Source organism: Stenotrophomonas sp. KH_036_B (assembly GCF_057839485.1).
Genome location: NZ_CM174491.1, coordinates 1532980 through 1589004 on the forward strand (window position 1 = coordinate 1532980; position 56025 = coordinate 1589004).

General features: G+C 67.4%; 51 protein-coding genes and 7 tRNA genes (2 of these 58 cut by a window edge). 44 read left to right on the forward strand and 14 right to left on the reverse strand.

Translation table 11 applies throughout. From position 1 onward, the window contains the following. The 4 genes from AC3ITN_RS07010 to AC3ITN_RS07025 all read right to left on the reverse strand — a co-directional run. Positions 1 to 132: the 5' end (the start) of a DUF3301 domain-containing protein gene (locus AC3ITN_RS07010; protein ID WP_313348891.1), read on the reverse strand. Its footprint begins 225 nt before the window's first position; 132 of the gene's 357 nt are visible here — the first part of the coding sequence; the start codon lies at positions 130 to 132; its stop codon lies beyond the left edge, outside the window. A 92-nt stretch (positions 133 to 224) separates the two neighbouring features. After that, positions 225 to 1334, reverse strand: a complete 1110-nt coding sequence (locus AC3ITN_RS07015) for a DUF2272 domain-containing protein (protein WP_489392469.1) — start codon at positions 1332 to 1334, stop codon at positions 225 to 227. 152 nt (positions 1335 to 1486) lie between these two features. Continuing rightward, complete coding sequence (gene nadC, locus AC3ITN_RS07020; RefSeq protein ID WP_313348886.1) at positions 1487 to 2341, reverse strand: carboxylating nicotinate-nucleotide diphosphorylase; 855 nt, start codon at positions 2339 to 2341, stop codon at positions 1487 to 1489. Then, a complete protein-coding gene (locus AC3ITN_RS07025; protein ID WP_313348883.1) occupies positions 2338 to 2607 on the reverse strand; it encodes a Trm112 family protein in 270 nt (89 codons plus the stop codon). Before AC3ITN_RS07025 ends, nadC begins: the two co-directional genes overlap by 4 nt. A 59-nt stretch (positions 2608 to 2666) precedes the next feature. Here AC3ITN_RS07025 and purE point away from each other — a divergent pair, with 59 nt between their 5' ends. Together purE and AC3ITN_RS07035 are read left to right on the forward strand one after the other, a co-directional pair. Beyond that, complete coding sequence (gene purE, locus AC3ITN_RS07030) at positions 2667 to 3170, forward strand: 5-(carboxyamino)imidazole ribonucleotide mutase (RefSeq protein ID WP_313348880.1); 504 nt, start codon at positions 2667 to 2669, stop codon at positions 3168 to 3170. Continuing rightward, a complete protein-coding gene (locus AC3ITN_RS07035; protein ID WP_489392470.1) occupies positions 3167 to 4315 on the forward strand; it encodes a 5-(carboxyamino)imidazole ribonucleotide synthase in 1149 nt (382 codons plus the stop codon). Before purE ends, AC3ITN_RS07035 begins: the two co-directional genes overlap by 4 nt. Positions 4316 to 4366: 51 nt before the next feature. Here the strand turns inward: AC3ITN_RS07035 and AC3ITN_RS07040 are convergent, their stop codons facing one another. Continuing rightward, entirely contained in the window at positions 4367 to 4945 is a 579-nt protein-coding gene (locus tag AC3ITN_RS07040; protein ID WP_489392471.1) for a superoxide dismutase, read from the reverse strand. A 119-nt stretch (positions 4946 to 5064) separates the two neighbouring features. Here AC3ITN_RS07040 and grxD point away from each other — a divergent pair, with 119 nt between their 5' ends. The 11 genes from grxD to AC3ITN_RS07095 all read left to right on the forward strand — a co-directional run bounded on the left by grxD (position 5065) and on the right by AC3ITN_RS07095 (position 18764). Beyond that, positions 5065 to 5385: a Grx4 family monothiol glutaredoxin gene (grxD, locus tag AC3ITN_RS07045; RefSeq protein ID WP_313348872.1), complete on the forward strand. Its 321-nt coding sequence runs from the start codon at positions 5065 to 5067 to the stop codon at positions 5383 to 5385. Continuing rightward, a complete protein-coding gene (locus AC3ITN_RS07050) occupies positions 5382 to 6125 on the forward strand; it encodes an SDR family NAD(P)-dependent oxidoreductase (protein ID WP_489392472.1) in 744 nt (247 codons plus the stop codon). Before grxD ends, AC3ITN_RS07050 begins: the two co-directional genes overlap by 4 nt. Before the next feature lie 376 nt (positions 6126 to 6501). Beyond that, on the forward strand, positions 6502 to 9762 hold the full coding sequence (locus AC3ITN_RS07055; protein ID WP_489392473.1) for a TonB-dependent receptor: 3261 nt from the start codon (positions 6502 to 6504) through the stop codon (positions 9760 to 9762). A 435-nt stretch (positions 9763 to 10197) separates the two neighbouring features. Then, entirely contained in the window at positions 10198 to 11586 is a 1389-nt protein-coding gene (gene ppnN, locus AC3ITN_RS07060; protein ID WP_489392474.1) for a nucleotide 5'-monophosphate nucleosidase PpnN, read from the forward strand. Between the two features lie 165 nt (positions 11587 to 11751). Then, positions 11752 to 12264, forward strand: coding sequence for a GspH/FimT family pseudopilin (locus tag AC3ITN_RS07065; protein WP_489392475.1), 513 nt, complete (start codon positions 11752 to 11754; stop codon positions 12262 to 12264). Then, positions 12261 to 12737 carry a type IV pilus modification protein PilV gene (pilV, locus tag AC3ITN_RS07070; protein WP_489392476.1) on the forward strand — a complete coding sequence of 159 codons (477 nt, stop codon included), beginning with the start codon at positions 12261 to 12263 and terminating at the stop codon, positions 12735 to 12737. Before AC3ITN_RS07065 ends, pilV begins: the two co-directional genes overlap by 4 nt. 11 nt (positions 12738 to 12748) lie before the next feature. Further along, positions 12749 to 13894, forward strand: a complete 1146-nt coding sequence (locus tag AC3ITN_RS07075; RefSeq protein WP_489392477.1) for a PilW family protein — start codon at positions 12749 to 12751, stop codon at positions 13892 to 13894. A 2-nt stretch (positions 13895 to 13896) separates the two neighbouring features. Further along, positions 13897 to 14424: a pilus assembly PilX family protein gene (locus AC3ITN_RS07080; RefSeq protein WP_489392478.1), complete on the forward strand. Its 528-nt coding sequence runs from the start codon at positions 13897 to 13899 to the stop codon at positions 14422 to 14424. Between the two features lie 11 nt (positions 14425 to 14435). Next, a complete protein-coding gene (locus tag AC3ITN_RS07085) occupies positions 14436 to 18197 on the forward strand; it encodes a pilus assembly protein (protein WP_489392479.1) in 3762 nt (1253 codons plus the stop codon). Positions 18198 to 18238: 41 nt separating this feature from the next. Next, positions 18239 to 18634, forward strand: a complete 396-nt coding sequence (locus AC3ITN_RS07090) for a type IV pilin protein (RefSeq protein ID WP_489392885.1) — start codon at positions 18239 to 18241, stop codon at positions 18632 to 18634. 53 nt (positions 18635 to 18687) lie between these two features. After that, a tRNA-Asn gene (locus AC3ITN_RS07095) sits at positions 18688 to 18764 on the forward strand. A gap of 45 nt (positions 18765 to 18809) precedes the next feature. Here the strand turns inward: AC3ITN_RS07095 and AC3ITN_RS07100 are convergent. Next, on the reverse strand, positions 18810 to 19346 hold the full coding sequence (locus AC3ITN_RS07100) for a GspH/FimT family pseudopilin (protein WP_489392480.1): 537 nt from the start codon (positions 19344 to 19346) through the stop codon (positions 18810 to 18812). Positions 19347 to 19495: 149 nt separating this feature from the next. Here AC3ITN_RS07100 and uvrB point away from each other — a divergent pair, with 149 nt between their 5' ends. From uvrB to AC3ITN_RS07190, 18 genes are all read left to right on the forward strand, one after another. Beyond that, a complete protein-coding gene (uvrB, locus tag AC3ITN_RS07105) occupies positions 19496 to 21520 on the forward strand; it encodes an excinuclease ABC subunit UvrB (RefSeq protein ID WP_313348731.1) in 2025 nt (674 codons plus the stop codon). A 105-nt stretch (positions 21521 to 21625) separates the two neighbouring features. Next, positions 21626 to 21700, forward strand: a tRNA-Val gene (locus AC3ITN_RS07110). Between the two features lie 173 nt (positions 21701 to 21873). Continuing rightward, positions 21874 to 24276 (forward strand): DNA internalization-related competence protein ComEC/Rec2, encoded by a 2403-nt coding sequence (locus tag AC3ITN_RS07115; protein ID WP_489392481.1) that lies wholly within the window; start codon positions 21874 to 21876, stop codon positions 24274 to 24276. A 3-nt stretch (positions 24277 to 24279) separates the two neighbouring features. Then, the gene (locus AC3ITN_RS07120) at positions 24280 to 24954 is read left to right on the forward strand and encodes a MotA/TolQ/ExbB proton channel family protein (RefSeq protein WP_313348728.1); all 675 of its coding nucleotides are present in this window, start codon (positions 24280 to 24282) and stop codon (positions 24952 to 24954) included. A gap of 3 nt (positions 24955 to 24957) precedes the next feature. Beyond that, positions 24958 to 25380, forward strand: coding sequence for an ExbD/TolR family protein (locus AC3ITN_RS07125; protein WP_489392482.1), 423 nt, complete (start codon positions 24958 to 24960; stop codon positions 25378 to 25380). Then, positions 25377 to 27125 carry a lipid A export permease/ATP-binding protein MsbA gene (msbA, locus tag AC3ITN_RS07130; protein WP_313348723.1) on the forward strand — a complete coding sequence of 583 codons (1749 nt, stop codon included), beginning with the start codon at positions 25377 to 25379 and terminating at the stop codon, positions 27123 to 27125. The genes AC3ITN_RS07125 and msbA overlap by 4 nt, the downstream gene beginning before the upstream one ends. Continuing rightward, the gene (lpxK, locus tag AC3ITN_RS07135; protein ID WP_489392483.1) at positions 27125 to 28147 is read left to right on the forward strand and encodes a tetraacyldisaccharide 4'-kinase; all 1023 of its coding nucleotides are present in this window, start codon (positions 27125 to 27127) and stop codon (positions 28145 to 28147) included. Before msbA ends, lpxK begins: the two co-directional genes overlap by 1 nt. A gap of 43 nt (positions 28148 to 28190) precedes the next feature. Further along, entirely contained in the window at positions 28191 to 28964 is a 774-nt protein-coding gene (kdsB, locus tag AC3ITN_RS07140; RefSeq protein ID WP_489392484.1) for a 3-deoxy-manno-octulosonate cytidylyltransferase, read from the forward strand. Between the two features lie 82 nt (positions 28965 to 29046). Then, a complete protein-coding gene (locus tag AC3ITN_RS07145) occupies positions 29047 to 30462 on the forward strand; it encodes a hypothetical protein (RefSeq protein WP_489392485.1) in 1416 nt (471 codons plus the stop codon). Further along, the gene (gene uvrC, locus AC3ITN_RS07150; protein ID WP_313348716.1) at positions 30459 to 32306 is read left to right on the forward strand and encodes an excinuclease ABC subunit UvrC; all 1848 of its coding nucleotides are present in this window, start codon (positions 30459 to 30461) and stop codon (positions 32304 to 32306) included. Before AC3ITN_RS07145 ends, uvrC begins: the two co-directional genes overlap by 4 nt. A gap of 9 nt (positions 32307 to 32315) precedes the next feature. Then, on the forward strand, positions 32316 to 32939 hold the full coding sequence (gene pgsA / locus AC3ITN_RS07155; RefSeq protein WP_313348714.1) for a CDP-diacylglycerol--glycerol-3-phosphate 3-phosphatidyltransferase: 624 nt from the start codon (positions 32316 to 32318) through the stop codon (positions 32937 to 32939). Positions 32940 to 32985: 46 nt separating this feature from the next. Continuing rightward, positions 32986 to 33061 (forward strand) — tRNA-Gly (locus AC3ITN_RS07160). 670 nt (positions 33062 to 33731) lie between these two features. Next, complete coding sequence (locus AC3ITN_RS07165) at positions 33732 to 34838, forward strand: NAD(P)/FAD-dependent oxidoreductase (protein ID WP_489392486.1); 1107 nt, start codon at positions 33732 to 33734, stop codon at positions 34836 to 34838. Between the two features lie 85 nt (positions 34839 to 34923). Continuing rightward, a tRNA-Gly gene (locus AC3ITN_RS07170) sits at positions 34924 to 34999 on the forward strand. Between the two features lie 146 nt (positions 35000 to 35145). Continuing rightward, a tRNA-Gly gene (locus tag AC3ITN_RS07175) sits at positions 35146 to 35221 on the forward strand. A 47-nt stretch (positions 35222 to 35268) separates the two neighbouring features. Next, positions 35269 to 35342 (forward strand) — tRNA-Cys (locus AC3ITN_RS07180). Between the two features lie 131 nt (positions 35343 to 35473). Then, on the forward strand, positions 35474 to 35695 hold the full coding sequence (locus tag AC3ITN_RS07185; RefSeq protein ID WP_313343776.1) for a hypothetical protein: 222 nt from the start codon (positions 35474 to 35476) through the stop codon (positions 35693 to 35695). Between the two features lie 273 nt (positions 35696 to 35968). Continuing rightward, entirely contained in the window at positions 35969 to 36205 is a 237-nt protein-coding gene (locus AC3ITN_RS07190; protein ID WP_313343778.1) for a hypothetical protein, read from the forward strand. A 14-nt stretch (positions 36206 to 36219) separates the two neighbouring features. On the opposite strand, the gene AC3ITN_RS07195 is transcribed toward AC3ITN_RS07190, so the two are convergent. Continuing rightward, a complete protein-coding gene (locus AC3ITN_RS07195; protein WP_489392886.1) occupies positions 36220 to 37197 on the reverse strand; it encodes a 4Fe-4S dicluster domain-containing protein in 978 nt (325 codons plus the stop codon). A gap of 107 nt (positions 37198 to 37304) precedes the next feature. After that, a complete protein-coding gene (locus AC3ITN_RS07200; protein ID WP_313343781.1) occupies positions 37305 to 37601 on the reverse strand; it encodes a hypothetical protein in 297 nt (98 codons plus the stop codon). A 96-nt stretch (positions 37602 to 37697) separates the two neighbouring features. On the opposite strand from AC3ITN_RS07200, the gene AC3ITN_RS07205 reads away from it, so the two are divergent. Next, on the forward strand, positions 37698 to 38135 hold the full coding sequence (locus AC3ITN_RS07205) for a group III truncated hemoglobin (protein ID WP_313343783.1): 438 nt from the start codon (positions 37698 to 37700) through the stop codon (positions 38133 to 38135). Positions 38136 to 38179: 44 nt separating this feature from the next. After that, positions 38180 to 39589 (forward strand): oxygen-independent coproporphyrinogen III oxidase, encoded by a 1410-nt coding sequence (hemN, locus tag AC3ITN_RS07210; protein ID WP_489392487.1) that lies wholly within the window; start codon positions 38180 to 38182, stop codon positions 39587 to 39589. Between the two features lie 19 nt (positions 39590 to 39608). Here the strand turns inward: hemN and AC3ITN_RS07215 are convergent. Next, positions 39609 to 39695: transfer RNA gene (locus AC3ITN_RS07215), tRNA-Leu, on the reverse strand. A gap of 119 nt (positions 39696 to 39814) precedes the next feature. Here AC3ITN_RS07215 and AC3ITN_RS07220 point away from each other — a divergent pair. From AC3ITN_RS07220 to AC3ITN_RS07240, 5 genes are all read left to right on the forward strand, one after another. Then, a complete protein-coding gene (locus tag AC3ITN_RS07220; protein ID WP_489392488.1) occupies positions 39815 to 40507 on the forward strand; it encodes a glutathione S-transferase family protein in 693 nt (230 codons plus the stop codon). Positions 40508 to 40610: 103 nt separating this feature from the next. Then, positions 40611 to 41597: a TraB/GumN family protein gene (locus AC3ITN_RS07225; RefSeq protein ID WP_489392489.1), complete on the forward strand. Its 987-nt coding sequence runs from the start codon at positions 40611 to 40613 to the stop codon at positions 41595 to 41597. Positions 41598 to 41669: 72 nt separating this feature from the next. Then, positions 41670 to 42131: a BLUF domain-containing protein gene (locus AC3ITN_RS07230; protein WP_489392490.1), complete on the forward strand. Its 462-nt coding sequence runs from the start codon at positions 41670 to 41672 to the stop codon at positions 42129 to 42131. Between the two features lie 288 nt (positions 42132 to 42419). Beyond that, a complete protein-coding gene (locus tag AC3ITN_RS07235) occupies positions 42420 to 43703 on the forward strand; it encodes a nucleotide sugar dehydrogenase (RefSeq protein WP_489392491.1) in 1284 nt (427 codons plus the stop codon). A 31-nt stretch (positions 43704 to 43734) separates the two neighbouring features. Further along, positions 43735 to 45357, forward strand: a complete 1623-nt coding sequence (locus AC3ITN_RS07240) for an FMN-binding glutamate synthase family protein (RefSeq protein ID WP_313343801.1) — start codon at positions 43735 to 43737, stop codon at positions 45355 to 45357. A gap of 146 nt (positions 45358 to 45503) precedes the next feature. On the opposite strand, the gene AC3ITN_RS07245 is transcribed toward AC3ITN_RS07240, so the two are convergent. Together AC3ITN_RS07245 and AC3ITN_RS07250 are read right to left on the reverse strand one after the other, a co-directional pair. Continuing rightward, positions 45504 to 46745, reverse strand: coding sequence for a TIGR03862 family flavoprotein (locus tag AC3ITN_RS07245; RefSeq protein ID WP_489392492.1), 1242 nt, complete (start codon positions 46743 to 46745; stop codon positions 45504 to 45506). Between the two features lie 7 nt (positions 46746 to 46752). After that, positions 46753 to 47193, reverse strand: coding sequence for an FKBP-type peptidyl-prolyl cis-trans isomerase (locus tag AC3ITN_RS07250; RefSeq protein ID WP_313343806.1), 441 nt, complete (start codon positions 47191 to 47193; stop codon positions 46753 to 46755). Positions 47194 to 47256: 63 nt separating this feature from the next. On the opposite strand from AC3ITN_RS07250, the gene AC3ITN_RS07255 reads away from it, so the two are divergent. The 4 genes from AC3ITN_RS07255 to AC3ITN_RS07270 all read left to right on the forward strand — a co-directional run bounded on the left by AC3ITN_RS07255 (position 47257) and on the right by AC3ITN_RS07270 (position 50218). Then, positions 47257 to 47622 (forward strand): DUF6164 family protein, encoded by a 366-nt coding sequence (locus AC3ITN_RS07255; protein ID WP_313343808.1) that lies wholly within the window; start codon positions 47257 to 47259, stop codon positions 47620 to 47622. Between the two features lie 45 nt (positions 47623 to 47667). Further along, entirely contained in the window at positions 47668 to 48414 is a 747-nt protein-coding gene (locus AC3ITN_RS07260; protein WP_489392493.1) for a sulfurtransferase, read from the forward strand. 157 nt (positions 48415 to 48571) lie between these two features. Continuing rightward, positions 48572 to 49567, forward strand: a complete 996-nt coding sequence (locus AC3ITN_RS07265) for an LLM class flavin-dependent oxidoreductase (protein ID WP_489392494.1) — start codon at positions 48572 to 48574, stop codon at positions 49565 to 49567. Positions 49568 to 49717: 150 nt separating this feature from the next. Beyond that, positions 49718 to 50218, forward strand: a complete 501-nt coding sequence (locus AC3ITN_RS07270) for a pyridoxamine 5'-phosphate oxidase family protein (protein ID WP_489392495.1) — start codon at positions 49718 to 49720, stop codon at positions 50216 to 50218. Positions 50219 to 50506: 288 nt separating this feature from the next. On the opposite strand, the gene AC3ITN_RS07275 is transcribed toward AC3ITN_RS07270, so the two are convergent. Further along, on the reverse strand, positions 50507 to 51166 hold the full coding sequence (locus tag AC3ITN_RS07275) for an exopolysaccharide biosynthesis protein (RefSeq protein WP_489392496.1): 660 nt from the start codon (positions 51164 to 51166) through the stop codon (positions 50507 to 50509). After that, complete coding sequence (locus tag AC3ITN_RS07280; RefSeq protein WP_489392887.1) at positions 51150 to 52406, reverse strand: hemolysin family protein; 1257 nt, start codon at positions 52404 to 52406, stop codon at positions 51150 to 51152. Before AC3ITN_RS07280 ends, AC3ITN_RS07275 begins: the two co-directional genes overlap by 17 nt. Before the next feature lie 341 nt (positions 52407 to 52747). On the opposite strand from AC3ITN_RS07280, the gene AC3ITN_RS07285 reads away from it, so the two are divergent. Then, positions 52748 to 53374, forward strand: a complete 627-nt coding sequence (locus AC3ITN_RS07285; RefSeq protein ID WP_313343825.1) for a DUF47 domain-containing protein — start codon at positions 52748 to 52750, stop codon at positions 53372 to 53374. Between the two features lie 13 nt (positions 53375 to 53387). Further along, positions 53388 to 54509 carry an inorganic phosphate transporter gene (locus tag AC3ITN_RS07290; RefSeq protein ID WP_313343827.1) on the forward strand — a complete coding sequence of 374 codons (1122 nt, stop codon included), beginning with the start codon at positions 53388 to 53390 and terminating at the stop codon, positions 54507 to 54509. Between the two features lie 747 nt (positions 54510 to 55256). Here the strand turns inward: AC3ITN_RS07290 and parE are convergent. Further along, positions 55257 to 56025, reverse strand: partial view of a DNA topoisomerase IV subunit B gene (parE, locus tag AC3ITN_RS07295; RefSeq protein ID WP_313343830.1) — the 3' portion only. 1121 nt of this gene lie beyond the right edge of the window; the window shows 769 of its 1890 coding nt (coding positions 1122–1890); the start codon falls outside the window, past its right edge — the gene reads right to left on this strand; it ends in the stop codon at positions 55257 to 55259.

Genomic DNA, 56025 nt, shown 5'->3' on the forward strand with positions numbered 1-56025 from the left:
CAACCACTGCACGTCGGCGGCGCGGCAGGCGTTGCGGCCCAGCTCGATGGCACGTTCGGCCGCGGCGCGCGACGAATTCCAGAAGGCGTAGACGAACGCGCCGGCAATCATGATCAGAATCAAACTGGGCATCGGCGGCTCGCGCGGCATCGTGGTCAGGAACCCCCAACATGGCGACGAACCGGCTGCGGATCAAGCGGGGGGCACGTTGCTCGTGACAGCAATCACGTGCGCGGCGGTACGTCCTGCTGCTGGGGCGGAGGTGGTTGCTGCGGCTGTTGCGACGGAGGCGACTGCGGCTGCGGTGGCCTTGGTGGGACAACGCGCGGGAAGGTCGGTTGCTGCAGGGGGCGGGTGGCCGGCACGCCCGGCTGTGCGGGCGCCGGTGGCGGTGGCGGTGCGGTTCCCGATGCGGGAGGCGGTGTGGAATCGGACATGGGCACAAACGGCGTGGTCGCCACCAGCTTCAACAACGCCGCCCAGTCCTGGCGGTTGAAGTTGCACTCGTCTTCGCGTCCGGGCGTACAGCCGACGTCATAGGGATCGCTGGAGCGGGCCGGCGGCAGTTGGATGCGGCCATTCCGGTCCAGCGACAGCTTGCGCATCGCCACCGTGTTCATGACGTTGCCGCCGATCAGGTACAGCGTGTGGTCACCGCCCATGTTGGCCGCGATCACCACTTCGCAGTGCGACTTCCAGTTGGCCACTTTGCCGCCGCTGAGCTGCTGCACCAGCCCGGCGTAGCTCAGCGTTTCGCTGCGGTCGCGCAGGTAGCAGAGCAGGTCGCCCGGGGCGGGCTTTTCCTGGGCCGGGTCGCTCATCCGGTACGGGCCGGTGTTCTGGTACGCCGCGCGGATGTAGTCGATGTGGCGCGGCGAACGGGTAAAGCCGGGTACGCCGGCACGGGTCATCACCCAGGAGATGAAGGCGGCCGACCACGGGTTGTCGATCAGGAACGCCCGGCAGTCGCTGTCGGTGTAGCGCGTGCCAAAGGGCTCCATGCAGCTGGACGCACCGGGCTGGCTGCCCATCGGCCCGAGGGTGCCGCTGTCGCGCCAGTAACCCACGACGCGTTGCCACGCGACCATGCCGTTGTCGGCCAGGTACTCGCGTTCGGCCTCGCTGACGCCGAGGTTGGCGGCGCGTCCTTCACCGTCAATGAAGGGGCGGTACCACAGCCGATGCTCGTTGCAGGCGGTGCGTACGATGCTCACCGCCAGCGGGCTGAGGCCGTAGCGCGGCGGGATGTCGCAGACTTCGGCGGCGGCTGCGGTGGCCGGCAACAGCAGGGTGGCCAGGGGTGAAAGGCAGGCGAGCAGGAGCAGGGGGCGCATGCGCGGTGTCCGGAGGGGGGCAAGCAAAGCCTCGCAGAGCCGGTCGGGGGGCACCGTGAAATCGCCGCCTTGGGGCGCCGCACGACCAACGGTCGTGCGCTACCGCCCGGCACGTATCGCCCGTTGGTCGATACGGAGCCGGCGAGCGTCGCTCAGGGCGGGTCGCCCAGCTTCAGGGACAGATCGATCGCCTGCACATGCTTGGTCAGGCCGCCGATGGAGATGCAGTCCACCCCGTCCTCGGCAATGGCGCGCAGGCCGGCCAGGTCGACGCTGCCGGACACTTCCAGCGGGATGCGTCCGGCGGCGATGGTGACCGCCTCGCGGCGCATCGCCGGATCGAAGTCGTCGATCAGGATGCGATCGCAGCCCACCGCCAGTGCTTCGCGCAACTGGACCAGGTCTTCCACTTCCACCACCAGCGGCAACTGCGGCCACTGCGCGCGGGCGGCATGCACCGCTGCGGTCAGTGAGCCGGCGGCGCGGATGTGGTTCTCCTTGAGCATCACCGTGTCGAACAGGCCCTGGCGGTGGTTGTCGCCGCCGCCGCACCGCACGGCGTACTTCTGCGCCACGCGCAGGCCCGGCAGGGTCTTGCGGGTGTCCAGGATGCGGGTGCCGGTGCCGGCCACGGCGGCGACATGGCGCGCCGTGGTGGTGGCCGTGCCCGACAGGGTCTGCAGGAAATTGAGCGAGGTGCGCTCGGCGCTGACCAGGCTGCGGTTGCGGCCGTGCAGGATCGCCAGCACCGTGCCGGCGCTGACGGCGTCGCCTTCTGCCACGCGCCAGTCGATGCGCACCTCCGGATCCAGCGCCTGGTGCGTGGCGTCGAACCATGGCCGGCCGGCGATCACCGCGTCCTGCTTGCACAGCAGGTAGGCACGGTCAGGCCGGTCCGGGAGCAGGGCGGCGGTCACGTCGCCGCTGCCGATGTCCTCGGCCAGGGCGCGGGCCACGTCGGCCTGGACCTGGCTGGCCGCCGGGGCCGTCAGCGGGGCAGCGCTCATTTTTCCGGGAAATCGGCGATCTGTGCGGTGGCGATGGCCTCCTCGGCCAGCAGCACCGGAATGCCGTCGTCGACGCGGAACACCTGCTTGCGGTCGCGGGTCAGCAACGCCTCGCGCAGGGTCTGGGCCTGGGCGCTGCCGTCGGCCTTGACCACGGCACCGGCGCCGATGGCGCGGTTGAGCGCATCCAGGCCCCGGGCGTCGAGCAGGGACAGGGGCTGGCGGGTGTCGGGCGAGCACAGCAGGTCGATCAGCTTGCGATCCATGAATTCTTCGTCTTGCGTGGAAGGCGGCTAGAATACGTCTTTAAGGCAGGTGACGGCCAATGACCCTCAACCAATCCGCGCCGCTTGTCGGCATCGTCATGGGTTCCCGCTCCGACTGGGAGACCATGCAGCACGCGGCGCAGAAGCTGGACGCGCTCGGTGTTCCCTACGAAGTGAAAGTGGTGTCGGCGCATCGCACGCCCGACGTGCTGTTCACCTACGCCGAACAGGCGGGCCCGCGTGGCCTGCGCGCCATCATCGCCGGTGCCGGCGGCGCCGCGCACCTGCCCGGCATGATCGCCGCCAAGACCGCCGTGCCGGTGCTCGGCGTGCCGGTGCAGTCCAAGGCCCTCAACGGCATGGACTCGCTGCTGTCGATCGTGCAGATGCCGGCCGGCATCCCGGTGGCGACCTTCGCCATCGGCAATGCCGGTGCCTCCAATGCCGCGTTGTTCGCCGCCGCCATGCTGGGTCCGGAACAGCCCGCCATCGGCCAGGCGCTGGACGCCTTCCGCGCCCGCCAGACCGAAGACGTCATGGCCCACGACGACCCGCGTCAATGAGTGTGCGTACCGTTGGCATTCTGGGCGGCGGCCAGCTCGCCCGCATGATGGTACTGGCCGGTGCCCCGATGGGGCTGCGCTTCGAGCTGTTCGACCCGGCGGCTGACGCCTGCGGTGGGCAGCTTGCGCCGCTGCAGGTGGCTGCGTTCGAGGACGAGGCGGCGCTGGCGGCGTTTGCCGCGCGCGTGGACGTGGTGACCTTCGATTTCGAGAACGTACCGGCGCGCAGCGCGCAGTTCCTGGCCGAGCGGGTTCCGGTGTATCCCAATCCAGATGCGCTGGCCGTGGCGCAGGACCGGCTGAGCGAGAAGACCCTGTTCCAGGCGCTGGGCATTCCGTTGCCGCCGTTCGCCGACATCGGCAGCCGCGATGACCTTGCTGCCAAGGTGGGCGAGTTCGGTCTGCCGTGCATTCTCAAGACCCGCCGCTTCGGCTACGACGGCAAGGGGCAGTTCCGCCTGCGCAGCGAGGCCGACATCGACGCCGCGTGGGCCGCGCTGGGTGAGCAGGTTGAACGCACTGGCCTGATCCTGGAGGGATTCGTCGCCTTCGATCGCGAAGTCAGCGTGGTCGCCGTGCGCGGGCAGGAGGGCGAGTTCCGTGCCTGGCCGGTCACCGGCAACTGGCATGTGGACGGCGTGCTCTCGGCCAGCCTGGCACCGGCGCGGTTGCCCGAGGCACAGTACGCGGCAGCGATCGGTTACGCGCGCACCCTGGCCGAGCGCCTGGACTATGTGGGCGTATTCGCGCTGGAGCTGTTCTGCCGCGGCGACGTGCTGCTGGCCAACGAGATGGCGCCGCGCGTGCACAACTCCGGCCACTGGACCATCGAAGGCAGCGAAACCTCGCAGTTCGAGAACCACCTGCGCGCGGTGCTCGGCCTGCCGCTGGGTGACACGCGCATGCTCGGCCATGCCTGCATGCTCAACTGGATCGGCGCGATGCCCGATGCCAGCGGCGTGCTTGCGCAGGCCAGTGGCCACTGGCACGACTACGGCAAACAGCCGCGCGACGGCCGCAAGGTCGGTCACGCCACCCTGCGCGATGACGATGCGGCCACGCTGGCCACGGCGTTGGAGGCGGTGGGCGGGCAGTTGGGCCGAGCGGGGCAGGTTGCGCCCGCGGTGACCACGCTACGCGGTTGATCGGAGGTGTCACGACCGACGGTAGGTACCGACCGTTGGTCGGTACGCGCTTCAATCGCGCAATTGCGCCGCCACGAAGTCCCAGTTGACGATCTTCCAGAACGCCTCCAGGTAGCGCCCGCGTGCGTTCTGGTAGTCGGTGTAATACGCGTGTTCCCACACGTTGCAGCCCAGCAGCGGGGTGCTTTGCCCGGTCAGCGGCGTGCCTGCGTTGCGCGTGGACTGGATCGCCAGCGCGCCGTTGGGGTGCTGCACCAGCCACACCCAGCCGGAACCGAACACCGCCAGCGCCACCCGGTCGAATTCCTCGCGCAGCCGCTTGCCATCGCCGAAATGGCGGCCGGCCAGTTCGCCCAGCGGGCCCGCCGGGTCGCCGCCACCGCGCGGATGCAGGCACTGCCAATAGAAGCCGTGGTTCCAGGCCTGCGCGGCCATGTCGAACAGGCTGCCCTGGCTTTGCCGCACGATCTCGTCCAGCGCCAGGTCGGCCAGGTCGGTGCCCTCGGTGCGGGCGTTTACCGCCTCCGCGCAGGCGCGGTGCCGGGCCAGGTGCAGGTCCAGCGCGGGCGCCGAGAGATGGGGCTGCAGGGCAGTGCGGTCGTAGGGCAGGCGGGGCAATTCGAGGGGCATGGGTCGCTGCGGGCTGGAGACGGGGCGCCGGAGGCAGGGCCAGTAGGATTACAATGGCCGTGTAGGGAAGTCTATCCGACCGGCGGGGCCGGGTTGTTCCCATTGCAGGGAGAGTCGTGGTGCCGGTGATGCAGCAGATCCAGACCGAAGTGGAACGTTACCCCCTCGTGTTGTTCATGAAGGGCACCCCGCAGTACCCCATGTGTGGTTTCTCCAGCCGCGCCGTGCAGGCCCTGATGGCCGCCGGTGCCGTCGCGCTGCGCACCGTCAACGTGCTGGAAGAACCGGAGATCCGCGCCAACCTACCGCGCTTCTCCAATCTGCCGACCTTCCCGCAGCTGTTCATCCACGGCGAACTGATCGGCGGCTGCGACATCGTGCTGGAGCTGTTCGAGTCCGGCGAACTCAAGCGGATCGTGGAAGAGGCCTCCCAGCCATGAGTGCGGTCCCGTCCGTCGTGGTCGGGACCGGATCGCTGGCCGATCGCGTCATTCTTATTGCAGGGGCCGGGGGCGGCTTCGGCAGCGCCGCGGCCATCGCGTGCGCGGCCGCCGGTGCCACGGTGGTCCTGCTCGGGCGGAAACCGCGCCGACTGGACCGCGTGTATACGGCCGTGGAAGCCGCCGGGCCGGAGCCGCTGCTGTACCCGCTGGACCTGGAAGGCGCCACCCCGGACGACTACGCCACCCTGGCCGAGCGCCTGCAGTCCGAACTGGGCCGGCTGGACGGCGTGCTGTACTGCGCCGCCGATTTCGCCGGCCTGACCCCGTTTGAACTGGCCGATCCGGCCGCGTTCGCCCGCGCCGTGCACGTCAACCTGACCGCCCCGGCGTGGCTGGCGCAGGCATGCCTGCCACTGCTGCGCCAGCGCGACGATGCCGCGCTGGTGTTCACGGTGGACGATCCGGCCAAGGTAGGGAAGGCCTACTGGGGCGGCTACGGCGCGGCCCAGCACGGCCTGCGCGGACTGATCAGCGCGCTGCATGACGAGCTCGCCCGCACCCCGGTGCGGGTCAGTGGGCTGCACCCCGGCCCGATGCGCACCGCCCTGCGGGCCCGGGCCTTCTCGCTGGACGAGGATGGCACCGCCCGCGATCCGGTCCTGTGTGCGGCGGCGGCCGTACAGCTGCTGTCGCCTGACGGCGCAGCCCATCGCGGCCAGATCCTCGACCTGGCGTAATACGCGCGCAACGCAGCAGCCCCATCCTTTCGACGCACCCTGGCCGTAGCGCCGGGCCATGCCCGGCTGCCTGTCCATGTCCGACGACCGGTGGTCCGGCGCTCCGGACGCCTCGGCACCTGAACGGCCCGCCAACCCGCCCGACACCTCCATTCAGCCAAATGTGAAGTTCTTGTCACGATCGCGTTGTGGTGGCGTGTGTTTTGTCTCCAAACGGTCATATAGCGGGCTTATCGTGTTAATCTAGTGTTAACCGTTGCGGCTGAAACCAGCCTGCGGCAAGGGAACCCAGATAAAAGTCCAGACAGCCGCCTGAATGGCTGCTTGGGCGCGTTTTTTTTCCGCCATCGCCAACTCGCATCGAGGCTACTTCCCAATGACCCACCCGCGCTATCTTCGGATGTCCAAGCTCACCCTTGGTCTCGTGGCCGCTCTTGCAGCCGCTCCCGCCTTCGCCCAGAGCACCTCTGCCGGTGTCGGCGGCCAGGTCACGTCTTCCGCAGGTGCGCCTGTGGCTGGTGCCGAAGTCACCATCACGCACACCGAGTCGGGCACCGTCAGCCGTGCCACCACCGATGCGTCCGGCCGTTACGCCGCACGCGGTCTGCGCGTAGGTGGTCCGTACACGATCACCATCAACAAGGCCGGTGAAGGCACCAAGACCGAAGAAGGTGTCTACCTGAACCTGAATCAGGTCAACACCATCAATGCCAACCTGGCCGGCGACGTCGCCGCCACCAATCTCGATGCCGTGCAGGTCGTGGCCGTGGCCGGTGGTTCGGACGTGTTCAGCGCCTACAAGATGGGCACCGGCTCGAACGTCACCCGCGAGACCATTGACTCGCTGCCGTCGGCCAACCGCAACATCCAGGACTACATCCGCCTCGACCCGCGCATCTCGCAGGTCAGCAAGGCGGACGGCGCGATCTCGGTCGGTGGCCAGAACACCCGCTACAACGCCATCCGCATCGACGGCATCGGCGCCGGCGACCCGTTCGGCCTGGAATCCAACAACCTGCCGACCGAGCGTCAGCCGGTGTCGATGGATGCGATCCAGGAAATCAACATCGACGTCGCCAACTACGACACCACCATCGCTGGCGGCACCGGTGCGGTGATCAACGCGGTGACCAAGTCGGGTACCAACAACTTCGGCGGCACCGTGTACTACGCGTACCGCGACAAGGACATGGTGCGCAAGGAGCTGGAAGGCGTCCGCTTCAACGGCTTCGACGACGAGAAGACCTACGGCATGACCCTGGGTGGCCCGATCATCAAGGACAAGCTGTTCTTCTTCGCCAACTACGAAAAGATGGAGCGTTCGGCGCCGGGCACCAGCCTGACCGACACGCCGTACGGCAAGGGCACCATCACCGACGCTGACATCGCCCGTGCGCAGCAGATCGCCACCGGTTATGGCTTCGACGCCGGTTCGCTGAGCGCGCCGTCGAACGACACCGAAATCGAAGAATACGCGCTGAAGATCGACTGGAACATCAGCGACAACCACCGTGCTGCCATCCGTTACAACAAGATGGAACAGACCGTCGCCCGCTTCCCGCAGATCAGCACCAGCGCCGTCTCGCTGAGCAGCTTCTGGTACGACCTGCCCAAGACCTATGAGTCCTGGATGGGCGAACTGTTCAGTGACTGGTCCGAGAACTTCTCGACCGAGTTCAAGCTGTCGCAGCGCGAATACTCGGCGATCCGTACCCCGTACTCGGATCTCCCGCAGATCCAGGTGCGCGGCTTCGGTGGTACTGCCAACAACTCGCTGTACTTCGGTACCGAGCAGAACTCGCACGTCAACGCCGTGGAATCCAAGGAACTGGCCGCGTTTGGTGCCGCTACCTGGTACGTCGGCGACCACACCGTGAAGTTCGGCTTCGACTACACCGACAATGACCTGCTGAACTACTACGGCCGTAACCTCAACGGCGTGTACGTGTTCAACAACCTCAACGATTTCGCGGCCGGCCGCATCAACCAGTACATCGTCCGCGCGCCGCGCGAGGGCGGCAGCTACGATGACATCCCGGCCAAGTACCACCTGAAGAACACCGGTCTGTTCGTGCAGGACAGCTGGGCGGTCAACAGCAACCTGACCCTGCAGTTCGGTGTCCGCGTGGACATGCCGGACTTCGACAGCCAGAAGCTGTACAACCCGCGCATCATGGACCTGTACGGGTACGACAACACCGTGCTGCCGGATGACAAGCTGGTGCAGCCGCGCTTCGGCTGGAACTACACCTTCGACACCGACCGTCCGACCCAGCTGCGTGGCGGCGTGGGCCTGTTCGGCGGCGCTGCCCCGAACGTGTGGCTGGCTGGCGTCTACCAGAACACCGGTCTGAACTACACCGAGTACACGGTAAACAGCCCGACCACCAACTTCTTCACCCCGAACGTCGATCCGCCGTACATCCCGGCCAGCGGTGCCGGTGCGCGCCAGAACGTGGACATCGCCGAGCCGGGCCTGAAGCTGCCGTCGGTGTGGAAGACCAACCTGGCCTTCGATACCGAGCTGCCGTGGTACGGCATCGTCGCATCGGCCGAGTTCCTGTACACCAAGGTCAACGACGCCATCTACTTCGAGCGTCTGGACCTGTACAACCAGGACGGCGTTGCGGCTACCCGCATCGGCCAGGACGGTCGCGAGCTGTACTGGAATGCCGCAGGTTACCTGCGCTCCACTGCGGCCAACCGCAACTCGGTGCAGCAGGGCCAGACGACGGCGCTGGGCCAGGTCAACGGCAAGAACAACCGTCCGAGCGACATGGGCGACGTGATGCTCATGCGCAACACGGACAAGGGCAGTGGCCGCCAGTTCACCGTCGGCCTGAACAAGCCGCTGATGGAAAACTGGGGCTGGTCGCTGGCTTACACCTACACCGCATCGAGCGAAGTCAGCCCGCTGACCAGCTCGCAGAACACCTCCAACTGGGGCAGCACCCTGATCGGGACCGCCAACGAGAACGTGGCGTATGACTCGCGCTACGCGATCAAGGACCGCGTCACCGCCTCGCTGAACTGGAAGAAGGCGTTCTTCGGCGACTACAACACCAGCGTGGGCCTGTTCTATGAAGGCCGTTCGGGTCGTCCGTTCAGCTACATCTACTACAACGACATGAACGGCGATGCCGCCTCCACCTCGGGTGCCGGCTACTTCAACGACCTGTTCTACGTGCCGAACGGCGCGGGTGACGTGCTGTGGACCGGTGGCGCTGCAATGGAGCAGTCGTTCTTCGCCTGGCTGAAGAACAATCCGGAACTGGCGGCGTACCAGGGCCAGATCGCCCCGGCCAACGCCTTCCGCACCGGCTTCGTGAACACCTTCGATATGCGTATCTCGCAGGAGTTCCCGGGCTTCATGAAGGAGCACAAGGGTGAGCTGGCGCTGGACATCATGAATGTCGGCAACCTGATCAATAAGAAGTGGGGCCGCATCAACGATTACGGCTTCAACTCGACCGCCCGCGTGGCCAGCTACGCAGGTATCGACCCGGCAACCGGCAAGTACATCTACAACTTCACCGGTACCACCGATACCCCGTCGATCCAGGAAAACAACAACGACAAGGGCAACACCGGCGTGTCGCGCTGGTCGATGCAGCTGACCCTGAAGTACAAGTTCTGATCCATCGGACTTGATGCTTGACTGAAAACGGCCGGGGAAACCCGGCCGTTTTTTTTTGCCGCGCGCCGGCCGCTAGCGGGCTCCCCGCATCGTGCGTGCCCGGTAGTGCCGGCCGCTGGCCGGCTCCGCGCATCGTGCGTGCCCGGTAGTGCCGGCCGCTGGCCGGCTCCCCGCATCGTGCGTGTCCGGTAGTGCCGGCGGCTGGCCGGCTCCGCATGATCCCGCCATTCCCGAGGCGCCGGCCAGCGGCCGGCACTACCTCTCGCGTGTCGGACCCTGTATGCTTCTTTGGTTGCGCCCATCACCGCGCACCGCTGCAGCCCGAAACGGCCTGCCAGCGCAGAAACGCATCCAACGGTCGGGTTTCCCGGCCGTTTTGCTTTTTAAGGGGGCAGCGGTAAAGTCGGCAACCTTGAGGAAGCGAAAAGAATGGAAATGACGATCACTGAAAAGCCGGCGCGGACGCTGCCGGTGCAGGACGCGCGGATCTACCCGCGCGGTGGGCTGGATGTGCTGTCCCGGGCCGAGGTTGCGCGCCTGCGCGACGCCTCCGGCGGTGGCATGCATGAGCTGCTGCGGCGCTGCGCGCTGGCGGTGCTCACTAGTGGCAGCGCCTCCGACGATCCGCGCGCGGCGCGCGATCTCTACCCGGATTTTGACATCCAGGTCGCCCAGCAGGACCGTGGCGTCCGCATCGATCTGGTGAACGCCCCGGCGATGGCCTTCGTGGATGGCGAGATCATCCGCGGCGTGGCCGAGCTGCTGTTCGCGGTCGTGCGCGACCTGGCCTACATGGCCATCGAGATGGGCCCGGCCTACGCGGCCGAGCTGGAGTCGTCCGAAGGCATCACCAATGCGGTGTTCGGCCTGCTGCGCAACGCGCGCATCCTCAACCCGGGCGACCCGAACCTGGTGGTGTGCTGGGGCGGCCATTCGATCGGTCGCGACGAATACCTGTACACCAAGCAGGTGGGCTACGAGCTGGGCCTGCGCGGGCTGGACATCTGCACCGGCTGCGGCCCGGGCGCGATGAAGGGCCCGATGAAGGGCGCCACCATCGCCCATGCCAAGCAGCGCAAGCACACCACGCGCTACATCGGCCTGACCGAGCCGGGCATCATCGCCGCCGAATCGCCGAACCCGATCGTGAACCACCTGGTGATCATGCCGGACATCGAGAAGCGTCTCGAGGCGTTCGTGCGCATCGGCCACGGCATCATCGTGTTCGCCGGCGGCGTGGGCACCGCCGAGGAGATCCTGTACCTGCTCGGCATCCTGCTGCGCGAGGAAAACAAGGACCTGCCGTTCCCGCTGATCCTGACCGGCCCGACCGTGGCCGCGCCGTACTTCGAGCAGATCGACCGCTTCATCCGCCTGACCCTGGGCGATGCCGCCGCGGAGCGCTACCAGATCATCATCGGCGACCCGGTGGCCGTGGCCCGGCAGATGTCGGCTGGCATCAAGCGCGTGCGCGAGCACCGCCTGGTGCAGAAGGACTCGTTCTTCTTCAACTGGTCGATCGAGATTCCGTGGGAGTACCAGCAGCCGTTCGTGCCGACGCACGAGGCGATGGCCGCGCTGGACCTGCACCACGGGCGTCCGCCTTACGCCCTGGCGGCCGATCTGCGCCGTGCCTTCTCCGGCATCGTGGCCGGCAACGTGAAGGAAGACGGCATGCGCCGCATCGAGGAGTTCGGGCCGTTCGAGATCCATGGCGACGCCGACATGATGCAGGCCCTGGACGAACTGCTGCGCGGCTTCGTTGAGCAGCGCCGGATGAAGATCTCCGGCGAATACCAGCCCTGCTACCGGGTGCTGGCCTAAGCAGGTGGGGCGGGGCGGGCGGGGAGCCCGCCGCCGCCCCCTTTCAACCGTACGGGTGTCAACGGTTTGACGCCCGTCGCCTCCGGGCGACCGTTCGTCCTGCTGTCGCTTGCCGCCGGGCGGCAGGGCGTCCATTGTTCGTGTCATCACGCTGGGGAGCGTCCCATGTCTGCACGCCTGTCCAAGGGCTTCACACTGATCGAACTCATGGTCACCGTCGTGGTGGTCGGGGTGGTGGCTGCCATCGCCTTCCCGAATTTCCAGAGCCTGATCCGTTCCAACCGGATAGCCACTGCCCACAACGAGCTGATCGGCTTGGTCAACCTGGCCCGCAGCGACGCGATCCGCAACAACCAAGGCGGTGCCGTGTGCGGCAGCAGTACCGGTACCAGCTGCGACGGTAAGTGGGACGTGGGCATGCTGGCCTTCAGCGACACCAATGGTGACGCGGCCTACAGCAACACCGAGACCGTGCTGCGCTACAGCGCGATCAACAGCGCCCTCGTCGTGACCGGCCCCAACGCCATGATCGCCTTTGACGGTCGCGGGCGTCGCCGCAACGGCGGCGACCAGCAGGTCACGCTGCGTCCGGTGAAGTGCGATGGCCAGTTGCTTAAGAGCACCATGACCATCAATGCCTCCGGCCAGGTAACCACCGTCAAGGGAGCGTGCCAATGAGCCGTAACACCTATCGTCCGCGCGGACGCCAGCGCGGCTTCAGTCTGCTCGAAGTACTGGTCGCCGTTGTCGTCCTGGCGTTCGGCCTGCTCGGTTTCGCGCTCCTGCAGACCATGAACGTCCGCTACGTGCAAAGCGCGAACTACCGCACCCAGGCGACCAACCTGGCGTACGACCTGACCGAACAGATGCGCAGCAACCGCTTCCAGTCGGAGTGGTACAGCAACGCCACGTTTGCTTCAGGGTCCAAGACCGCGACGGGCGTGTGCGCCCGGCCGATCAGTACGGTGACCCTGGACCAGAACATCACCCGTTGGCAGTGCCAGGTGGTCAAGGCGCTGGGCGACAACGCCTCCGCGACGGTCACCGTGAGCGGCGGCGTGGCCAACGTATCCATCAGCTGGGCCGACGAGCGCTGGAGCAAGACCGCGCCGGACGCTGCCACCACCTTCGAAATCCGCACCCAGCTATGAAAGGCCCGCGCATGTTCCGTACCCGCCAGGCAGGTCTGTCCCTGATCGAACTGATGATCGCGCTGGTCATCGGCCTGATCCTCATGCTGGGCATCACCCAGGTCTTCATCGCGTCCCATTCGGCATCGCGTCTCTCCGAAGGCGTGGCCCGCGCACAGGAAAACGGCCGCTTCGCGCTGGACTTCCTTGAGCGCGACATTCGCATGGCCGGGCACATGGGCTGTGTCAACGACCAGGCCCATTTCGTCAAAGGCACCGGATCGCCGAAGAACAATCTTGTCGCAGCCACCGGCAGCGGTAGTCCGCTGGACTTCAGTGTGGCCATCCAAGGCTATGAGGCGGCGGGCACCGGGCCCACGGGCACGCTCAATGTGGGCAACGGCACCGTGCCGGCCGGCCTGCCGGCGTCCATCAGCGGCCTGAACCCCGCGCCGATGGCAGGCAGCGATGTGCTGGTGCTGCGCTTCCTGGCGCCGGAAGGCGTGCCGGTCACGGCGATCAGCGGCCAGGTGGTGACGGTGGCGACGGACCGCGCGACGCGTCTGAGCGAAGGGGGCGTCGCCACCCCGACGCTGTTCGGCATCGGCAACTGCGAGAACGTGGATGTGTTTGCCGGTACCCTGGCCGCCGACAAGATCACGGCGGGTACGGTGGATCTCACCCGCTACGCGCCGCAGCCGGAACCCACCTTGCTCTACCGTGCCGAATCGATGGTCTATTACATCGGCGCCGGCACCAATGGGCCGGGCCTGCGCCGCGCGCGAGCCAATTCGGCGGGCGTCTATGCCATCAACGAGGAACTGGTGGAGGGCATCGAGAACCTGCAGCTGATGTACGGGCAGGACACCACGGCGGTGGTCAGCGGCGCCACCCCGCCGGTGGGCAACATCACCGTGCAGAACGTCGCCTCCAGCGTTTCCACGGCGACCAATGCCACCGGCGCCGGCGAGTGGCGCCGCGTCGGCCTGGTCCAGGTCGGCCTGGTGGCCCGCAGCGCCGACCGTACCGGCACCAATGCCAACTCCAAGCCCACCGACGCTGCCGCCAAGCTGGGCGTGCTGGGCATGACCTACAACCAGGATGCCGTCACCGATGGGCGCTATCGCACCGCCTATGAAGTGAGCGTGGCCCTGCGCAATCGTCTGTTCGGGAACTGATCATGAACCGTTCGCCGCACTTCCGCCCTTCCCTGCCACACCGCCACCAGCGCGGTGCCGTGCTGTACGTGGCGTTGATCATGTTGCTGCTGCTTGCCCTGATCGGCGTGGCCGGTATGCAGGTCGCCGGCATGCAGGAAAAAATGGCCTCCAACTACCGGGCCGCCAGTCGTTCCTTCCAGAACACCGAAGGCGCGGTGCGCAATACCGAAAGCGCCGTGGAAGCGCTCACTGACCGCAAGAAGCCGGTCGATGGCAGCCTCGTCTCCGACGCGGGCAGCATCAGCCAGAACTGTGAAGACGGCTTCGACCCGGTCAAGTGGGGCAGGGATCTGGCCAAGGCAGGTGCAGCCGCACCGGCAGTCAACGTCCGCCAGATCGACCAGTGCGGTGGCCCCGGTGGCAATTCATTCGACCAGGGCCTGCCGTTGGACAAGGCGACGGCCACCTTCCAGATCACCGCGTACTCCGCCGACGACCCGGCAAACCCGACGTCGTCGTCGGTGATCGACACCATTTTCAAGCTCTGAGGAACGCGGCCATGGCTTCGCGCAGATTCAAGTGGACGGCCGCCGGTTCGGCGGTAGCTGTAGTTGGCCTGGCATTTGTCGGCTACAACCTGATTGCCGCGCAGGGGCAGGGCACACTTGCCCAGAAGCCCCTCAACGTTCCTGCGGACTCCACACCGGCTTTCATCATGGCGGTGGATGATTCCGGCTCGATGACCTTCCAGACCCAGTTCCCGGGCCAGGACGGTGAGGGCTGCTGGAATACCAGCCGGCTGAGCTTCTTCGACGCCAACGGGGCGCTGTATACGGCCGGCACCAATAACAGCTGCGACTACTTCTACGTGATGCCGGGTGCGCGCATCAACGGCAACTACTATGGGCTGCCCCCGCTCGATTCGCTTGGCTTCGCGCGCTCCGCGCAGTACAACCCGACGTACTTCAATCCGGCGGTGAAGTACGAGCCGTGGAAGGATGACAAGAATGAGTTCTTCACCGAATACAAACCGTCGGAAGCCCGGATCGATCCCAAGCCAGGTGGAAGCGACGCAAGGGTCAACCTGACCAGCAACTATTACGGAACCGAAACCTTCCGCATGCAGAAGGGCATGACAATCCAGGCGGGCGCCTATGTCAACGGCACGGAGTACCGCAATGGGGGAACGTGGGGCCAGAATGCGGCCAACGTGCGCGTCGAGTACTGGCCCGCGACGTTCTTCGTCAAGTACGTTGCCGATGGTGATCCCTTCCCGCAGCTCAACGGCACGAATGCGTACGCGAACGCGACGCGTGTTCGGGTGAACAATGCATGCGGCACTGGCTGTGCGATGTGGAAGTACACGCTTCCTGCCAACAATGAAGACGCGGGCTCGAAGAACTTCGCCGTATGGTTCACCTACTACGGCAACCGCAACCGCGCGATGATTGCGGGCATGACGCGCTCGCTGTCGAACGTCGCCAATCTGCGCGTTGGCTACTTCCGCATCAACCAGCACGGCAGTTACGACACCACCGCCAAGCGCCTGGCCATGCGGAAGCTGAGCAACGACGCCGAGCGCAAGGCGCTGTTCGATGAAATGCTGGCCCTGCCCGCCACTGGCGGTACGCCCAACCGCCAGGCCGTGTATTCGGCCACGCAGCAGTTCGCGCGCACCGACGCCGCCGGACCCGTGCTGGAGATCTGCCAGAAGAATGCGGTGATGCTGTTCACCGACGGCTTCAGCAACCAAGGTACCAAGACGGTGGGCCACCAGGACCAGGGCATGGGCGCGCCGTTCTCGGACGGCAACCCTGACACCATGGCCGACATCGTCTCGAAGTACTACAACAACATCAACGGCCTACCGCCGCTCCGCCCTGACCTGACGGCGGGCCAGGTGCCGGTGCCGGCCGCGTGCAAGACCGGTACGCCTGACGTGCAGTTGGACTGCCAGACCAATCTTCACCTGAATTTCTACGGCGTGACCTTGGGCGCGCGGGGCAACCTGTACAACCCGGACAACCCGCAGAACGCATATACCACCCCGGCGATCTACAGCAACTGGCCGGAGTGGGAAGACGACGCGCGCAGTACCGTTGACGACATCTGGCATGCCGCCGTCAATACCCGCGGTGAGTACATCAACGCCCGCACGCCGGCCGAGATCACCGACGCCATGCGCCGCGTGCTCTCGGCGGTGACCGCCGGTTCCTCACCGTCGGGCGGCACCGGCTTCAGCGGTGCGCGCATCGGTGCGGGGTCCCTGACGGTCGCCCCTTACTATGAGTTCACCAACGAGGGCACCGACTGGTTCGGCAAGCTTTCGGCCACGAAGCTGTCGATCAATCCGGATACGCGGGCGCTGGTACAGACCCCGTTCTGGGAGGCCAGTGCGCAGCTGCCAAGCGCTACCGCGCGCAAGATCTACTTCACCAAGAACGGCACGACCCGCGAGTTCACCTCCGGCAACGTGACGCTGGACGACGTGTGCGCGCAGCCGTCGCAGTACCCGGGCAAGTCGATCTGCAATGCCACCACCGAACTGACCGCCCTCGGCGTGACGGCGGCCTCGGCAGTCAACTACCTTCGCGGCGATACCTCCGGGGAAGTGCGCAATGGTGGCAAGTTGCGCGACCGTACCACCCGGTTGGGTGACATCGTCACGTCCACGCCGTTCATCAGCTCGCCGACCGATGATTATGGGTACCGCAGCCTTGCCGACGCTGCGCTCAGAACCTCCTACGCGGCGTACCTGACAACCAAGGCAAACCAGTCCAACTACATGGTCTACGTCGGTGCCAACGACGGCATGCTGCACGCCTTCAACGGCGGCATGAACGCGGCGGGCGAGACGGTGGCCGGTGGCGGCAGCGAAGCCTACGCCTACATCCCCAATACCGCGCTCGGGCACATGGGCAACCTGCTGTTCCGCGCCGAGGCGGACAAGAAGAACTCCCAGAAGTTCCAGCACCGCTACTACGTGGACGGGCAGATCGCTGTCGGCGACACCTATTACGGCACTGCCTGGCATACCACCCTGGTGGGCGCTTCCGGTGCCGGTGGGCGCGGTGTGTTCGGCCTGGACGTGAGCACCAACAACACCTTCAAGAAGCTGTGGGAAATCAGCGACCTCGATACCAATCTGCCGGCGGCCGTGCGTGCCAACATCGGCCATGTCCTGGCCAAGCCGGTGATCGTGCCGGTCAAGGTGGGCAATGCGGTCTCCTGGAAGGCGATCTTCGGTAATGGCTACAACAGCGCCAGCGGCAAGGCGGTGCTGTTCGTTGTCGATATCGAGAGCGGTACCTCGACCATGATCGAGGCCGTCGAAACCGGCAACGGCGTTCCCTCCGGCACCAACGGCCTGGGCAGTATCGTGGTGATCGATCGCTGGGGCGGTACCGATCAGAGCGTGCGCTCCCGCGACGGTATTTCGGACACTGTTTACGGTACCGATCAGAAGGGCGCGGTATGGAAGTTCGACCTGCGCGACATGAAGGCGCCGACCATGCCGTTGTTCACCAGCCTTCCGTCCGTTGACAATGGCCTCGCCGTGCGCCAGCCGATCACGGGCGGTATCACCGCCGGCAGTGGCAGCAATGGCGGTGTGATGCTGTACTTCGGCACCGGCAGCTTCTCGTTCAACGAGGATGTGATCAAAGCCAACTCGATGCAGAGCATCTATGCGATCAACGATACGAACGTCGCCGCGGTGACCAGTACCGTGACCCGCAGCAATCTTGCCGGGCGCACCGTCACGACCTCGGGTGACCAGCGCACACTGGTGGCCGGCACCACGCCGGCGAACGCGCGGGGCTGGTACGTCGACCTGCCGGTGAGTACTGCCGCCGATGGCCTCAGTGAGCGCGTTGTCGGTAATCCTTCGCTGTCCAACGGTATCGTCGCAATCTCCACGTACGCACCTCAGCCCTCTACCACAGGTGGCTGCGCGGCGACGGGCATCAACTGGTTCTTCGCCCTGACCCCGCTCACCGGTGAAGGGGCGCTGGGACGCGCCACCTTGAATTCGCCCGGCGGAACCGGGTTTGCGGTCGGCACGGCAGGCCTGAAGAACAAGGGCACAGGCAGTGCGCCGGTGCTCAACAACACGCCATTCGCACTGCCGCGCCAGTCGCCTCCCTCGCTGGGTAGTGGCGGCGGCGGCGGTGGCGGTGGTGGTGGTGGTGGTGGCGGTGGCGGCGGTGGTGGTCCGCCGGATCCGCCGACGATCGGCTGCGTCATGGGCTATCCCAACGGCCCCGACATCATCTACGTTCCCTATCCGTGTGGTCGCCAATCGTGGAGGCAGATTCAGTGAGCAACCTTTCCTCATTGAGGGCGCGCGGGCCGCGCAAGGTCATGGGCTTCACCCTGATCGAGCTCATGATCACGGTGGCGGTGATCGCGGTGCTCTCTGCCATCGCCTATCCGTCGTATACCAACCAGGTGCGCAAGTCCAAGCGCGCCGCGGCCAAGGCGGAAATGGTGGAGTACGCACAGCGGGCCGAGCGCTGGTACACGCTCAACAACAGCTACACGAACTTCAAGTTCACCGAGAACGGTGCCACCAGCATTTCCTCGCCGCGCGATGGCAGCAAGGCGATGTACACGGTCACCATCCTCCCCACCGCGAGGACGTTCACCGTCACTGCGGTGCCGGCGGGCGACCAGGCCAAGGATCCCTGCGGCACGATGAGCGTGAACCAGGCCGGGGTGAAGACCCCGGCCAACACCAGCGCGCTGGATTGCTGGTAAGCGACGCCCGGATGTTGCAACGCCACGAATGAACGTCTAGAATTCGCGTCCCCGCCCGAATAGCTCAGCCGGTTAGAGCACTTGACTGTTAATCAGGGGGTCGTTGGTTCGAGTCCAACTTCGGGCGCCAGTATCTGCAGAAGCCGCGAGCAATCGCGGCTTTTGTCGTTTCTGCTTACCAGCGGCACCCGGTCGCCTCGCGCACCCGGGTCGAACGGGTCCGGCCGACGTTGTTCACGATCACCTGGCTGTGCAGGGCGTCGCCGGCACAGATGTCCACGGTGAGGGTGCTGCCACTACTACGGCCGTCGGCCTGGAAACGCAGCCGCGTCCGGCCCTGGCTGGCCCGCGCCTGCAGGGCCTCCTTCCGGTAGCCCGGCCGGAAATGCAGGATGTCGCCGGGCTCCAGCGCGGGTGGTCCCGCGCCGTCGTCCCGGTGGATGATCCAGCCGCGGCTCCAGTCCGCAGCGCAGCTCAGGCCATCGTCGCTCGGGCACACCCCGATCGGCTGGAACCGGGTGATCGCCGTGCTGCGCGCACTGTTGAACACCGACACCATCTGCATCCGCAGCATGTCCGCGCGCAGTCGGCTCACGGCGTCGCTGAACGAAGGAAGGGCGAGGGCGCAGAGCAGCGCGACCATCGCCAGGACGACGGTGAGTTCCAGCAGTGTCCAGCCGCGCAGGGCCGATGGCGGGCGGGTCAGGCGCATGTGCGGCGATCCTTGGCGGAAAGCACCACCGTGCCGCCCCGGCACGCGCGCGCCCATCGGCCTGTGCCGCCGCGCAGGGTAGGGCAGCCCCTCAGCCGGCCGTCACCCAAGCCCCCGGTATAATGGAAGGCCCGGTCAATGGCGGCACCATGAGCGATCGCTTCGAACTTGTATCTCCGTATTCCCCGGCGGGTGACCAGCCGGCGGCGATCGAGAAGCTGACGGCCAATTTCGAGTCCGGCGTCGCCAAGCAGACGCTGCTCGGCGTGACCGGCTCGGGCAAGACCTACACCATCGCCAACGTGATCCAGCGGGTGCAGAAGCCCACGCTGGTGATGGCGCCGAACAAGACGCTGGCCGCGCAGCTGTATGGCGAGTTCAAGTCGTTCTTCCCCAACAACGCGGTCGAGTACTTCGTCAGCTATTACGACTACTACCAGCCCGAAGCCTACGTGCCGTCGTCGGACACCTTCATCGAGAAGGACAGTTCGATCAACGAACACATCGAGCAGATGCGTCTGGCGGCAACGAAGACGCTGCTGTCGCGGCCGGACGCCATCGTGGTGGCCACCGTGTCGGCCATCTATGGCCTCGGCGCGCCCGAAGACTATCTGTCGCTGCGCCTGATCCTGTCCACCGGCGAGCGCATCGACCAGCGCGACCTGATCAACCACCTCACCCAGCTGCAGTACACGCGCAACGAGTACGAGCTGCACCGCGGCACGTTCCGCGTGCGTGGCGAGGTGATCGACATCTTCCCGGCCGAATCGGACAGCGAGGCGGTGCGCATCGAGCTGTTCGACGGCGAGGTCGAGCAGATCAGCATGTTCGACCCGCTCACCGGCGAGAGCCTGCGCCGCCTGCAGCGCTATACCGTGTATCCCAAGACCCACTACGCCACCACCCGTGAGCGCGTGCTGTCGGCGGTGGACACCATCAAGGCCGAGCTCAAGGTGCGGCTGGAGCAGCTGTACGAACAGAACAAACTGGTGGAAGCGCAGCGCCTGGCGCAGCGCACCCAGTTCGACCTGGAGATGATGGCCGAAGTGGGGTTCTGCAACGGCATCGAAAACTACTCGCGGCACCTGACCGGCAAGGCCCCGGGCGAGCCGCCGCCGACCCTGTTCGACTACCTGCCGCCGGACGCGCTGCTGGTCATCGACGAATCGCACGTGACCATTCCGCAGATCGGCGCGATGTTCAAGGGCGACCGCTCGCGCAAGGAAACCCTGGTGGAATTCGGCTTCCGGCTGCCGTCGGCACTGGACAACCGTCCGCTGCGGTTCGAGGAGTGGGAGGCGCGGTGTCCGCGCAGCATCTATGTGTCGGCAACGCCCGGCCCGTACGAGCTGCGCGAGGCGGCCGACGAGATCACCGAACTGGTGGTGCGCCCGACCGGCCTGATCGATCCGGTGGTGGAGATCCGCCCGGTGGGCACCCAGGTCGATGACCTGATGAGCGAGGTCAACGAGCGCATCAAGCTCGGCGACCGCGTGCTGGTCACCACGCTGACCAAGCGCATGGCCGAGAACCTCACCGAATACCTCACCGAGCACGGTATCCGCGTGCGTTACCTGCACTCGGACATCGACACCGTCGAGCGCGTGGAGATCATCCGCGACCTGCGCCTGGGCAAGTTCGATGTGCTGGTGGGCATCAACCTGCTGCGCGAAGGCCTGGACATGCCCGAGGTGTCGCTGGTGGCGATCCTCGATGCCGACAAGGAAGGCTTCCTGCGTTCAACCGGTTCGCTGATCCAGACCATCGGTCGCGCCGCACGCAACCTGCGTGGCAAGGCGATCCTGTATGCGGACAAGATGACGCGCTCCATGCAGGCGGCGATCGATGAAACCGACCGCCGTCGCGCCAAGCAGGTCGAGTACAACACCGCGCACGGCATCGTGCCCAAGTCGGTGCTGCGCCCGATCACCGATGTTCTGGAAGGTGCGCGCTCGGACGCGGCCGAGAAGGAAGCGCGTGGCAAAGGGAAGGGCAAGGGCGGTCGTGTCGCGGAGGAAGCGGTGGATTACCGCACCCTCGAACCGGCCCAGATCGCCAAGCGCCTGCAGGCGCTGGAGCAGAAGATGTACCAGCACGCCCGCGACCTGGAGTTCGAGGATGCCGCGCGCGTGCGTGACCAGATCCGCCAGCTGAAGGAGGCCAGCCTGGGCTGAACAACACGTTGTGAAATACCTTCACAAAAGTGTTGCTCTTCACGCGGGGTGTCCGTAATATACGCGGCCTGCACCGACGCAATTGCAACGGGGCAGCGAGAAAACGGGCGGTTAGCTCAGCGGTAGAGCACTACCTTGACATGGTAGGGGTCACAGGTTCGAACCCTGTACCGCCCACCACTCCAGTCCCAGCGACTGCGGTGGACAAACAGAAAAGCCGGCCCTCAGGTCGGCTTTTTTGCTATGTGCGTTTCGGTGGCGCGGCAGTTCCCCACGCGCCGATGCGCACCTGACCGATGGTGGGGGACGCGCCACTCACCAAGCATGCAGGCTGTGCTGATCAACCGGCCCGCATGTCGCTGTCGTTCCCCTCTTCCTCCCCATTGCCTGCACATGTCCTGCCGATGTTCGGCAAGGCGTGCGCGGCTGCGCTGCTGCTGGGCGTCTGCGCGGTGGTGTTCGCGCCGGTGCTGCTGCCAACGCTGGCGGCATGGTGCGTGTTGGTGCCGGGCGCCATCGCATGGTGCCTGTGGCCGAGTGCGCGGTGGTGCGGTGCGCTGCTGGTCGGCCTCGGCTGGGCGGCGTTGAACGGACACGCCGTATTAGCCGCGCAACTGCCTGCACAGGCCGCATCGGTGGAATACACGCTGCAGGGCCGCGTGCTGGACCTGCCCCGGCACGGACCGCGCAGCACGCGCTTCCGCTTCCGCGTGGACGATGACGCGCGCATGCCGGCGCCGGTGCGCGGACGCGAACTGGAGCTGAGCTGGCACGACCCGGCCGCTGCAACGGTGCCGGGTCCGCGCCACGCGGTGCGGGCCGGGCAGCGCTGGTCGCTGCAGGCCCGGCTGCGCGCGCCGCGCGGACTGCGCAATCCTGGCGGCTTCGATGCCGAACGCCATGCGCTGCTGCAGCGCGTGGCCGGCAGCGGCCATGTGCGCGCCCCTGCCAGGGCGCTGGGGGAGCCGGTCGGGCTGCCGGCCTGGCGCGAGCGGATGGCGGCGGCCATCGAGACCCGGGTGCAGGGGCAGGGCAGGCGCTTCGTGCAGGCGCTGGCGCTGGGCGACACCCGCGGGCTGGCGGACCAGGACTGGGACGACCTGCGCGCCCTGGGGCTGACCCACCTGGTGGCGATCTCCGGCTTCCACGTGGGCCTGGTGGCGGGATTCGCGGCTGCGTTGGCGGCGCTGTGCTGGCGTCTGCTGCCGGGACTGGGGCGGGTGTGGCCCAGGCCGCTCGCGGCGGCGCTGGCGGCGGTGGGAGGGGCCGCCGTCTACGCCGCGGTGGCCGGGTTCGCCCTGCCGACCGTGCGCACGGTGCTGATGATTGCCGTGGTGGCGCTGGCGCGCTGCGGACGCCGACCCTGTACCGTCGGCCAGTCGCTGGCCCTGGCCGCGCTCGCGCTGCTGCTGTTCGACCCGCTGTCGGTGCTGGCCCCCGGGTTCTGGCTGAGCTTCGGCGGCGTGCTGTGGCTGGTGTGGTGCCTGCCCGGGCGCGACGTGCATTGGTTGCGCAGCTTCCTCGGCGCGCAGGGCGTGGCGACGCTGGCGCTGTTGCCGTTGAGCGTGGCGCTGTTCGGCCAGGCCTCGCGCGCCGGTCCGCTGGTCAACCTGCTGGCCATTCCCTGGTGGAGCCTGGTGGTGGTCCCGCTGGCGCTGCTCGGTACCGCACTGGAGGCACTGCTGGCCGGCGCGGGGCGATGGCCGTGGCAGCTGGCGGCCTGGTGCTTCGAGGCCAGCTGGTGGCTGTTCGGCTGGGTGGCGCGCAGTGCGCTGGCGCTGTGGTGGCTGCCGCAGGCGGGCCGCGGGGCGTTGCTCGCCGCCTTGCTCGGCGTGTTCTGGCTGCTGCTGCCGCGCGCGGCCGGGGCGCGCCTGCCGGCGCTGCTGCTGTGCCTGCCGCTGTTGTGGCCGGCCCGGCAGCGTCCCGGCGAGGGCGAGGTGGAGCTGCTGGTGATGGACGTGGGCCAGGGCCTGGCGGTGTGGGTGCGCACCCGTGACCACCGGCTGCTGTACGACGCGGGGCCGGCGGCGGAGGGCGGTTTCGATGCGGGCGAGCGGATCGTGGTGCCCACCCTGCGTGCGCTGGGCGATCAGCGCCTGGACCGCCTGGTGCTGAGCCACACCGACCGCGACCATGCCGGCGGGGTCGCGGCGGTGCGCCGGGCATTTGCCGAACCACCGCTGCAGGCACCGCCCGGCGCGGTGCCTGGGATCGGCACGCCGTGCGCGGCGGGCCAGGCCTGGCGCTGGGACGCGGTCGACTTCCGCTACCTGCATCCGCCACCCTCCGCGCGTTACGTCGGCAACGAAAGCAGCTGCGTGCTGCGCATCGGCACGCCGCATGGCGCGCTGCTGCTGGCCGGGGACATCGGGGTCACGGTCGAGGCCACGCTGCTGCGGGCGGACACGCCGGCGCTGCGTGCCGAGGTGGTGGTCGTGCCGCACCACGGCAGCGCGGGGTCGTCGAGCGACGACTGGGTGCGTGCGGTATCGCCACGGCTGGCGGTCGTCTCGGCGGGGCATGGCAACCGCTTCGGCCACCCGCGCCGCGACGTGGTGGCGCGCTGGCGGGCAGTGGACGCCGAGGTCCTGAACACCGCCGACAGCGGTGCGCTGCGCGTCTGGCTGGGCCGGGACGGGCTGCAGGTGCGTGAACAGCGTCTTTTCGAACGGCGTTGGTGGGATGCCGCGGAGCGGGCGCGGTCGGCTGCTATCCTATCGGCGGTCAAACAGGCGGCCAATGGGCCGGAGGGTTGAAACGTGTGGGAACTGGTCAAGGCCGGTGGCTGGCCGATGGTGCCGCTGCTGCTGTTGGGTGTACTGGCTTTGGCAATCGTCCTGGAGCGTTTCTGGACCTTGCGGCGCACTGAGGTCCTGCCCCCGGGGCTGGGCCAGGAAGTGCGCAACTGGGCCGCGCGGGGCAAGCTCGATCCGAATCACATCCAGTCGCTGCGCGCGAATTCGCCGCTGGGCGCGCTGCTGGCCGTCGCGCTGGAGGCGCGCAACCGTCCGCGCGACCAGATCCGCGAACGCATCGAGGATGCCGGCCGGCACCTGGTGCACCGCATGGAGCGTTACCTGAACGCATTGGGCACCATCGCTTCGGCCGGACCGCTGTTGGGCCTGCTCGGCACCGTGGTCGGCATGATCCAGATGTTCCTGGGCATCCTCGACCATGGCGTGGGCGACGTGAACCAGCTGGCCGGCGGCATCGGCAAGGCGCTGGTCTGCACTGCCACCGGCATGATCGTGGCCATTCCGGCGTTGATGTTCCATCGCTACTTCAAGGGCCGCATCGGCGGCTACGTGATCGAGATGGAAATGGAAGCCTCGGCACTGCTCGATGCGCTGGATGGGCGCCCCGGCGTCATGAACGGCGCGGCACGCACCGGCACCACGCCGGCCGGCGCCGCACCCGTGACGGTCAAGGGCTGACGGATGCGCATCCGCAACGACCGGGTCCAGGACGAGGTGCATATCGATCTGGTGCCCCTGATCGACGTCATCCTCGTGCTGATCATCTTCTTCGTGGTCACCACCACCTTCGACGCGCGCTCGACGCTGCAGCTGCAGCTGCCGACCGCCAGCGAGCAGAACAGCACCGAGCCGCCGCGCTCGCTCAGCGTGCTGGTCAATGCCGAGGGCCGTTACTTCATCAATGACCAGGAAGTGCTGCGCACCGACGTCGAGTCGGTCAAGCAGACCATTGCCGCCGTCGCCGGCAGCGATCGTGAGCAGACCGTGCTGCTGCGCGCCGATGCGCGCACCCCCTACCAGGCCGTCGTCACCGCCCAGGATGCCCTGGGCCAGCTCGGCTTCCGCCGCATCGCCATCGCTACCGCGCCGGAGGTGCGTCCATGAGCAAGAAACACGCGCCGATCTGGCCGATCTACAAACGCCTGCTGGGCTACACCCGCGCCTACTGGGTATTCATGGTGGCGGCGGTGATCGCCATGGTGATCGAGGCATTGGCCGGCTACCACTTCACCAAGCTGATGGAGCCGCTGGTCAACCGCGGCTTCGTCAACCCCGAGCCGCGGATGGCGGTGATCCTGCCGTTGACCATCCTCGGCCTGTTCATGATGCGCAGCCTGGCCACGCTGGTCAGCGACTACACCTTGGCCCGTACCGGGCGCAGCGTGGTGCGCGACCTGCGCGAGCAGGTCCTGGCCAAGTACCTGCACCTGCCGTCTTCGCATTTCGACAGCGAAGCCACGCCGGTGATGGTCAGCCGCCTCAACTACGACACCGAGCAGGTCACCCAGGCCAGCGCGGATGCGCTCAAGACCCTGGTCGCCGACACCCTCACCATCATCGCCATGCTGGTGGTGATGCTGCAGATGAGCGTGAAGGTCACGGTGGCGATGCTGGTGGTGGTGCCGCTGATCGGTGTGATCGTCTCGTTCGTGGGCAAGCGCTACCGGCGCATCAGCCGCGGCATCCAGGACGGCATGGGCAGCATGGCGCAGACCGCCGAGCAGTCGCTGGCCGCGCAGCAGGAAGTGAAGGTGCATGGCACCCAGGCGCATGAGATCTCGCGCTATGCACGCCTGGCCAACCGCATGCTCGGCCTGAACATGAAGGTCGAAACCACGCGTGCACTGGCGTCCAGCACCGTGCAGTTCCTGGCCGCGCTGGCGCTGGCCGTGATCGTCTGGGTCTCCACCCGCGAGGCGCTGGCCGGCAAGCTCAACGCCGGCCAGTTCATGGGCCTGATGACCTCGATGATGGCCATCATTCCGTCGCTGCGCCGACTGACCAGCGTGCAGACCTCGATCTCGCGCGGCGTGGCCGCCGCCGAACGCCTGTTCGGCATCCTCGACCTGCCGGTCGAGCGCGACGAAGGTGCCACCCGGGTACAGCGTGTGCGTGGCGAGCTGTCGTTCGAACACGTCATGCTGCGCTACCGCGAAGACACCGGCATCGCACTGGATGACATCAGCTTCGTCGCCAAGCCGGGCACGGTCACCGCCATCGTCGGCCGTTCCGGCAGCGGCAAGACCAGCCTGATCCGGCTCGTGCCGCGCTTCTACGAGCCCAATGGCGGTTGCATCCGCCTGGATGGCGTGCCGCTGGACGAGTATCCGCTGGCCGACCTGCGTCGCCAGGTGGCCATGGTCGGACAGAAGGTCATGTTGTTCGACGATACCGTGGCCGCCAACATCGCCTATGGCATGGATGCAAGCGACGCGCAGATCCGCGCGGCGGCCGAGGCGGCCAATGCCTGGGAGTTCATCGCCCGCATGCCGCAGCAGCTGCAGACCCCGGTGGGCGAGAACGGCGCGCTGCTGTCCGGTGGCCAGCGCCAGCGCCTGGCGATTGCCCGCGCGATTCTGCGGGATGCGCCGGTGCTGATCCTTGACGAAGCCACCGCCGCGCTGGACAACGAATCCGAGCGCCTGGTCCAGGATGCACTGCAGCGCCTGATGCCCGAACGCACCACGCTGGTGATCGCGCACCGCCTGTCGACCATCGAGCACGCCGACCAGGTGCTGGTCATGGACCATGGCCGCATCGTCGAGCGGGGCACCCATCAGGAGCTGCTGGCGCTGGGCGGGCTGTACGAGCACCTGCACAAGATGCAGTTCCGCGAAAGGCTGGCTTGATGGCGTCCAAGGGGTCCCAGACGCCGTCGTACTGGTACGACGGCAGCGCGGTGCCATTCGCGGCGCGCCTGGTCGCGCCGCTGTATGGCGCGGTGGTCGCCCTGCGCCGCGCGCTGTACCGGCGGCGGTGGCTGAAGCGGCATGCGCTGCCGGTGCCGGTGGTTGTGGTCGGCAATGTCACCGCCGGCGGCACCGGCAAGACCCCGTTGACGATCGCCCTGGTCAACCGCCTGCGCGAGGCCGGCTGGAAGCCCGGCGTGGCCAGCCGCGGCTACGGGCGCGAGCAGCCCAAGGTGCCACGCTGGGTGGAGGCGACCACCGCCACCACGCTGGGCGGCGACGAGCCGGTGCTGATCGCCTGGAAGACCGGCGTGCCGGTGCGCGTGGATGCCGACCGCGTGGCCGCGTGCCGGGCGCTGGTCGAGGCGGGCTGCGACATCATCGTCTGCGACGACGGCCTGCAGCACTACCGGCTGGCGCGCGATATCGAGATTGAAGTGGTCGACGCGCAGCGACGCTATGGCAACGGGCGGTTGATTCCCGCCGGCCCGCTGCGCGAACCGGCCAGCCGTGCGCAGGAGTGCGACTTCCGGGTCGTCAACCTGGGTCAAGCCAGTGCCGAGCCCTCGGCGCTGGGCGCGTGCGGTTTCGGCGAATGGCCCATGCAGCTGCACATCGACAGTGCGCAGCCGCTCACCGGTGGGCGTGCCCGCGCACTGACGCATTTCCGTGGCCAGCGCGTGCACGCCGTGGCCGGCATCGCGCATCCGCAGCGTTTCTTCGACATGCTGCGCGCGCATGGCATCGGCGTGGTGCCGCATGCCTTCGCCGACCACCATGCCTACCAGGCGTCCGACCTGCGCTTCGGCAGCGAACTGCCGGTGCTGATGACCGAAAAAGACGCGGTGAAGTGCAAGGTATTCGCCAACGAATGGCACTTCGCCGTGCCGTTGGCCGCTGACCTTCCCGCCGCCTTCTGGATCAACCTGCTGGACCGGGTCGACAAGCTCGGCAAGCGTTGATCGCTGCATTCCCTTGCATTGCGTCACTGTAGAGAGAGCCCGCATGAGCCAGTCCGTCGATTTCGTCGTCGCCATCCCGGCCCGCTACGCCGCCTCGCGCCTGCCCGGCAAACCGCTGCGCCTGCTCGGCGGCACGCCGCTGGTGCTGCGCGTCGCCGAGCGCGCGCTGCAGGCCGGTGCGCGCGAGGTGTGGGTGGCCACCGATGACGTGCGCATCGCCGAGGCCCTGCACGGCCTGCCCACGGTACGGGTGGCGATGACCGCGTCCAGCCACGTCTCCGGCACGGACCGGCTGGCCGAGTGCGCTGCCCAGGCCGGCTGGAGCGACGACACCCTGGTGGTGAACCTGCAGGGAGACGAACCCTTCGCCCCGGCCGAGGGCATCCGCACGGTGGCCGAAGCACTGGTCTACAGCGGGGCGGAGATGGCCACGCTGGCCACGCCGGTGGAGGACGCCGCCTCGCTGTTCGACCCCAACGTGGTCAAGGTGGTGCGGAGGGAGAACCTGGACGCGCTGTACTTCAGCCGCGCGCCGATCCCCTGGCACCGCGATGCGTTCGCGCGCTCGCGCGACACCCTGTCCGGCCCGCACTGGCTGCGCCACATCGGCATCTATGCCTACCGCGCCGGCTTCCTGCGCCGCTTCGCAGCCCTGCCGGCCGGCCGCCTGGAGCAGTTGGAATCGCTGGAGCAGCTGCGCGCGCTGGAGGCCGGCCACCGCATCAGCGTGGCGCTGACCCCGGCCGAGTTCCCGCCCGGCATCGACACCCCCGAGGATCTGGAGCGCGCCGAGGCGTGGCTGGCGGCGCAGGCTTGACGGGGTCCTTGGGCGTGCACTCCGTCGCCAAATTGACGTTGGCGCGACGGTTGCATGACGCCGACTCCGGCATAATCACGGTATGAACGTACAGCCCGTCCAGGACCTGCCGGAATTCGCCACGTGGCTCAATGCCACCCCGACCACCCTGACCGAACTGCGCGGCCGTCCGGTCGTGCTTGCCTTCGTCAACGCGGCCTCTGTCTGGTGCGCGCACCGGCTGGCCGAGCTGGCGCAGTGGCAATCGCGCAACCCGGGCAAGCTGCAGCTGCTCATCCTGCAGGTGCCGCGCTTCGACTGCGAGCGCGACCCGGAGCAGGCCCTGAAGCTGCTGCGCCGCCAGGGCCTGACCGCGCCGGCCCTGCTGGACGCGGACTGGGATGGCTGGCGCCGCTTCAACGTGACCGCCTGGCCGACGCTGGTGCTGCTGGACGCGCAGGGGCGCGAGGTCGACCGCCTGGTCGGGTTCGGCGACGAGCTCGAGCGCTCGTTGAATGCCCTATGCCAAGGCGCCGCGCCGGTGCACGATGGCGATGCCTCGCGGGCGCGCGAGCTGCATCCTGAGCCACGCCTGCCGCTGCTGTTCCCGACCGGCCTGGTCGTGACCACCGAGCGTCTGTACATCGCCGACAGCGGCCATCATCGCGTGCTGGAATGCAGCCATGGCGGGCGCGTGCTGCGCCAGTTCGGGCTGGGCACGGCCGACATGATGGACGGCGGACCTGGCGAAGCTGCCTTCAACCGTCCCCAAGGCTTGGCCCTGGAGCGCGAATGGCTGTACGTGGCCGACACCGGCAACCACGCCCTGCGCCGCATCCATCTGTTGAACGGACAGGTCGACACGCTGTGTGGCAATGGCCGCCCGGGCGAGCCCCGCGAAGGCGCGGTGACCGACCCGCGCCAGGTCGCGCTCAACCACCCGCAGGGGCTGGCGGTGGCCGACAACCAGATCCATATCGCGATGGCCGGCGACAACCGCATCTGGAGCTATCACCTGGGCCAGCGCACGCTGTCCTGGCGGGCCGGTTCCGGTGCCATCGACCTGCGCGACGGCAGCGGCCACATGGCGGCGTTCGCGCAGCCGGCGGCGCTCGCGGCCGTGCAGCAGGTGCTGTACGTGTGTGACGCGCTGGGCTCGTCGATCCGCTCCATGCAGCTGCGCGGCGACCTGGTGCAGACGCTGGTCGGGCAGGGCCTCTGGTCGTTCGGCGACGAGGATGGTCCGCGCGCCACCGCCCGGCTGCAGTACCCGCAGGCGATCGCACTGAGCCCCGACGCGCCGCTGCTGTGGATCGCCGATGCGGGCAACGGCCGCCTGCGTACGTTGCGCCTGGGCGGCGGTGAACTCAGCACCGTGGAGCTGCCGCGTCGCCTGCATGGCCCGGCCGGGCTGGCGATGGGCGGTGGGGCGGTATGGATCGCCGAGACCAATGCCCATGCCGTGCTGCGGTTCGACCCGGTCAGCGGCGTATTGAGCGACGTGCCGATCAGCGAATGACCCAGTCCACCGCTCCGGCCTTTGATGGAAAGGCATTCGCGGCCCACCTGAGTACCGCGCCCGGCGTGTACCGCATGTACGCCGCCGACGACACGCTGCTGTACGTTGGCAAGGCGCGCGCGCTGCGCAACCGCGTCGGCAGTTATTTCAACGGGACGCCGAAGACGGCGCGGATCATGTCCATGCTCTCGCAGATCGCGCGCATGGACGTGACCGTCACCCGGTCCGAGGCCGAAGCGCTGCTGCTGGAAAACCAGCTGATCAAGTCGTTGTCGCCGCGCTACAACGTCTCCCTGCGTGACGACAAGACCTATCCGCACGTACTGCTGACCCGCGAAGACTGGCCACGCATCGCGCTGCACCGTGGCCCGCGTGCGGTGCCCGGGCGCTACTTCGGGCCGTATCCGGGCGTCACGGCGGTACGCGAGACGCTCAACCTGATGCACAAGCTGTTCAAGCTGCGCAGCTGCGAGGACAGCGTGTTCCGCAACCGGTCGCGGCCCTGCCTGCAGTACCAGATCGGCCGCTGCAGCGCGCCGTGCGTGGCGCTGGTGCCGGCCGAGGATTATGCCGAATCCGTGCGGCGCGCCTCGATGTTCCTGGAAGGCAAGAGCGACCAGCTGGCGCGCGAGCTGGGCACGCAGATGCAGGCGGCCAGCGAGGCGCTGGAGTTCGAACAGGCCGCGCGCCTGCGCGACCTGGTCACCGCGCTGCGCAGCATGCAGACCCGCCAGTACGTGGACGGCCGCGCGGCCGACCTGGACGTGCTGGCCTGTGCCACCCAGGGCGCCAGCGCCTGCGTGATGCTGCTGGCGTTCCGTGATGGACGCAACATGGGCACGCGCCCGTTCTTCCCGCGCACCAATGGTGAGGAGAGCGCGGAAGAGGTGCTGGCCGCGTTCGTGTCGCAGTACTACGCCGAGCACGCGCCGCCGCGCGAGATCCTGCTCGACCGCGAGATTCCCGACGCCAGCATGATCGAATCGGCGCTCGGTGCGTCGGCCGAGCACAAGGTGCAGCTGAAGTGGAACGTGCGTGGCGAGCGTGCCGGCTACGTGGAACTGGCCAGCCGCAACGCGCAGATCACCCTGGTCAGCGAACTCACCAGCCGCAGCGCGCAGCACGCGCGCAGCGAAGACCTGCGGCAGATGCTGGGCCTGGCCGAGCAGGTGAAGCGGGTCGAATGTTTCGACATCAGCCACACCATGGGCGAGGCCACCGTGGCCTCCTGCGTGGTGTTCGACGCCAGTGGCCCGGTGCGCAGCCAGTACCGTCGCTTCAACATCAGCGGCATCGAGCCGGGCGATGACTACGCCGCCATGCACCAGGCCATCGACCGCCGTTTCCGCCGCGCCGTGGAAGAGGAGGGCGTGCTGCCGGATCTGCTGCTGATCGACGGTGGCGCCGGCCAGCTGGCCCAGGCGCAGGCCGCGCTGGCCGACCTGGGCGTGGAAGGGGTGATGCTGGTCGGCGTGGCCAAAGGCGTCGAGCGCCGGGCCGGGCACGAAGCCCTGGTGCTGCCCGACGGTCGCGAACTGCGCCCGGGCGCCGCGTCGCCGGCCCTGCAGTTCATCCAGCAGGTGCGTGACGAAGCCCACCGCTTCGCCATTACCGGCCACCGCGGTCGCCGCCAGAAGGCGCGCATGACCAGCAAGCTGGAGGACATTCCCGGCATCGGACCGCGCCGGCGCGCCAGCCTGCTCAAGCATTTCGGCGGGCTGGTCGGCCTCAAGGCGGCCGGTGAGGCGGAAATCGCCAAAGTGGAGGGCATCAATGACGCCCTCGCTGCACGCATCTACGCTAACCTTCATGGACTGCCCACGCCCTCTGCGGCGGGCGAGTAGAGAGACGCAATGAAGTTGACCCTCCCCACCTGGCTGACGCTGCTGCGGATCGTGATGATCCCGGTGCTGGTGCTGGTGTTCTACCTTCCCTACACGTGGACCAATTTTGCCTCGGCCGCGATCTTCGGCCTGGCCGCCTTGACCGACTGGCTGGACGGCTGGATCGCCCGCCGCTACGACCTCGCTTCGGCCTTCGGCGCCTTCCTGGACCCGGTTGCGGACAAACTGATGGTGGCCGTTGCGCTGTTCCTGATCGTGCAGGGTCATCCCACGCCGTGGATGGCCTTCTGGGCCGCCGTGATCGTCGGCCGCGAAATCGCGGTGTCGGCACTGCGCGAATGGATGGCGGAAATCGGGCAGCGCGCCAAGGTGCGCGTGGCGCTGATCGGCAAGATCAAGACCACCGCGCAGATGGTGGCGCTGCTGTGCCTGCTGTATTCGGTTGCGCCGAACGTGCCGGTGTCCGACATCTGGATGGGCGAACCGGTCTTCCACATCGGCGACTGGACCTTGGCGATCGCCGCGGTGCTGACGTTGTTCTCCGGCCTGCAGTACCTGCATGCCGCGTGGCCGAGCCTGCGCGAAGACGAACGTGCCGCGCGCGAAACCGCGCGTGCGAAAAAGAAGGGCTGAGGGCTGTTGACAGCACCACGTTTGGCTGTAGAATCTCGCCTCCCAAGCGGGAATAGCTCAGTTGGTAGAGCGCAACCTTGCCAAGGTTGAGGTCGCGAGTTCGAGTCTCGTTTCCCGCTCCAGATTCAAGAAAAAAGCGACCTTCGGGTCGCTTTTTTCGTTTCTTCGCTTGAGGTAGTGGGGCGTCTCATTTTAAAAGCTTGGCGCACGGTCTTCGATCGGGTTCATCGCGAGCGTTTAGGGCCCCGCCGCGGCCGGCAGGCCCCTATGCAAATGTCCCCCGGCGTCGGCATGCGCCGCCGCCTCCTCCTTTACTTTGCCAGGGACCTGCCGGCCGCGACGGGGCTCGGCTTGCGGTACGCGATGGAAAAGCGGAAGTCACGGTGCAAAAACCGGGACGGAGGACGTTAATCGGGGACGGTGAGGGTTAACCTCCTCCGTCCCCTTTTTAGGCATTGCCAGGGACCTACCGGCCGCGACGGGGCTCGGCTTGCGGTTCGCAGGGAAAAGCGGATGTCACGGTGCCAACGCCGGTGGGTCGAGCGCCGGGTCGCCTTGCCCTTGTAGGCGAAGTAAAGGAGGAGGGGGCGGCCGAAGGCCGACGCCGGGGGCGTCGCCGGAAAGGGTAAGGCGGCCCGGCGCTCGATTCACCGGCAACCGCGTCTGCTTCAGCGCGCGGCAACCCTTTTTTCGTGGGCGCAGGCCGCGCTTCATATCCGCTTCACCGTCGCTTCATTGCATGCCCGCGTGTCTGGTCGACGCTGCACGTCCCCTTGCAATGGCAGCGTCGCAATGAATGCTTCTTCCTCCCCGGACTGGGATCTGGTCGTCGTTGGTGCCAGCTTTGCCGGTGCCGCATGCGCGCTGGCCGCCGCACAGTACGGCCTGCGCGTGTGCGTACTGGAGCGCAAGGCCGACCCGGGCGAGCGCCTGCACACCACAGGCATCCTGGTGAAGGAGGTGGTCGAGCAGACCTGGTTGCGGCGCATACCCGCCGCGCTGCTGCAACGCGTGGAGCAGGTGCGCCTGTATGCCCCGAACCTGCGCGGTGTGCGGCTGGCGGCGCCGGGCTACTACTTCATGACCACCGACACGCCCAACCTGCTGCGCTGGCTGGCCGCCGAACTGCAGGCCAGTGGCGTCACCCTGCGCCTCCAGCAGTCGTTCACCCAGGCCCATCGCGAGGGGGAGGGCTGGCAGGTGGCCGGGGCAGGGCGGACCCGCTACCTGGTAGGGGCCGACGGGGCCGGTTCACGCGTGGCCCAGCGCACCGGGCTGGGCCAGGTGAAGGATTTTCTGTACGGCATGGAGCAGGAGTTCGCCGGCGCGCAGTTGCCCCAAGGTGGCGCGCTGCACTGTTTCGCCAGCCGCCGCTTCGCGCCCGGCTACATCGGCTGGGCCGCGCAGAACCCCACCGGCGTGCAGGTGGGGCTGGCGCTGCGGCATGACCCGGACCAGGCCCGGCCCCCGGAGCTGCCGCGCTTCCTGCAGCACGTTCGTGACGTCATTGGCCTGCCTTCGCTGCGCCCGGATGCCACCCGGGCCGGGCTGATTCCCTGCGGCGCCCTGCACGGCCCGATCGCGGGCGAGGGGGTCATGCTGACCGGGGATGCGGCCGGGGTGGTGTCGCCGTTGTCGGGCGGCGGCATTCACGCCAGTTGGCGGCATGGCTGGGCGGTCGGCGACGCGGTGGGCCTGCATCTGCGCGGCATCGGCCCGGCGCCGGAGCGGGTGGCGCGAGACGCGGCCCCGAGCTTCCGCCGCAAACGCGTGCTGCGCTGGGCGATGGACCACCTGCAGCTGGACTGGCCGATGGACCTGTTGGTGCACTCCCGCCTGCTGCGCCGCACGGCCGAGCAGATTTATTTCCACCGACGCGGGCTGCGCATGGACCGCTGAAGCCTGCCATCAAAGATGTTGACGACGTGAAGGAATCCCGACACAATAGCGCTCCTTCGACGACACGTCGTTGGGCAGCAAGTCTGCGGGAATAGCTCAGTTGGTAGAGCGCAACCTTGCCAAGGTTGAGGTCGCGAGTTCGAGTCTCGTTTCCCGCTCCAGATTTCGACAGGGCCCCCAAGGGGCCTTGTTTTTCTCCGCGGTGGCACGCGGGCATCCGTACCGGCCTGGTCGGCGCGGATGTGAAATAAAGGGTGAAAGGGCTGGTGTGCGACCGGTGGTTTGGGTAACATATGCGCCTGATTTTGCGGGAATAGCTCAGTTGGTAGAGCGCAACCTTGCCAAGGTTGAGGTCGCGAGTTCGAGTCTCGTTTCCCGCTCCAGATACTGACAAGGCCCCGTTCTCGGGGTTTTGTTCTGTAGGGTTACCGGCCTCGTGGCAGAGTGGTCATGTACGGGACTGCAAATCCCGCCACAGCGGTTCGATTCCGCTCGAGGCCTCCAGCGTTTCAGACAACCCCGCTTCGGCGGGGTTGTTTGTTTGGGCCCCCTGTCGAGACAGCATCGTCGAGCCTTCACCTGTCCGGGACGATGGCGTGCCTACTGTGCACGGACGTCTTCGATGAGGTGGTCCGATGGGTCTTGCCCTGTTCTTCGCCGCTGCCGGCATGCCCGGTTCGTTCTGGGATTCGCCGAGCAATGTGACCGCCGCGATCCTGCTGGGGGTGGGAGCGGTGATCATCGGCCTGTCGCTGGCGCTCGCCAAGGTATTCAAGCGCTTCAACGGCGTGGCGTGGGCGCTGCTGGTGGCCGGGATCGTCATCTGTGCCTATGGCGCCTGGCGCATGGCCAGCTGATCCACCCGCAGGGCGGGTCCCCTCTGAATGACATCACCGTGTCATCAGGCAACGGGCATGCTGCCTGCACGACGGGTGCTCTCAGGCTGAACCATTCACCTGATGTTTCGCCAAGCATGGAACGATCGATTGACTTGATGCGAAGACCGTGCAAATTTTAGGTGAACCGCGGGTGAAGCCGAGGCTGGGTCCATCCAGCCGAGGCTGACAGGCAACATGCCTGACAGGGGGAGCTGCTCGTTCCGATGCAAGGCAAGTCCAAGGGAGGGTCGTATGCAATACGGCGCAAATGACTTGGCTGACGGCGTGCGCACCGAGCTGGAAGCCAGCTACAGCAAGCATGGCTGCGGCCCGGAATTCTGGACCACGTACCAACAGGTGCTGGAGCGCCTGGTTCCCAAGGGCAGGAGCCGGACCCAGGTCACCAACGAACTGGCGTTGATCATCGAACAGCTTGGCATCGTACGGCGCGCGCAGATGGTGCCGCCACGCAGCACGCGCGCGCGCTGAATCCGCTTGGGGAACTAAAGAACACGCAGGCCGATACCCAGCAGCACGCCCAGCGTGGCGAGCGCGGCGAGCGTGCGTGGGCGCAGCCAGCGTGTCTTATGCTGCTGAGCCGCATGGCGGCTGGCAATACGGATCAGTCCCGTTGGGAAATGCCACGCGCGCATCTGCGCATTGCACGCATCCACGCATGCGCCACAGGCGATGCACTCCGGCAGCGTGCCGGCGCGCACGTCCAGCTGCATCGGACACACCTGCACGCAGGCATTGCAGTCCACGCAGTCGCCCAGCCGATCATCGTCGAAGCGCGGCATCGGCCCGGCCAGCGCCGGGTGGGCTGCGCGGAATGCATAGTCGTCGGCGCTGATCGGGTCGAGCAGTCCGCGTCCACGCTGCATGACCCCGCCCTGGCCACGCGGGCGGGGGCCACGGGGCTCCGCGCGGCGTGCGTCGTAGCAGACCTGCGGGGTGTCCGCGTCGCACAGCAGCGGCGCCATGCGTGCATAGGGGCACAGGTCGATGCACACCTGTTCGCGCAGGAAGCCCGCGTTGCCCCACGTGGCGGCCGCATAGAACAGCACCCAGAACAGCTCCCAGCCGCTCCACGCGGCGGGCCAGAACCCGGCCACCAACGGCTGGATCGGGCTGAAGACGCCGACAAACGTGATGCCCGTCCACAGCGACACCAGCGCCCAGGCCAGGTGCTTGGCCGCCGTGGCCAGCGCGGGCTGGCGCAACAGGCGTGCGCAGGTCAGTTCGATCCAGCGGAACAACCCGCTCCACAGGGTCTGCGGACACGCAAGCCCGCACCACGCCCGCCCGGCGAGGTTGGTGAACAATGCCAGGCTGCAGGCGAGCACCGCGATCAGCCCCAGCAATACGCCCAGGTCCTGCGGCCACAAGGTCAACCCGAACAGGTCGAAGCGGCGCCCCGGCAGGTCGAACAGCAGGGCCTGGCGTCCATCCCACCGCAGCCAGGGCAGCAGGTAGAACATCGCCAGCAGGGTGGCTGACAGCAGGGCGCGCCAGCGCAGCGGCGGACGCGGCGCCGGTGGCGGCGGCGTGGCATCGACCAGGTGCAGGGGAGGGCGTGGCGGCATGCTCACCCCAGCGGCAGCTCGTCGTTGTCGCGGCGCAGGGGCCGCAGCAGGTACCAGGTGATCGCGCTGGATGCAGCGGTGACCGCCCAGAACATGAAGAAGCCCAGGGTGTAGCCCAGTTCGCGGCTGAGCGCGTGCTGCGGGAAGGTGAGGTCACGCAGGCGCAAGGGGTCGACGAAGGCGAAGAACACCATGCTGGCCAGGCCGGCAGCGACGAAGCTTGGCCACAGGATCGCGCCCCACTGCTGGATCAGCAGGCGTCGTCGGCTGGTTTCAGGCGGTTCGTGCAGGTCATTCATCGCCGCCAGACTAGGGGCTGCGACAGCGCGCCACATTGATCCTGATCAAGGCGACGTTGCATCATGACCGCGCCGCGTCCGCCGCCAAGGAACCCCATGTCGTCCCCGTCCCCGACCGCCCTGCCAACCCCGGCGGCAGCGCTGTGCAGCGAGCAGGAGGTGACCCGCCTGGTGCACGACTTCTATGCGCGCGTGCGTGAGGAACCGCGGCTGGGGCCGGTGTTCGCCGCGCGCATCCACGACTGGGACGCGCACCTGGCGCAGCTGGTGGATTTCTGGTCGGCCATGCTGCGCGGCACCCGCCGTTTCAGCGGTACGCCCATGCCCAAGCACATGGCCATGGACGAACTGGACCGCGACCTGTTCGACCGCTGGCTGGCGTTGTTCCGGCTGACCACGGCCGAATGCGGCAACCCTGGGCTGCAGCGGCTGGCCGACGATGTGGCCGAACGCATCGCCGATACATTCTGGCGGCGCTTCCAGATGCTGCGCTGGCCGCAGCTGCGGGTCGCAGGCGCCCCGCAGGCGGATTGATCTGGCTCAATGCGTGCGTCCGCGCAGGCGCGCACGATGCGCGCATGGACACCTTTTCGCCTGCCGCCGCCGGGCTTGCCTGGCACTTCGACCCGGACCTGTTGCGCCGCCACGACCGGCCTGGCCCGCGCTATACCTCCTATCCCACCGCGCCGCATTTCCACGACGGCTTCGGCGAACACGGACTGCGTGCCGCGATCGCGGCCAGCAATGTCGAGGCGCTGCCATTGTCGTTGTACGTGCATGTGCCGTACTGCAGCAGCCCGTGCTTCTACTGCGGCTGCAACCGGGTGATCACCCGCGACCATGGCAAGGGCGTGGCCTATGTCGCGCGCGTGCTCAGCGAAGCTGACCTGATCGCACCCTTGTTCGATGCCTCGCGCGACGTGGTCCAGCTGCACCTGGGCGGTGGCACCCCCAACTTCCTGGCCAGCACCCCGATGCGCGCGCTGATCGACGGCCTGCGCCGACGCTTTTCGTTCAGCACCTCGGCGAGCCGCGACTTCTCGATCGAGCTGGATCCGCGCTTCGTCACCCGCGACGACATCGCCCAGCTGGGCGCGTTGGGTTTCAACCGGGCGAGCCTCGGCATCCAGGATTTCGACCCGGTCGTGCAGCGCGCGATCAACCGCGAGCAGGGTGTGGAGGCCACGCTGGAGGTACTGCGTGCGTGTCGCGAGCATGGCCTGCGCTCGGTCAACGTGGACCTGATCTACGGCCTGCCGCACCAGACCCTGGAGGGCTTCGCGCGCACCCTGGAAACGGTGCTGCGCGAACGCCCCGATCGCTTGGCGATCTACGGCTATGCGCACCTGCCGCACCTGTTCAAGGCGCAGCGGCAGATTGCCGAGGCGGCCTTGCCCAGCCCGGAACAGAAACTCGCGCTGCTGGGCCTGGCAGTACGGCGGCTGTCGTTGGCGGGTTATCAGTACATCGGCATGGACCACTTCGCGCTGCCGGAGGAAAACCTGTCCCGGGCGCAGCGTGCCGGCCAGCTGCATCGCAACTTCATGGGCTATACCACCCATGCCGACACCGATCTGGTCGGACTGGGCGCCAGTGCGATCAGCCGCATCGGCAACAGCTACAGCCAGAATCCGCGCGACCTGCCGGGCTGGGAAGCGGCGGTGGATGCCGGGCGCCTGCCGGTATGGCGGGGGCTCACGCTCGACGCCGACGACGTGCTGCGTGCCGAGCTGATCGGCCAGTTGATGTGCCAGGGCGAGGTTGACGGGCATGCGCTGGGCGCGCGCCATGGCGTGGCATTCGACACCTACTTTGCCGACGCGTTGATCGCCCTGCAGGCACTCCAGCATGACGGCCTGGCCGACTACGCCAACGGCGTGGTCCGCGCCACCGAGCGTGGGCGTCCGCTGCTGCGCCTGCTGGCAATGTGCTTCGACCGCTACCTGGCCGCGCCGGATCAAGCGGTGCGCTACTCGCGTGCGATTTGAAGCGGCGGCCTGCGCAGCGTGGTGCCCGGAGCCGGAATCGAACCGGCATGGGGTTGCCCCCGGCGGATTTTAAGTCCGATGCGTCTACCAGTTTCGCCATCCGGGCCGGCGCTGCGGAGGGAAGTGTAGCGGAATCCAGCGGGCGGCCGGCGGCGCGCGCGCGGGCCACTCCGCCGAGCGATTTGGCGCTAGCATCATGCGACGTTCCCCCGGGCCACGTTCGACATGCTCAAACTCCATATCGGCAACAAGAATTACTCGTCCTGGTCGATGCGGCCGTGGGTGCTCATGACCCAGGCCGGCATCCCGTTCAACGAGGTCGTGCTTCGCTTCGACAGCTTCGAGCCCGGGTCGCAGTTCAAGCGCAGTGCCGAGGCGTTGTCGCCGTCGGGCACCGTGCCGGTCCTGGTCGACGACGGGCTGGTCGTGTGGGACTCGCTGGCGATCGCCGAGTACCTGGCCGAACGGTTTCCGCAACTCGGCTTGTGGCCGGCCACCGCGCCCGAACGTGCACTCGCGCGCAGTGCGGCCGCCGCGATGCACAGCGGATTCGGTGCGCTGCGTTCGCACTTTCCGATGAACATCGAGGCGAGCCTGCCCGAGGTGGGCGCACGGGTGCTGCGCGAGGAGCCCGCGGTGGTGGCCGACCTGCAGCGCCTGCTGGCGTTGTGGGAATCGTTGCTGGCACGCCATGACGGTCCCCTGCTGTTCGATCGTTTCAGCATCGCCGACGCGTTCTTCGCCCCGGTGGTGATGCGCCTGCACACCTATGCCGTGCCGGTGAGCCCGCGCGTGCAGCGCTACCTGGAGGCGGTGCAGGCGCTGCGCGGGGTACAGGCGTGGGTCGCCGCAGCGCTCCAGGAGCACGATTTCCGCGCGTTCGAAGAGCCGTACCGTACGGAGCCGACGCCGCGCTGAACGGGGCAGGGCACGCAACGCAACCTTTACGCGGGCGGTGGCGGCGCGCCGTAGGCTGCGCATCACGCAGACAGGGACGAGTGCCATGCCGAAGGCAGTGACAATGGGAGTGATGCTGGCGTGGCTGGCCTTTGCGCTGCCGGTGCAGGCACAGGCGCCGCAGGCGTTGCCCGAGGTGGTCGACCTGGCGCCAGTCGTGGTGTCCGGTGTGCAGCCCGGCCCGGGGATGTGGCGGGTCACCAGTGCTGACGGACACACACTGTGGATCCTGGGTACGGTGTCGCCGCTGCCCGCAAAGCTCGACTGGCGCGCCGACGAGGTCAAGGCGGTGATCGCCAGTGCCGATGCGGTGCTCGGTTCCCCGGGTTGGACACTGGACGCCGATGTCGGCTTCTTCCGCGGCCTGACCCTGCTGCCGTCGGCCATGAAGGCCGCACACGACCCGCAGGGGCGCCGGCTGGACCAGATCCTGCCACCCGAGCTCTACGCGCGGTGGGCACCGATGAAGCAGCGCTACCTGGGCCGGGACCGGGGCGTGGAGAAAGACCGCCCGCTGGTCGCGGCCACGCGCCTCTACGGCGCCGCGTTGAAGGCGGTCGGCCTCGCCCCGCGCTCAGGCGTCGGCGAGCTGCTGGAAAAGGCGTACAAGGCGCGCGGCCTGAAACCGGTGGAGACCCGCCTGGTGATCAAGGTCGCCGATCCGCGCGCGGCATTGAAGGAGGTGCGGGGCAGCACGCTGCCGGACGTGGACTGCCTGCAACGCACGCTGGACGTGGTCGAGCATCAGCTGCCCGTGCTGGTCGATCGTGCCAATGCCTGGGCGGTAGGGGATATCGAGGCACTGCAGCAGTTGGCGTTGAAGAACCAGTACGACGCCTGCGTGGGTGCCCTTGCCAGCAGCGAGCTGGGCCGCCGCCGGGGCCTGGCCGACCTGGAGGCGCGCTCGGCCGACACATGGTTGGCGGCCGCGCGCGACGCCCTTGCGCGCCACCCGGTGACGTTCGCGACCGTACCGGTGCATGCGCTGGTTGCACCGTCCGGCTATCTGGAGCGCCTGCGCCAGGCCGGCTATACGATTCAGGCGCCCTGAGCCGGGGCGCCGGGAACGCCATTTCCACCACACGTTCTTCATGGCATAGTCGCCGGGACTTCACCGGGGGGGATGTCCATGTCGTTGCGGGCGATCGCATATGTCAGTGACGCTGTCGAGGGTCTGGATGGACCGGGCATCGACCGCATTCTTGCCGCGGCGTCCAGCTTCAACCGCGTCGCCGGCGTCACTGCGGTGCTGATGTTCGATGGCAGCCGTTTCCTGCAGTACTTCGAAGGCCCCGACGACGGCGTGGACTCGGTCTACCAGCGCGTGCTCAACGCACGCAGCCATGCGCAGCTGCGCGAGCTCGCCAACGGTGCGGTGGCCACGCGGCACTTTCCACGCTGGACCATGGCCTCCGCGCGGATCGATGCGGAGGTGTTGACCAGCATCGTGGACGCCGCGTGGAGCGGCTTCACCGCCGCCGCGCCGGTGGACGGGCAGCGCCGCGTGGGCTTCGCGCGCATGCTGGAGGTGTGGACCGGGGTGTCCGGTGAACTGGAGCCGGCGGCGGTCACGCTGGGCTCCTGACTGCTGCCGGCGCCTCGTAACACAAAGATCACAGGTCGACGTCTAGCATGTGTCTACCAGCTGTGACCGGTCCGGGGTATGCCCCCGGGGTTGTCTGAAAGGGAAGTAACCGCAGCTGGACCACTTATTGGCCGTCGTCCGTACTCTCCGCGGGCGGCGGTTTTGTTCTTTGTGGGGCAGCGCTTGCCGCGATAGTCTTGTCGCATCCGTTGCCTGGTAGTGCCCCCACATGATCTATCACACTCTGCTGCTGTTCCCGTGCGCCGTTGCGTGCGGAGGAACGCCTTGATGGAGGCGACCCAGTGGGCCGCGCAGGCGCGCATCGCGGTGATCGGGCTGGGCTATGTCGGCCTGCCGCTCACGGTGGCCTTCGGCACCCGGCAGACCACCTTGGGCTACGACATCGACGCGGCGCGCGTGGCCGAGCTGCAGCGGGGCCACGACCACACCCTGGAACTCGAACCGGCCGAGCTGGCGGCGGCGGTACACGCGCGCTACAGCGCCGCCCCGTCCGATCTGGTTGACTGCACCGTCTACATCGTGACGGTGCCCACGCCGATCGATGCACACGAACAGCCCGACCTCGGCCCGCTGCGCAGCGCAAGTACGTTGATCGCCAGCGTGCTCAAGCCCGGCGACGTGGTCATCTACGAATCCACGGTGTATCCCGGCACCACCGAAGAGGTCTGCGTGCCGTTGCTGGAAGCCGGCTCGGGGCTGCGCTTCAATCAGGATTTCCACTGCGGCTACAGCCCGGAGCGCATCAACCCGGGGGATCGCCAGCGTCGGCTGGCCGACATCCGCAAGATCACGTCGGGATCCACCCCGCAGGTGGCGGCGTGGGTTGACGCGCTGTACGCGGGCATCATCAGCGCGGGGACCTGGCCGGCGCCGTCGATCCGCGTGGCCGAGGCCGCCAAGGTGATCGAGAACATCCAGCGCGACGTCAACATCGCGCTGGTCAACGAACTGGCGTTGATCTTCGACCGTCTCGGCATCGACACCCAGGACGTGCTGGACGCAGCAGGCAGCAAATGGAATTTCCTGCCGTTCCGCCCGGGCCTGGTGGGTGGGCATTGCATCGGGGTGGACCCGTACTACCTGCTGCACAAGTCCGAAAGCATGGGCTACCACCCCGACCTCATCCACACCGCACGCCAGGTGAACAACCGCGTCGGTGCACATGTCGCGCAGCGCGTGCTGGCCCTGTTGGCCGCACGCGGCAAGGCGGGCAAGGACGCACGCGTGCTGGTGCTTGGCGTGACGTTCAAGGAAAACTGCCCGGACCTGCGCAACAGCCGCGCGCTGGAACTGGCCCAGGTGCTGCAGGCCAAGGGTGCGCAGGTGGACGTGCAGGACCCGTGGGTAGGGCCGGCCACCCTGGACGGCAGTGGCGTGCGCTGGGTGGAACAGCCGGACCCCCAAGGCTACGACGCGGTGGTGCTGGCAGTGGCGCATGCGCATTTCCGCCAGTTCGATGCCACGCGTATCCGCGCGTTGCTGGTCCCGGATGGGGTTGTTTACGACGTGAAGTCGGTCTGGCCACGGGACGTCGTCGACGACCGGTTGTAGACTCGACCACGTTTGTTGATCGAGGAAAGCCATGCATCGTTATCTGGTCTACGTGCTCGCCATCCTGCTGTTCCCGGTCTGCCTGTGGCTGGCCGGGATCTGGCCCGCCTGGTACTGGGGCGTGGGAGCCACCGCCGCGCTGGCGATCCTCGGCACCTGGGACCTGCTGCAGAAGCGCAGCACGCTGCGCCGAAACTACCCGGTGCTGGCGCATTTCCGCTACGGGCTGGAATCGATCGGGCCGGAGATCCGTCAGTACTTCGTGCAGAGCGACCTCGAGGACGTGCCGTTCTCCCGCCAGCAGCGCGCACTGATCTACCAGCGCTCCAAGAATGAAATGGACGTGGTGCCGTTCGGCACGCTGCGCAGCACCTACGCGGTGGACTATGAGTGGATCAACCACTCGCTGGCCCCGACCGAGGTGGCCGACCACGATTTCCGTGTGCTGATCGGCCCCAACTGCGCCAAGCCCTATTCGGCCAGCGTGTTCAACATTTCGGCGATGAGCTTCGGCTCGCTGTCGGCCAATGCCATCCGCGCACTGAATGAGGGCGCGCGGCGCGGCGGCTTCTACCATGACACCGGCGAAGGCTCGATCTCTCCGTACCACCGTGAGATGGGCGGCGACCTGGTCTGGGAAATCGGCTCGGGCTACTTCGGTTGCCGCGACGAGCACGGCGGTTTCAGCGAGGAGCGCTTTGTCGCCAATGCCAACACCGACCAGGTCAGGATGATCGAGATCAAGCTGTCGCAGGGCGCCAAGCCCGGCCACGGCGGGGTGCTGCCGGCGGCGAAGGTCAGCGAGGAAATATCGCTCACGCGCGGCGTGCCGATGGGCGTGGACTGCGTGTCGCCCTCAAAGCATTCGGCGTTCAACACGCCGCTGGAACTGCTGCAGTTCGTGGCACGCCTGCGTGAGCTCTCCGGCGGCAAGCCGGTGGGGTTCAAGCTGGCCATCGGGCATCCGTGGGAATGGTTCGGCATCGCCAAGGCGATGCAGGAAACCGGGTTGCTGCCGGACTTCATCGTGGTCGATGGCGCCGAAGGTGGCACCGGCGCGGCGCCGTCCGAGTTCGTCGACCATGTCGGCGTGCCGATGCATGAAGCCCTGCTGCTGGTCCACAACACGCTGGTCGGCCTGGACCTGCGCGACCGTATCCGGGTCGGCGCGGCCGGCAAGGTCACCAGCGCCTTCGAGATCGCCCGCACCATCGCGCTGGGCGCCGACTGGTGCAACGCCGGGCGTGGTTTCATGTTCGCGCTGGGCTGCATCCAGTCGCTGAGCTGCCACAGCGACCGCTGCCCGACCGGCATCGCCACGCAGAATCCGAACCGCTGGCGTCACCTGGACGCGGCCGACAAGGCCACGCGCGTGCACAGTTACCACGAGAACACCCTGCGCGCGCTGCGCGACCTGCTGTGCGCAGCGGGCCTGCGGCATCCGGCCGAGCTGGGCCCGGAGCACATCGTGCGCCGCGTGTCGCCGGTGGAGATCCGCTCGCTGGCCTCGCTGTACCGCTACCTCGCCCCCGGCGAACTGCTGCGCCAGGTACCCGACCACGCGGTCTTCCACGACTTCTGGGCCGACGCCCGCAGCGATTCCTTCCAGCCGCCGGCACGCATCCAGGCCCTGCGAACCAGCAAATCGCGCTAGGGTAGTGCCGGCCGCTGGCCGGCTCCACGCAATGCCAGCAACCCGCGTAGTGCCGGCCGCTGGCCGGCTCCCCACAATGCGTGCAACCCGCGCAATCCCGGCCGCCGGCCGGCCCAGGCGATCCGTGGTCCGGCCAACGGCCGGCGCTACCGGAGGTACTCCACCACCCCACGACCGGCGCGCAGCCCACTCGCAAAACACGCCGTCAGCAGGTAGCCGCCGGTCGGCGCTTCCCAGTCCAGCATCTCGCCCGCGCAGAAGGTCCCAGGCAGCTCGCGCAGCATCAACCGCGCATCGAGTGCCTCCAACCGCACGCCGCCGGCAGTGCTGATCACTTCGGCGATGGGGCGCGGGCGCAGCGGCGACAATGGCAAGCGCTTCAGCGCCGATGCAATGGCCCCGGCCGGCAGGTGTCCGGCGTCCTTGCCAAGCACTTCGAACAGCAGCGCCGACTTCACCCCGCCCAGGCCGAGCTGGCGGCGCAGGTGCTCGCCGAAGCTGCGGCCCTGGCGCGGCTTCTGCAGTTTTTCCAGCAGTTGGGCCTCGGTCTGCCCGGGCAGCAGGTCGAGCTGCAGCACCACCGCGCCATCGCGGGCCAGCGTATCGCGCAGATCGGCTGCCAGCGCGTAGATGAGGCTGCCTTCGATGCCGTTGGTGGTGATCACGCATTCGCCCTGCTGCGAGCGCGGCTGGCCATCCAGCGCGGTCCAGTGAGCTACGACAGGCTTGAGCGGCGCACCGCCCTGACGATCACGGAAGTACGTCGTCCACGCGATGTCGAAACCGCAGTTGGCCGGCTTCAGCGGCGCGATGTCGATTCCACGCGCGGCCAGCGGTGCTACCCAGGCTGCATCGGAGCCAAGTTCGGGCCAGCTGCCGCCGCCCATCGCCAGCACAACCGCATCGGCGCACACACCGGCAGGGCCGTCGGGCGTTTCGAAGCGCAGCGCGCCATCGTCCTGCCATCCGCTCCAGCGGTGCTGCACATGGAAACGCACGCCCTGTTCCTTCAGCCGGCGGACCCAGCCACGCAGCAGCGGCGCGGCCTTGCGGTCCACCGGGAACACCCGGCCGGAGCTGCCGACATAGGTATCCACGCCGAAACCGCGCGCCCACTCGCGCAGGGCAGGGCCGTCGAAGTCCGCCAGCCACGCGCCGACCTCGGCCGCGCGTTCGCGGTAGCGCGCCACGAAGACGTCCGGCGGGTCGGAGTGGGTGAGGTTCAGCCCGCCCTTGCCCGCGATCAGGAACTTGCGTCCTGGCGATCCCTTGGCGTCGTAGACGTCCACCTCGTGGCCCGCCGCGCGCACGGTTTCGGCCGCCATCAGCCCGGCCGGGCCGCCGCCGATGATCGCTACCCGCCGCGCCGGGCGTACGTCGCTGCTCATGGGTGGATCAACGCGGCTTGACGTCGAGCAGCTCGACATCGAACACGAGCGAGGCGTTCGGGGGAATCGGGCCGGCACCGGAGGCGCCATACCCGTAGTCGGCCGGAATCATCAGGGTGCGCTTGCCGCCCACCTTCATGCCCGCGAAGCCTTCATCCCAGCCCTTGATCACGCGGCCTTGCCCCAGCCCGAAGCTGAACGGCTCGCCACGGTCGACCGAGCTGTCGAACTTTTCGCCATGCTTGTCGGCGGCACGTTCGTCGTAGACCCAGCCGGTGTAGTGGACCACGATGGTGCTGCCCGGGGTCGCCTCGGCGCCGCTGCCCGGCTGGGTGTCGATCTTCTCGAACGTGGCGATGCTGCCGCCCGGCGGCGGGCCGGGCGGGGTGCACGCGGCCAGCAGCGACAGCAGCGCGGGAACGAGCAGGAACTTCGGCAGACGACGCATGGGGGGCACCGGTAGAAAACGGGGACGCAAGGGTAGCGCATCGCCGGGCGCTATCATGGGCGGATGTCGAAACTGCTGCTCAACCTGCGCAATGTCGCGGACGATGAAATCCAGGACGTGACCGCCCTGCTGGATCAGGCGGGCCTCGCCCATTACCGCACCGAGCCCAGCCCCTGGGGGATCTCGTTTGGCGGGATATGGATCCGCGACGATGCCGACCACGCCCGGGCCAAAGCCCTGATGGCCGACTACCAGCAGGCCCGCGGCGAGCGCGTCCGCGCCGAGCGCCAGGCCGCGCTGGCCGATGGCACCGCCGAGACCTTTGGCACGCTGCTGCGCCGACGCCCGCTGTTCGTGGTGGCCGTGCTGGCCGGCATGATCGGGGCCGCGGCACTGGTGCTGCTGCCGTTCGTGCTGCTGCGCGGCTGAATGCCCGGTTGGGCGGGGGTGGCGGCCCGGAGGTAAAATGGGCGGATGATCGCCAATACCGCCGCCTACCACTTCACCCCCGTCGCCGACCCCGATGCGCTGTGCGCCACGCTGCTGGCGCGTGCCGAGGCGGCCGCGCTGCGCGGCACCGTGCTGGTGGCCGGTGAGGGCATCAATCTGTTCCTGGCTGGCAGCGAGTCGGGCATTGACGGCTTCTATGCCGCGTTGCGCGCCGACCCGGGGTTCGCGGACCTGCGGGTGAAGACGAGCTACAGCCAGATGCAGCCCTTCGCCCGGCTCAAGGCCAAGGTCAAGCCGGAAATCATCAGCTTCCGCATCGACGATGGGCAGCCGCTGGCCTTTCCGCGTGCGCCCTCGGTCGATCCGGCGACGGTGCAGCGCTGGCTGCGGCAGGGCCACGACGATGCGGGCAAGCCGGTGGTGATGCTCGACACCCGCAACACCCAGGAGATCGAGTACGGCACCTTCCAGGACGCGCTGGTGCTGCCGATCACCAAGTTCACCGACCTGCCCGACGCGCTGGCGCCGCACCGCGAGGCGCTGCGCGACAGCACCGTGGTGAGTTTCTGCACCGGCGGCATCCGCTGCGAGAAAGCCGCGCTGTGGATGCGCAACGACGGCATGGCCAACGTGCTGCAGCTCGACGGCGGCATCCTGGGCTATTTCGAGGCGGTGGGCGGCGAGGGCTATGACGGTCGCTGCTTCGTGTTCGATGAGCGGGTGGCCCTGGACGCGGAGTTGAAGCCGCTGGTGGACCAGGCCGCGGATTGAGGCCGCGCGTCGATGGCGTGCGTGGGCCGGCCAACGGCCGGCGCTACCGGTGACGGCGGCCCGGCAATCCCGCAGGAATCACCATCCCGCCAGCGGCCATGGTATCGCCGGGTGGTCGCCCCCATCCCAAGGGCAACCCTTTTGATGGAACCCATCCATGCAACTGTCGATTCTTGATCTGGCCCCGGTCTGTGAAGGCAGCGATACCACCCAGGCCTTCGCCAACATGCTGGACCTGGCGCAGCACGCCGAAGGCTGGGGTTTCCACCGCTACTGGCTGGCCGAGCACCACAACATGCCGGGCATCGCCAGCGCCGCCACGGCCGTGCTGATCGGCCACGTCGCCGGTGGCACCCAGCGCATCCGCGTGGGCGCGGGCGGCATCATGCTGCCCAACCATGCGCCGCTGCAGGTGGCCGAGCAGTTCGGCACGCTGGCCTCGCTGTACCCGGACCGCATCGACCTGGGCCTGGGCCGCGCGCCCGGCACCGACCAGCCCACCGCGCGCGCCCTGCGCCGCTACTTCGACAGCGCCGACCAGTTCCCGCAGGACGTGCGCGAGCTGCTGCAGTACTTCGAACCGGCCCAGGCCGGCCAGGCGGTGCGCGCGGTGCCGGGTGCAGGTATTCCGGTGCCCGTGTGGTTGCTCGGTTCCAGCCTGTTCAGTGCGCGCCTGGCCGCCGCGATGGGCCTGCCGTTCGCCTTCGCCTCGCACTTCGCCCCCGATGCGATGGATGAGGCGCTGGCGGTCTACCGCCGTGAATTCCGCGCGTCGCAGTACCTGGCCGCGCCGTATGCCGTGCTGGGCCTGAACGTGGTGGCCGCCGAATCGGAGGCGGAGGCCAAGCGCCTGTTCACCACCCAGCAGCAGAGCTTCGTCAATCTGCGCCGCGGCCTGCCGGGCCTGATCCCGCCGCCGATCGACGATATCGAGGCGTTCTGGCAGCCGCATGAAAAACTCGGTGTGCAGAACGCGCTGGCCTGTGCGGTGGTCGGCGATCTGCGCCAGGTGGGCGAGGGCATGGCCGCATTCGCCGCCCGCCACAAGCCCGATGAACTGCTGCTCACGGCCAACATCTACGACCACGCGGCGCGCAAGCGTTCGTTCGGCCTGGCCATGCAGGCGCGCCGCGACCTCGGTGACCGGATCTGACGTTGAACGCGTCGCCACGCGCCCGGGAAATGACGCACCGGCTGTGTGCTGTTACGCCGCACATCGTGCGAAGGCGGCGTGACCATGCGGTTCACGTTGCCATGGCTCCAGATCCGGTGTGATGGAGCTCCTTCTTTCAGGAGTTCCCCCATGGCAGACCACGATCGCCAGCAGCACATCAAACAACTGGCCGAACTGATCCGCGGCGTGGACATCGCCATGTTCACCACCACCGGCGTCGATGGCCGGCTGTACAGCCGGCCGCTCGGCACGCAGGAAGTGGAGTTTGACGGCGACCTGTGGTTCGCCGTGGCCGCAGACAGCCCGAAGGTGGCGGAAATCGCGCTGAACCCGCGCGTCAATGTGTCCTACGCCTCGCAGTCGAAGAACACCTATGTGTCGGTTGCCGGCATCGCGCGCATCGTCGATGACCGCGCCAAGGTGGACGAGCTGTGGTCGCCGCCGATGAAGCTGTTCTTCCCGGGCGGCAAGGACGATCCCAGCCTGCGCCTGATCCACGTCAGCGCCGAATCGGCCGAGTACTGGGACGGCCCGGGCACGCTGCTGGGGAAGGCGTTGAGTTTCGTGCTGTCGGCCGTGTCCGATGACCCGAGTGCGTTGTCCGACAACGGCGTCGTCGACCTGCGCTGAAGGCAGGGTGGCTTGGGCGCGACGGACGACGTCGCGCCGATGCGCCGACGGGGTAGCGCCGACTGTCAGTCGGCTGCCTTTCGCATGGAACCAAACGCCGCGCTGCGCGCGTAGCCGACTAACAGTCGGCTCTACCGCGCAGCCGACTAACAGTCGGCTCTACCGCGCAGCCGACTAACAGTCGGCTCTACCGCGTAGCCGACTAACAGTCGGCTCTACCGCGCAGCCGACTAACAGTCGGCTCTACCGCGTAGCCGACTAACAGTCGGCTCTACAGCGCTGGTCCTTTCAGAACCAGCGCTGGAACAGCCCCGCCACATACTCCACCAGCTGCCCCGAGCTGAAGCCGAAGAACACCACGGCGGCCACGGCCCCGATCCAGTTGATCAACATCAACGTCCCGTCGCGCTCCAGCAACGCCAGCGCGAACAGCAGCAGCTGGAAACCGAACAGATAGTTGGTGAACGGAATCGGCAGCGACAGCAGCAGCCCGGTCAGTACCAGCAGCAGGCCGGTAAACGCATGCGCAGGCAACGGCACCAGCAGCAGCGGTCGACGCGGCTTCAACATGCGATCCAGGCGGCGCAGCGCGCCGTCGATCCGCGCCAGGAACTTGTGCATCGTGCCGCGGCGCGGGCCGCGGTTGCCGATGAAGCCGGGCAGCCACGGCCGGCGCAGGCCGAACAGCATCTGCACCCCGATCATGATCACCAGCGGGCCACTGACCGCACCGCCGATGCCCGGTACCGGGATGAAGGCCGGCAGGATCGCCACGAACAGGAACACCCCGAACGCGCTCTGCTGCAGGCCCTGCAGGATCTGACCCAGGCGCAGCCGCTCATCCGGATCGCCATGGTCGAACATCGCCAGCAGCGTGCGGATGCCTTCGTTGCGGTATTCCGGCCGGCTCTGGTCCGGTGGTGGGGTCGGATCAGCCGGTGAGTTCATCGGTCTCTTCTTCGGCCAGGGTACGCATCAGCAGCTTGTCCACGCGCGCGCCGTCGAGGTCGACGATCTCGATGCGCCAGCCGGCCCAGTCGAAGTACTCGCCAGCGTGGGGAATGCGCCCGAAGAAATGGATGCACATGCCGGCGAGGGTGTAATAGTCGCCGTCTTCGGCATCGGGCAGTTCGGCATTGCCCATCAGTTCGCGCAGGTCTTCGATCGACAGCGATCCGTCCACCAGGTAGGAGCCGTCCTCGCGGGTCACCACCAGGGCGTCCTCGTCCACGTTCTCCACCGACTGCATGCGGCCGACCACCGCGCCCATCAGGTCGCTGATGGTGACCAGGCCCTGGATCTCGCCGTACTCGTCCACCACCAGCGCCATCGACTGCTGTTCCTCGCGGAAGATCTCCAGGAGCTTCATCGCATGGGTGGATTCGGAGACGTACAGCGGCTCGCGAAGGTGCTGGAACAGCGAGTGTTCGTCGCGCACCAGGCGCGTGACCAGGCTCTTCACCTCGAGCACGCCGACGATGTCCTGGTCATTGTCGCGATACACCGGGTAGCGCGAGAACTCGTGCTCGCGCATGGTCGTCAGGTTCTTCTCGGCATCGGCCACGGTGTCCAGCCAGGCGATCCGGTTGCGCGGGGTCATCAGGCTGTCGGCGGTGCGGTCGCCCAGGCGCATCACCCGGTTCATCATGTCGCGCTCGTGGGCGTCGATCACACCGGCCTCGTGGCTCTCGGCCACCAGCATGCGGATCTCTTCTTCGGTCACCGTCGCCGCTTCGTCGTTGCCCAGGCCGAGCAGGCGAAGCACCAGGCGCGTGGTCTTGGACAGCAGCCAGACGAACGGGAACGCCAGCTTGGCCAGCCAGCTCATTGGCATGGCCACCAGGCCGGCGATGTCCTCGGAGCGGGTCAGGGCGAGGCGCTTGGGCACCAGTTCGCCGAAGATCAGCGTCACGAAGGTGATCAGGGTCACCGCCAGCCCCTTGCCGACCAGCTCGGCATGGCTGAAGCCGGGCGTCAGCTCCTTGATCCAGGTGGCAATGGCCTCGCCGATGGCGTCGCCGCCGAGCAGGCCGGTCAACACGCCGATCACGGTGATGCCGATCTGCACGGTGGACAGGAAGCTCTCCGGCTTCTCCGACAGCTCCAAGGCCTTGGCGGCGCGCTTGGAGGTACCGGCCATCTGTTTGAGGCGGCTCTTGCGCGAGGTCATGACCGACATCTCGGACATGGCGAAGAACCCGTTGAGCAGGATCAGGGCGAAAACAAGCAGGATCAGTTCAAACACGGGCGTCGTCCCCGGTTGGTGGCAGGGAGGGCGTGTTCAAGCGATGGCAGCGGCTGCCTGGCCAGGTCAAGCCTGGGGGGCGCGGCGGGGGGGTAGGGTCGTCGTCCATAGAGTGCACCCGAAGGTGCCCGCGCATCTTAACAAAAGCCGGGGGGAGGGGTGCAAACAGGGTCGTTCAGCAGACCCCGTTGTGGTGTGAAGATCACGGGAGTACCCGGATTGGACATCAAACCGTCATAATTCCGCCCGGTGCCGTCCTTCCTCGACGGCGAATAGGTTTCTCCATGTTCTCTCTGCAGACCATTTTCGGCTCCGGCAAGCAGTTCTACACTTTGCTGGACGAGGCTGCCCAGGCCGCCCAGGACAGCGCCAAGGCGCTGCACGCGATGCTGCGCGACGCAGACCGCCAGCCTGCGCTGGACGCCTTCAAGCTGGCCCGACTGCGCGAACGCGCCGCCTCGGACAAGATCAGCCAGGCGCTGGTGGACAGCTTCATGACCCCGATCGAGCGCGAAGACATCGAAGCGCTGGGTTCGGCGCTGTACAAGATTCCCAAGCAGGTCGAGAAGTTCGCCGACCGCTACTCGCTGGCCACCCAGCACCTGGAGCACATCGATTTCGCGCCGCGCGCGGCGATGCTGGAGCAGGCTGCCAGCGTGGTGGTGGAGATGGTGGGTGACCTGCGCCACATGAACCTGGACCGGATGACCGCGCTCAACGAGAAGCTGCGTTCGCTGGAGAACGAGGCCGACCGGCTGATGCTCGAGCTGTACCGCGACATCTACTCCGGCCGTTTGGACAGCCTGCAGATGTTCCTGCTCAAGGAGTTCTTCGAGATCCTGGAAAAGGCCATCGACCGGTGCCGCGAGGCCGGCGTGGTGGCCTACCAGATCGTGCTGAAGAACAGCTGACGGACGCCACAGCATGCTGACCCTCGTTCTGGTGGTGATCCTGGCCGCGCTCGTTTTCGAGTTCATCAACGGCTTCCACGACACCGCCAACTCCATCGCCACCGTGGTGGCGACCAAGGTGCTCTCGCCCGGCTGGGCGGTGATGCTTGCCGCGTTCATGAACCTCATCGGCGCACTCACCGGCACCGCCGTCGCGCTGACCATTGCCTCGGGCCTGCTCAACACCAACGTGGTCGACGTGACCCCGCAGGTGATCCTGTGCGCGCTGCTGGGCGGCATCATCTGGAACCTGATCACGTGGTGGAAGGGGCTGCCGTCATCGTCCTCGCACGCGCTGATCGGTGGCCTGTGCGGTGCCGGCCTTGCGGCCGCCCACAACAACTGGGACGCGCTGATCTGGTCCGAACGGATCGGCACCTGGGCCCAGAACAAGGGCCTGCTGTGGAAGGTGTTCCTGCCGATGATCACCTCGCCGGTCGCGGGCTTCCTGCTCGGCATCGTGGTGATGCTGCTGCTGTGGGCGATCATCGCGGGCATGGCCAAGGCCGGCGGCTGGCTCGGCCGCCTGGCGCGTCCGCGCATCGTCAATGCTTTCTTCGGCAAGGCGCAGATCGTGTCGGCGGCCTACATGGGCTTCGCGCACGGCCACAACGACGCGCAGAAGACCATGGGCATCATCGCCATGACGCTGATCGGCGCTGAGGCGACCGGTGCGCTGAACGACCTGCCGTCCTGGCTGGCCTTCATGCACCCGAACGCGCAGAGCGGTGACGGCATCGCGATGTGGATCGTGCTGACCTGTGCGGTGGTGATGGCGGCCGGTACGGCGTCGGGCGGCTGGAAGATCATCAAGACGCTGGGCCACAAGATGGTCAAGCTGCATCCGATCCACGGCTTCGCGGCCGAAACCAGCTCGGCCACGATCCTGACCCTGGCGGCGCACTTCGGCATGCCGGTCTCGACCACGCACAGCATCTCCACTGCGATCATGGGCGTGGGTTACGCCAAGAACCCGCGTTCGCTGCGGTTCGGCGTGATCGAGCGCATCGTCTGGGCCTGGATCCTGACCATCCCGGCGGCCGGCGGCTGCGCCTACCTGATCCTGCGCCTGTTCGAGATGTTCGGCTGGGCCTGATGAGTCTGGTTTGAAACACAAAAAACCCGGCTTCGGCCGGGTTTTTTGTTTGCTTTGGTTTTTGCGCATAGAGCGGCGTTTCGATTCTTACGAGCTGGGGAGGCCGACGGGCAGCCCCTTACGGGACACGCCGTGAACCCATCCATGGGGGCTTGGCAAAACTTGCGCAATTGCGCAATCCTGCGCATGCGCCGGACCCATGTTTTTGACAGTCCCTACAGGGGCTTCCCGCCGGCCTCCCCCGATGGTTGGTCGCGTGCGGGTGGAAAAAGCAGACACGCATGGCGTGTCCCTACGCGGTCGTGTTGATGTATTCCGCGTGATGCCGGTAGGGGCGGTTCCCAAACGACTGCACGGAACAACCCGGCACCCGCTAACGCATGGAAACGATCAAACCCGGCTCTTGATTCTCCCCGGGCCACCAGCACACCGTCGAGGGTCGGCGGGGGCGGGTTTGCGGGACTGTAGAAAACATGGGCCCGGCGCATGCGCCGGGCGGGTTGGGCAGGACGCCCAACCCAGGCCTTGCCGTGTACGCGGGATTGCGTACACGAGCAAGTTTTCTACGAGCCCCCATGGACGGGTTTACGGCGTGTCCCGCAAACCCGCACCCGCCGGCCCAGCTCAGGCCATGCGCGGCCCAACGGCTGTTCGCCCAGATGCATGAAGCAGCCGGGCAGGGCCCGGCTCTACGGGACGGTATCGATTGAAAAAAAATCCCGCCGAAGCGGGATTTTTCAGCAGCAATCAGACTTCCAGCGATGCCAGATCGCCCTTGTTCTCCAGCCACTGCTTGCGGTCGCCCGCGCGCTTCTTGGCCAGCAGCATGTCCATCAGCGCGCTGGTCTGCTCGCCATCGTCCACCGTCAACTGCACCAGACGGCGCGTGTCGGGATGGATGGTGGACTCGCGGAGCTGCTCCGGGTTCATTTCGCCCAGGCCCTTGAAGCGCGTCACGCTGACCTGGCCCTTGATCTTCTCGCGCTCGATCTTGTCCAGCAGCGAACGCTTTTCTTCCTCGTCCAGCGCGTAGAACACCTGCTTGCCCACGTCCACGCGGAACAGCGGCGGCATCGCCACGAACACGTGGCCCGCATCGACCAGTGCCGGGAAGTGCTTGAGGAACAGCGCGGTCAGCAGCGTGGCGATGTGCAGGCCGTCCGAGTCCGCGTCGGCTAGGATCACCACCTTGCCGTAACGCAGGCCGGTGATGTCGTCCTTGCCCGGATCGCAGCCGATCGCGATCGCCAGGTTGTGCACTTCCTCCGACGCCAGCACGCTGCCCGACGACACTTCCCAGGTATTCAGGATCTTGCCACGCAGCGGCATGATGGCCTGGAAGTCCTTGTCGCGGGCCTGCTTGGCACTGCCGCCGGCCGAGTCGCCTTCCACCAGGAACAGCTCCGTGCGCGACAGGTCCTGGCTGATGCAGTCGGCCAGCTTGCCGGGCAGGGCAGGGCCCTGCGTGACCTTCTTGCGGACCACCAGCTTTTCGGTCTTCAGGCGCGCACTCGCG

Bases quoted from the DNA above. Each gene is read 5' to 3' on its own strand.
- AC3ITN_RS07065 (WP_489392475.1), top strand. From the start codon at position 11,752: ATGTCTGCACGCCTGTCCAAGGGCTTCACACTGATCGAACTCATGGTC.
- hemN (WP_489392487.1), top strand. From the start codon at position 38,180: ATGGACACCTTTTCGCCTGCCGCCGCCGGGCTTGCCTGGCACTTCGAC.
- AC3ITN_RS07280 (WP_489392887.1), bottom strand. From the start codon at position 52,406: ATGTCCGAGATGTCGGTCATGACCTCGCGCAAGAGCCGCCTCAAACAG.
- AC3ITN_RS07190 (WP_313343778.1), top strand. From the start codon at position 35,969: ATGCAATACGGCGCAAATGACTTGGCTGACGGCGTGCGCACCGAGCTG.
- pgsA (WP_313348714.1), top strand. From the start codon at position 32,316: ATGAAGTTGACCCTCCCCACCTGGCTGACGCTGCTGCGGATCGTGATG.
- AC3ITN_RS07165 (WP_489392486.1), top strand. From the start codon at position 33,732: ATGAATGCTTCTTCCTCCCCGGACTGGGATCTGGTCGTCGTTGGTGCC.
- AC3ITN_RS07255 (WP_313343808.1), top strand. From the start codon at position 47,257: ATGTCGAAACTGCTGCTCAACCTGCGCAATGTCGCGGACGATGAAATC.
- AC3ITN_RS07185 (WP_313343776.1), top strand. From the start codon at position 35,474: ATGGGTCTTGCCCTGTTCTTCGCCGCTGCCGGCATGCCCGGTTCGTTC.
- nadC (WP_313348886.1), bottom strand. From the start codon at position 2,341: ATGAGCGCTGCCCCGCTGACGGCCCCGGCGGCCAGCCAGGTCCAGGCC.
- AC3ITN_RS07275 (WP_489392496.1), bottom strand. From the start codon at position 51,166: ATGAACTCACCGGCTGATCCGACCCCACCACCGGACCAGAGCCGGCCG.
- AC3ITN_RS07090 (WP_489392885.1), top strand. From the start codon at position 18,239: ATGGGCTTCACCCTGATCGAGCTCATGATCACGGTGGCGGTGATCGCG.
- AC3ITN_RS07235 (WP_489392491.1), top strand. From the start codon at position 42,420: ATGGAGGCGACCCAGTGGGCCGCGCAGGCGCGCATCGCGGTGATCGGG.
- uvrB (WP_313348731.1), top strand. From the start codon at position 19,496: ATGAGCGATCGCTTCGAACTTGTATCTCCGTATTCCCCGGCGGGTGAC.
- AC3ITN_RS07035 (WP_489392470.1), top strand. From the start codon at position 3,167: ATGAGTGTGCGTACCGTTGGCATTCTGGGCGGCGGCCAGCTCGCCCGC.
- AC3ITN_RS07085 (WP_489392479.1), top strand. From the start codon at position 14,436: ATGGCTTCGCGCAGATTCAAGTGGACGGCCGCCGGTTCGGCGGTAGCT.
- AC3ITN_RS07145 (WP_489392485.1), top strand. From the start codon at position 29,047: ATGAACGTACAGCCCGTCCAGGACCTGCCGGAATTCGCCACGTGGCTC.
- AC3ITN_RS07265 (WP_489392494.1), top strand. From the start codon at position 48,572: ATGCAACTGTCGATTCTTGATCTGGCCCCGGTCTGTGAAGGCAGCGAT.
- AC3ITN_RS07050 (WP_489392472.1), top strand. From the start codon at position 5,382: ATGAGTGCGGTCCCGTCCGTCGTGGTCGGGACCGGATCGCTGGCCGAT.
- AC3ITN_RS07285 (WP_313343825.1), top strand. From the start codon at position 52,748: ATGTTCTCTCTGCAGACCATTTTCGGCTCCGGCAAGCAGTTCTACACT.
- AC3ITN_RS07075 (WP_489392477.1), top strand. From the start codon at position 12,749: ATGTTCCGTACCCGCCAGGCAGGTCTGTCCCTGATCGAACTGATGATC.
- pilV (WP_489392476.1), top strand. From the start codon at position 12,261: ATGAGCCGTAACACCTATCGTCCGCGCGGACGCCAGCGCGGCTTCAGT.
- lpxK (WP_489392483.1), top strand. From the start codon at position 27,125: ATGGCGTCCAAGGGGTCCCAGACGCCGTCGTACTGGTACGACGGCAGC.
- AC3ITN_RS07025 (WP_313348883.1), bottom strand. From the start codon at position 2,607: ATGGATCGCAAGCTGATCGACCTGCTGTGCTCGCCCGACACCCGCCAG.
- AC3ITN_RS07230 (WP_489392490.1), top strand. From the start codon at position 41,670: ATGTCCATGTCGTTGCGGGCGATCGCATATGTCAGTGACGCTGTCGAG.
- AC3ITN_RS07205 (WP_313343783.1), top strand. From the start codon at position 37,698: ATGTCGTCCCCGTCCCCGACCGCCCTGCCAACCCCGGCGGCAGCGCTG.
- ppnN (WP_489392474.1), top strand. From the start codon at position 10,198: ATGACGATCACTGAAAAGCCGGCGCGGACGCTGCCGGTGCAGGACGCG.
- AC3ITN_RS07220 (WP_489392488.1), top strand. From the start codon at position 39,815: ATGCTCAAACTCCATATCGGCAACAAGAATTACTCGTCCTGGTCGATG.
- AC3ITN_RS07015 (WP_489392469.1), bottom strand. From the start codon at position 1,334: ATGCGCCCCCTGCTCCTGCTCGCCTGCCTTTCACCCCTGGCCACCCTG.
- AC3ITN_RS07270 (WP_489392495.1), top strand. From the start codon at position 49,718: ATGGCAGACCACGATCGCCAGCAGCACATCAAACAACTGGCCGAACTG.
- AC3ITN_RS07290 (WP_313343827.1), top strand. From the start codon at position 53,388: ATGCTGACCCTCGTTCTGGTGGTGATCCTGGCCGCGCTCGTTTTCGAG.
- AC3ITN_RS07240 (WP_313343801.1), top strand. From the start codon at position 43,735: ATGCATCGTTATCTGGTCTACGTGCTCGCCATCCTGCTGTTCCCGGTC.
- msbA (WP_313348723.1), top strand. From the start codon at position 25,377: ATGAGCAAGAAACACGCGCCGATCTGGCCGATCTACAAACGCCTGCTG.
- AC3ITN_RS07055 (WP_489392473.1), top strand. From the start codon at position 6,502: ATGACCCACCCGCGCTATCTTCGGATGTCCAAGCTCACCCTTGGTCTC.
- AC3ITN_RS07250 (WP_313343806.1), bottom strand. From the start codon at position 47,193: ATGCGTCGTCTGCCGAAGTTCCTGCTCGTTCCCGCGCTGCTGTCGCTG.
- AC3ITN_RS07260 (WP_489392493.1), top strand. From the start codon at position 47,668: ATGATCGCCAATACCGCCGCCTACCACTTCACCCCCGTCGCCGACCCC.
- AC3ITN_RS07125 (WP_489392482.1), top strand. From the start codon at position 24,958: ATGCGCATCCGCAACGACCGGGTCCAGGACGAGGTGCATATCGATCTG.
- AC3ITN_RS07225 (WP_489392489.1), top strand. From the start codon at position 40,611: ATGGGAGTGATGCTGGCGTGGCTGGCCTTTGCGCTGCCGGTGCAGGCA.
- AC3ITN_RS07115 (WP_489392481.1), top strand. From the start codon at position 21,874: ATGTCGCTGTCGTTCCCCTCTTCCTCCCCATTGCCTGCACATGTCCTG.
- AC3ITN_RS07100 (WP_489392480.1), bottom strand. From the start codon at position 19,346: ATGCGCCTGACCCGCCCGCCATCGGCCCTGCGCGGCTGGACACTGCTG.
- AC3ITN_RS07080 (WP_489392478.1), top strand. From the start codon at position 13,897: ATGAACCGTTCGCCGCACTTCCGCCCTTCCCTGCCACACCGCCACCAG.
- uvrC (WP_313348716.1), top strand. From the start codon at position 30,459: ATGACCCAGTCCACCGCTCCGGCCTTTGATGGAAAGGCATTCGCGGCC.
- AC3ITN_RS07195 (WP_489392886.1), bottom strand. From the start codon at position 37,197: ATGTTCTACCTGCTGCCCTGGCTGCGGTGGGATGGACGCCAGGCCCTG.
- purE (WP_313348880.1), top strand. From the start codon at position 2,667: ATGACCCTCAACCAATCCGCGCCGCTTGTCGGCATCGTCATGGGTTCC.
- kdsB (WP_489392484.1), top strand. From the start codon at position 28,191: ATGAGCCAGTCCGTCGATTTCGTCGTCGCCATCCCGGCCCGCTACGCC.
- AC3ITN_RS07040 (WP_489392471.1), bottom strand. From the start codon at position 4,945: ATGCCCCTCGAATTGCCCCGCCTGCCCTACGACCGCACTGCCCTGCAG.
- AC3ITN_RS07245 (WP_489392492.1), bottom strand. From the start codon at position 46,745: ATGAGCAGCGACGTACGCCCGGCGCGGCGGGTAGCGATCATCGGCGGC.
- AC3ITN_RS07200 (WP_313343781.1), bottom strand. From the start codon at position 37,601: ATGAATGACCTGCACGAACCGCCTGAAACCAGCCGACGACGCCTGCTG.